Genomic DNA, 57,671 nt, shown 5'->3' with positions numbered 1-57,671 from the left:
GGCCGAGCGATCGACCTTCGTCGGATCCTTGCCCGAAAACGCGCCGCCGCCGTGCGGGGCCGCGCCGCCATAGGTGTCGACGATGATCTTGCGCCCCGTCACGCCCGCGTCGCCGTCCGGCCCGCCGATCTCGAACTGGCCGGTCGGGTTGATGTAGATCGCGGTCGCGTCGCTGATGAAGCCGTCGGGCAGCACGTCCTTGAACACGCCCATCACATAGTCGCGCAGCACCGCGTATTTGGCGGCGTCGGCGTTGTCGCCCTTCTCGCAATAGCCCGGCGCATGCTGGGTCGACACGACGAGTGCGGTCGCAGCGACGGGCACCTCGTTCTCGTACTGCAGCGTCACCTGGCTCTTGGCGTCGGGCTCCAGGAACGGCGCCTTGCCCGAATGGCGATCGGCCGCCATCGTCTCGAGGATCTTGTGGCTGTAATAGAGCGTGGCGGGCATCAGCCCCGGCGTCTCGTCGGTGGCGTAGCCGAACATGATGCCCTGGTCGCCCGCGCCCTCGTCCTTGTTGCCGCTTTCGTCGACACCCATCGCGATGTGGGCGGACTGGCCGTGGAGGTTGTTCTCGAAACGGAACGTCTCCCAATGGAAACCCGACTGCGCATAGCCGATCCGCTTCACCGTCGCGCGCACCGCCGCCTCGATCTCGTCGAGCACGCCCGGCGCCCACTCGCCATCCTCATAGATGCCCTTGCCGCGGATCTCGCCCGCCAGCACCACCAACTGCGTCGTCGTCAGCGTCTCGCACGCGATCCGCGCCTGCGGGTCCTTGGCCAGGAACAGGTCGACGACGGTGTCGCTGATCTGGTCGGCGACCTTGTCGGGATGCCCCTCGGAAACCGATTCGGAGGTGAAGAGGAAAGAGCTACGCATGGGGCCTCTTTGCTTTGCGACGCCCGCAAGCGCCATATAAGGAAATCTTTATATGTCCCTAGCGGACTCGACGCCGCAGGGCAACGGCCATCGCTGCAAGCACCAGCGCCACCACGCCCGCCATGACGTTGCCGAACCGCGAGAACAAGGTCGGCGGGGCGGCGGGGGGGATCGGCAGCTCGATCGCGCCCGCGCGCTCGTGCGGCACGGTGGCGAGCAGCGTGCCGTCGGCGGCGATGATCGCGGAGATGCCCGTCGGCGTCGACCGCACGATCGGCAAACCCTCCTCGATCGCGCGCATCCGTGCCTGCGCGAGGAACTGCGGCGAGCCCCATTTGCCGAACCAGGCGTCGTTCGACGGGTTGAACACCAGCCGCGGCCGCGCCTTGGGATCGACGATGCGGCCCGAGAAGATCACCTCGTAGCACACCTGCACCCCGATCGCGCCGAAGCCGGGGATGGAAAGCGTGCGCGGGCCCGGCCCGGGGCTGAAATCCATGTCGCCGGGCACCAGTCGCGCGAGCCCCAGCGGCTTCAGCAGCCAGGGCATGGGCAGATATTCGCCATAGGGGACGAGATGCGCCTTGTCGTAGCGCCCGAAGATCCGCCCGTCCGAATCGATGGCCAGCACCGAGTTCGCAGCGCTCGCGACCTCGCCGGCGGCATCGAACGCGAGCGTGTCGGCGCTCGTCATCAGCACGTCGCCGGGGCGAAGCGCCGCGGCGATGCGTCCGCGCGTCCAGACGGGCGGACGGTCGCGGTAGATCCACGCGGGGTAGCCATCCTCCAGGAAGTCGCGCAGCAGCCCCTCGGGCCACAGCACCAGCCGGGGCCGGCCTGCGGGGTGGCGGGTGCCCCGGATCAGCGTCGCGAGCGCCTGCTCGCCGCCGTCCTCGGCGCGTACTTCGTTGCCGATATCGGGCTGCACCACACGCACCAGCGGCGCGTTCGGATCGGCGGGAAGCGGCGGCGCGAACCCGCCGAGTGCCACGCGTCCGGCCGCGACCACCGCGATCACCGCCGCCGGCTTCCAGTCGCGCCGCACGACCAGCAGCAGCAGCGCCCCGCTCGCCAGCACCGTCAGCCCCGACAGCGCATAGGTCCCGATCGCCGCCGCCATTCGCGCGATATCCGGCACCGCGATCCAGATCACGCTCAGCGGGTCCCACGCATAGCCCGACAGCAATACGCTGCGCAGCCATTCGCCTGCGATCCACGCCGCTGCGAACGCGGCGACATAGGCGAGATCGACCGCCCGCCCGCGCAGCCGCCACGCGAGCCCCGCGGCGATCATGGGATAGAGGCCCAGTACCAGCGCCAGCGCGACCGGCGCCGCATAGCCGAGCACCGGGGGCATCTTGTCCTGGAAGTCGAACGCGTGCTGGAACCAGTTGTCGTTGATCGTGAAATGCCCGACCCCGAACGCCCAGCCGCGCCACAGCGCCGCCTTCGCGGTCGGCGCGTCGTGGACGATCGCCATCCATGCCGCGAAGCACGCCAGCGTCAGCGGCCAAAGCTCCAGCGGCGCGAACCCGCATGCCGCCGCGGCCCCTAGCAGGAGCGCGACGAGCGCGGGATAGCGGCGGATGATGTGCACGGTGATCGGCCTTCTGTTCGTCGCGTCGGGCGGCCCGACATTCTACGGCTCCCGGGGCGCCGCCTGTTCAGGCTCTTGCCGTGCGAAGGGCATGCGAACAAGGCGATGGGTTATGGCTGGCCCCGATTGTGCCTCCGCGAAGGCGGGGTCCGAACTGAATCCCCGCCTTCGCGGGAATACAACGACGCCAACGCTCCGATAGTGACGCCCATGCAAACCCGGTGTATCACGCCGCCATGACACTCCGCCCCTTCCACCTCGCCTTCCCGGTCCACGATCTCGCCGCTGCGCGCGCCTTCTACGCGGGCGTGCTGGGGTGTACCGAGGGGCGCTCGAGCGACCACTGGATCGATTTCGACCTGATGGGCCACCAGATCGTCGCGCATCTCGACGACGGCGCGACCGCGTACGAGATTCACACCGCGGTCGACGGACACGCGGTGCCGGTGCCGCATTTCGGCGTCGTCCTGACGATGCCCGACTGGCAGGCGCTGGCCGCGCGCGTCGAGGCGGCGGGCGTCGCGTTCGGGATCGCGCCTCACGTCCGCTTCAAGGGCCTGCCGGGCGAACAGGCGACGATGTTCTTTCGCGATCCCAGCGGCAACGCGCTCGAGTTCAAGGCGTTTGCCGACGACACGATGCTGTTCGCGACGGAGATGCCCGCATGACGACGCCCCCCATCGAAATCGACATCCCCCACAAGCTCGGCCGCGCCGCGGCGAAGGAGCGGATCTCGACCAGCTTCGGCAAGCTCGCCGACTTCATCCCCGGCGGCGCGGTGACCGAGCATCGCTGGACCGGCGACACGCTCGACTTCACCGTCGAGGGGCTCGGCCAGCGCGTGTCGGCGAAGCTCGACGTGCAGGACGCGGCCGTCCATGCGACGTTCGTGCTGCCCCCCTTCATGGCATTGTTCGCGGACAGGATTCGCGCGAAACTGCAGCGCGAGGCGCCCAAGCTGCTCGAATAGGTGCCTGCTCCCTGCCGTTCGTTTCGAGCGAAATCGAGAAACGCCGATCGCACGCAACGCTTCTCGATTTCGCTCGAAGCAAACGGAAAAATCGGGCTCAGACGTCCTGCACCAGCCGCCCGTACAGATCGGGCCGCCGATCGCGGAAGAACCCGAACGCCGCGCGGTGCCGTCGCACGATATCGAGATCGATCGTCGCGGTGATGACCCCCTCGTCCTCGCGCCCCAGCTCGGCAAGGATATCCCCGCGCTCGTCCGCGATGAAGCTGGTGCCGTAGAAGGTCTGTCCGTGTTCCACGCCGACGCGGTTGGCCGCGACGATCGGCACCACGTTCGACACCGCATGCCCCACCATCGCGCGCCGCCACAGCCGCGCGGTATCGAGCGAGGTGTCGTGCGGCTCGCTGCCGATCGCGGTGGGGTAGAACAGCACCTCCGCGCCCATCAGCATCATCGCGCGCGCGGTTTCGGGATACCATTGGTCCCAGCAGACGCCGACGCCCAGCGTGGTGCGATCCGGACCCTTCCACACCTTGAATCCGGTGTTTCCGGGGCGGAAATAGAATTTTTCCTCATAGCCCGGGCCGTCGGGGATATGGCTCTTGCGATAGATCCCCGCGATCTCGCCATCGGGGCCGATCATCGCCAGCGAGTTGTAGTGGTGCGGGCCGTCCGTCTCGAAGAAGCTGGTCGGGATCCACACCTTCAGCGCCTCGGCCAGCGCCTGCATCGCCAGCACCGCCTTGTGCTCGCCCGCGGGCGCGGCGTTCGCGAACAGCGCCTCGTCCTCGACGCGACAGAAATACTCGCCCTCGAACAGTTCTGGCGGCAGGATCACCTGCGCGCCCTTCGCATGCGCCTCGCGGACGAGCCGCGATACATTGGCGATGTTGCGATCGATGTTGGGCGTGAAGCCGAGCTGGAGCGCGGCGACGGTGATGGCGGTCATGTCGGTTCCTAGAGGACGACGCCGAAGCGCGCGGCGATGAGGACGGTGACGAGATAGAGCGCGATCGTCAGCGCGCAACCGGCGGCGAGCGCGGGCCAGAACCCGATGCCGTGGCGCAGCAGGGCCGGGATCAGCGCGAACATCGGCAGCGAGGGCAGGACGTACCACAAGGTCGCCCCCGCATGCGCCGCCAGCCGCTCTGGATCGCGCGTATCGTGCCACAGCCAGATCATTCCCAGCACCGACACCAGCGGCAGCGCCGCGACGAGCGCGCCCGCCGCGGGACTGCGCCGCGCGATCAGCGCGACCGCGGCGACGATCACCCCCGACACCGCGGCGCGCATCGCGAACGCCGCGATCGTCACCCCGGGATCTGCTGCGAGATGCAGTGGAAGCTCCCGCCCCCCGTCAGGATCGCGTCCGCGCGCAGGCCCACGACCTGCCGATCGGGGAACAGCGCCGCGAACTCCTTCACCGCGATGTCGTCGTCGGGCGCGCCGTACAACGGCACCACCACCGCGGCGTTGCCGATATAGAAGTTCATGTAGCTCGCGGGCACGATCTCCTCGTCGCGCAGGATCCGGCCCGGCGACGGGACGGGCACCACCGTGACGCCCTGCGCGCGCGCCCGGTCGGCGGCGTGCTGGTAGACCTGCCAGTTGGGGTCGTTGTCCGCCGCGACCGGGATCGCGAGGCGCCCCGCGCCGATGAACCGCGCGAGGTTGTCGACATGCCCGTCGGTATGGTCGTTGACCAGCCCGTCGCCCAGCCAGATCACGCGGTCGTAGCCGAGATCGCCGTGCAGCCGCGCCTCGATATCCGCGCGCGACAGGCCCGGATTGCGATTGGGATTGAGCAGGCATTGCTCGGTCGTGACGACCAGCCCCGTGCCGTCGCCGTCGATCGCGCCGCCTTCCAGCACCCAGTCGCACGGCACGATCGTCTTGCCGCGCTTGCGCGCCAGCCGTGCGCCTATATCGTCGTCACCGGGCAGGTCGTATTTCCCGCCCCAGCCGTTGAATCCGAAATCGCGCACCGTGCCGTCGCCGGTCACGATCGCGGCGGTGTCGCGCAGCCAGATGTCGCCGAACGGCTCGATCACCACCTCCGCGAACGGCGCCGCGCGGGTCGCCGCCGCACCCGCCTCGTCGTCGGCGGCGACCAGCAGCACCCGCTCGCCGCGCCCGCCGGCATGCACCGCGGCGGCGAACGCGGTCACCTCGTCGCGCGCCTGGTCGAGGTCGTCCTGCCAAAGCTCGGGATGGCTCGGAAAGCCGATCCACACCGCCTTGTGGCGCGCCCATTCGGCGGGAGGGGTCCTGGTCACGTCGCGTCGCTCCTGTGCGGTATGCCGGCTGCCAGATACCGATCATCGTCCGGTGTCGCCAGAGCCTGCAACGAGAAAGGGCGGCTCCTCGCGGAACCGCCCTTCTTGTCTCAAGCCGCGTCCCGGCAAAGCCGTGACGTCGACCGTCGCATCGGCGACGTCGGCCGGTCGAGGAATTTTCTTCTGCGTTTTAACGCGAGTAGAATTCCACGACCAGATTCGGCTCCATCTTCACCGGATACGGCACCTCGTCGAGCGACGGCACGCGGGTGAAGGTAACCTTGGCCGCACCGTCGGGCGCGACATAGTCGGGGATCTCGCGCTCGGCGAGCTGCTGCGCCTCGAGCACCAGCGCCATTTCCTTGGCCTTGGTGCCAAGCGTGATCTCGTCGCCGACGAAGCAGCGACGCGACGCGATGTTGCACTTGGTGCCGTTGACGCGGACGTGGCCGTGGCTGACCAGCTGGCGCGCGGCCCACACGGTCGGCGCGAACTTGGCGCGATACACGATCATGTCGAGACGCTGCTCGAGCAGGCCGATCAGGTTCTGGCCGGTGTCGCCCTTCATGCGCGCCGCCTCGATGTAGCACGCACGGAACTGCTTCTCGGTCACGTCGCCATAATAGCCCTTGAGCTTCTGCTTGGCGCGCAGCTGGATGCCGAAATCGCTGACCTTGCCCTTGCGGCGCTGGCCGTGCTGGCCGGGGCCGTATTCGCGCTTGTTGACCGGCGACTTGGGGCGGCCCCAGATATTCTCGCCGAGACGACGATCGAGCTTGTACTTGGCGCTATGGCGCTTCGACATCAGATATTCCTTGGCAAATGCGAACGACGATGGTCCCGGTATCGCGCTGCTTGCTCGGGACGGACCGTGGACGCGTCACAAGGGCAGGCCACCTGCTTCACCGGGGTGCAGGGGCATTGCGAAGCGGCGCGCCTAGCGAACCGGGCGCCGCGGGTCAAGTCGTCAGGCCGGCCGGGGCGGTCAGGGGAAACCGGTTTCGGTCGCCGGCCCCTGCGCCGCGCGCGACCGAAGCTGGCCGTTCGTCTGCATCCGCTCGATCCGCGCCATCCGCTCGCGCTCGGTCCATTCCGCCTTGGTCATGCAGACGCGGTTGCGGCTGACACGGGTTCCCGTCTTCTGCTCGGTGCGACAGATCTTCGCATCCGGGTCGGCGGCGCCGGGATCCGCCCCGGCCAGCAGCAGCAGCGCAAAGGTCGCGATCATCGTCGAATCTCCCGTATATCCCGATAATTGACCACGAATGGCGTCGCAGGACAATATGTCCCTGCCCGCAAACCCGGGCGCGATCAGGGACCGCCCGAGATCGCGGTGTTGCGCCGCTCGCGGTCCTGCAACAGGTCGCGCGCCGCCTTTTCCCGCGCTTCCCATTCCGCCGCGGTCAGGCAGATCCTGCGCGCGCCGAGCCGGGATCCGGTCACGCCCTCGGTCCGGCAGACCGGCTTGGGCTTGGGCGCATCGTCGGTGGGGACGACGAGCATCAGGATCGCGAACGGCAACATCGGCAGGGCTCCGGCAGGGTCATGGCGCAGGCTACGCTGCAACCCCGTCGTCTCGCAACTGGACTTCGCCGCACTTCCCCGCCATTTCGCGGCCATGCCCGACGCGATCCTCCCCGGCCCCGCCTGTTCCACGATGATCGAGGTCCGCGTCGGCGTCGACCAGGTCGATCGCGAGCTGGTCGCGCTGCTCGTCCGCCGGTTCGCGTATATGGACGCCGCCGCGCGCATCAAACCGGAGCGGAGCGCGGTGCGCGACGAGGCGCGCAAGCGCGAGGTGATCGACAACGCGGTCGCCGCCGCCACGGCCGCGGGGCTTCCGGCGGAAGCGATCGCAGCGTTGTGGGACCAGCTGGTCGAGGCGTCGATCGCGTACGAGCTCGATCGGTTCGACGCGACGCGGGGGTGAGGTAGCGAACTTCGCCCGCTGCGCCGTCAGACGCGGCGAAGCCGCGCCTTTCGGCGCGCTTTCGTCGCGCTGGCCGGCCGAGCGGCATTGCCACCCGGCTTGGGTAACGGCTCCTTAGGCACCGCTGTTGCATGACGGCGCGCATGAAACCGCTGCCGCTCATCAACCCGCAACCCCCACGCCTGTCGACGATGGCCGACGCGCTCGCCCGCGTCGAGGAGTCGGGCGTGTTCAGCAACAACGGCCCCGAAGCCCGCGCGTTCGAGGCGGAGGCGACCGCACAGCTGTTCGACGGCAAGGGCGCCTGCCTGCCCGTCGCCAACGCGACGCTGGGGCTGATGATCGCGATCCGCGAGGCCGCACGCGAGCCCGTGCCCGCGGGTGCGCTCGCGCTGATGCCCGCGATGACGTTCGCCGCGACCGCGCAGGCGGCGCACTGGGCGGGCCTCACCCCCCTCATCTGCGACATCGATCCCGAGACGTGGGAGGCCGCGCCGCATGCGGAGGAACGCCTGCTCGCCGAACATGCGGGCAAGGTGTCGGTCATCGTGCCCTACGCCACCTTCGGCCACGCGATCGATCTCGAGCGCTACGCCTGGCTCGCGCGCAAGCACGATGTCGGCGTCGTCGTCGATGCCGCCGCCTCGCTCGGCACGCGCGACTGGGACGGCGTCGGCTTCGGGAGCGACGCGCCGTTCGCGGTCGTCTTCTCGATGCACGCGACCAAGACGTTCGCGGTGGCGGAAGGCGGCCTGATCCATTCGGGCGACGTCGATCTGATCGAGCGGCTGCGCTGCATGGCCAATTTCGGCTTCACCGGCACGCGCAGTGCGACGCTGCCCGGGCTCAACGCGAAGCTGAGCGAGATCACCGCGGTGCAGGCGCGCGAGAAGCTCAAGACGTTCGACACCGTGTGCGAAGGCCGCCGCATCGTCGAGCTCGAATATCGCGCTTCGCTCGGCGGGCGCTACCAGCTCCAGCCGGTCCCGGTCGGGTTCCAGGCGATGCAGTTCATGCCGCTGCTGCTTCCCGCCGATCTCGCGCATCGCCGCGACGCGATCGCCGCCGCGATGGCCGCCGACGGAGTCGGCACCGGCCGCTATTTCAGCCCGCATCTGGGCGAGCAGCCGTGGATCCGCGACAACGCGATCGTCGACGCCACCCCCGTCGCCGACGCGATCGGCGCGCGCGTGCTGTCGCTGCCGATCACCGACGACATGCTCCCCGCCGATGCGCGCCGCGTCGTCGGTGCGCTCGACCGCGCCTGCGCCGCCGAGCGCAAGGCCCCCGCGATGATCCGCGACCACCCCGTCGCGCAGACGCTGATCGTCGGCGGCGGCCCCGCGGGCACCGCGATGCTGACCGCGGCGAGCAAGACCGGCGCGCTCCCCGCGCTGATCCGCGCCGGGCTGGTGCTGGTCGAGCGCGACGAGGCGATCGGCGGCGGGCGGCTCGGTCGCTATGCGATCACCAGCGATTCGACCGCGCAGACCTTCCTCACCTCGGTGCGCGACAATCCCGAACCCTCGCTCGCGTCGCTGTCGCGCCACCCCGCCGCGCTAGCCGTCGCGCGTCACGAAGGCGCGCTGGGCGTCCCGCTCGTCGAGGTCGGTCCGCTGCTCCGCGCGACCGGGGACCGGCTCGCGGAGATCGTCCGCGAGCATGGCGGCGAGGTGATGACCGCGCACGAGGCCGTGGCCGCGCGCCGCGGCGCCGACGGCCTGTGGCGCACCACCGTCCGCCGCCGCAGCGACGGACACGAAGTGGAACGCGTCTCGCGCAACCTCGTCGTCGCGACCGGCGGGCACCAGCCGATCGACCGGCTCGCCGCGCAGCAGGTCGCGGGCGCGGGACTCGTCGCAATGGCGGGTGACCGCCTGCTCCAGTCCGACGACGTCCTGTCGGTCGGCGGGTTCGAAAAGGTCGCCGACCTGCTCGCGGCGAGGCGCGCGCCGAAGATCGCGGTGATCGGCGGATCGACCAGCGCGCTGACGACGATCGCACTGCTGCTCAAGGGCCGCCCCGCGCTCCCGCTTGGCGCCGGCGCGATCACCCTGCTCCACCGCCGCCCGCTGCGTCCCTTCTACCCCTCGGTCGAGGCCGCACAGGCCGAGGGCTTCACCGATTTCGGCCCCGACGACATCTGCCCCGTCTCGGGTTTCGTCTATCGTCTCGCGGGCTTCCGGCTCGAGGCGCGCGACCTCGTCGTCCGCATGCTCGGGATCGACGGTCGCGCGCCCGATCCGCGCGTCGCCACGCACCGGATCGCGGGTGATGACGCGCACGCCCGCGCAGTGATCGCGGACGCCGATCTCGTCATCGCCGCGCTCGGCTATCGCCCCCATGCGCTGCCGGTCGAGCAGGCCGACGGCACCCGGATGGCGCTCGCCGCGCATTCGGGCAAGCCGATGGTCGACGCACATTGCCGCGTCCTCGACGCCACGGGCGCGCCGGTCCCCGGGCTCTACGGGATCGGGCTCGCCGCGGGGTTCGTGCCGTGGGGGCGGCTGGGCGGCGAATCGAGCTTCTCGGGGCAGGCCAACGGCCTGTGGCTGTGGCAGAACGACGTCGGCACGATGATCGTCGACCAGCTGATGGGCGTCGCCGCCGATACCAAGCACATCCGCGCGGCGTGACCATGCCCACCGTCAGCGTCGTCATGGCCGCCTATAACGGCGCCACGCTGGTCGAGGCGACGCTCGCCTCGCTCGCTACGCAGACGCTGACCGACTGGGAAGCGATCGTCGTCGACGACAAGTCCCCCGACGACACGCTCGCAGTGCTCCGCGCGTGGCCAGACGCGCGCGTCCGCGTGATCGCCGCCGACGTCAATGGCGGCCCCGTCCGCGCGCGCAACCGCGCCTTCGCCGAGGCGCGCGGGCGCTATATCGCCGGGCTCGACCAGGACGACCTGTGCGCGCCCGACCGGTTCGCGCGGCAGGTGGCGTATCTCGATGCACACCCCGACACCGTCCTGCTCGGCACGCAGGCGACATTGCTCGAGGACGGCCGCACCGGCCCCTCTCAGTACGCACCCGTCACCACGCCTACACTGATCGAATGGCTGCTGCGGATCGAGAACCCGATCGTCTGGTCCTCGACGATGATCCGCGGCGACGTCGCACGCACGCTCGATCCGTTCACCCGGCCCGAGATTCTCTACGCCGAGGACTTCGACCTCTACCACCGCCTCGTCCCGCTCGGCCGGATCGCGCGGCTCGACGAGGCGCTGCTCCAGTACCGCGTCCACGCCGGCGGCGCGTCGCAGCGCTTCACCGACAGGATGGCCGAAAGCGCCGCGATCGTGCTGACGGGCGCCTATGCGCCGCTGTTCGGGGACGAGGCGCCCGCGCTCGCCGCGCTCGTCGTCCGCCACCTGATGCTCCGCCACGCCGTACCCGATGCGGCGGCGCTGTCCCGGCTGGCGGATACGCTCACCGCGCTCCAGCGGCATTTCCTCGCCACCACCGCCTGCACCGACGAGGACGTTCGCCTGATCCGCTGGGAAACCGCGCGCCGCTGGGCCGGCGTCACCCGCGCGGGGCTGCGCTCGGGCACGATCACGCTGGGAGACGCGATCGCCGCGCGGCGCACGCATCTCGGGCTTGGCCATGCCGGGTTCGAAGACCTCGCGCTGTCGCGCGCGATCGGTGCGGTCCGAAGGCTGGCGTCGTAAGGCGGATTCGAAGGCGCCGTCGCCCCGGATGACGCCAGCTCACACCTTCGCCGCGTAGATCATCCGTCCCGGGCCCAGCCGTGCGAACACCTGCGCCAGATCGCCCTCGCCCACCGCGAAGCATCCCTGGCTGCGCCCGAGCATCCCGCGCGTGGCGATCATGTCCTTGTTCGCATACCAGGCCGCATGAACGACGATCGCGCGCGGCAGCGCGTTGCAATTGGTCTGGTCCAGCCCCACCAACCGCTGGGACTGGCCGTGCTTGCCGACATAATAGTCGGAGGCGAGAAAGGCGCCCTCGCACGAGGCGTTCGATCCGAAGTCGTTCGAAAAGCGCTTCAGCCAGCCGCTGTGCGCGGGATCGGAGCCGCTGCCATGCGCGACGAGCAGCGACGTGCTGCGCCCGCTCGCCAGGTCGACGAAGTGAAAGCGCGGCTGCGACGACGGCGCCGCGAAGTCCGCGATCGCGATCCGGTCGCGCACCGCGATCCGGCCGTCGTGCTTCTGGAGCGCGGCGAGCGCGCGCCGGAGCAGTTCGGGCCGCACAACGCGCGACGAAACGATCGGCGCCGCCGGAATTCGCGCCGCCGCGGGCACGGGTGCGGGCGACGGGTTCGGGATCCGGATCTCGCGCGCCGACAGCAGGTCGGGCACCAGCAGCGATCCCGCCAGTACGGCACCGGTCTTCAGAAACGCGCGACGCGCATGCGTCGCATCGAAATGCTCGTTCACTAGGTTCCCCACGAAAGCCCGTTGTTCCCGCTCGCCATCGATATAGCATCGGTCGGGTTAAAATTCCGCAACGTTTCTAGGGTGTTGCGGCACAAGGCCGGGGGCTTCGCCGCGAAAAACAATCCATTGGTCGAAGTCAATATCGAATTGGCACTGCATGGCGATTCGTTCGTTGATGTGTCCTTGCCGCCATGTGACCGCGGCGTGTCCAGGGAAGAGTGCCATGACCAACCGCCTGCTGATCCCGTTGCTCGCCGCCGCCTGCGTCGTTGCCGCGCCAGCCCAGGCGCGATCGTCGGACGATCTCGCGACCTCCGCGTCGGCCACCGTCGCGCTCGCCGAGGCCGCTGCGACCCTGCGCCCCGGGCGCTATCTGTGGGAGGACGACGCCGCGCTGGGCCCCGTCTCGGTCGTGATCTCGATCCCCGACCAGCGCGCCTATGTCTATCGCGGCCAGACGCTGGTGGCGGCGTCGGCGGTCTCGACCGGACGCGAGGGGAACGAGACGCCGGTCGGCAGCTTCACCATTCTCCAGAAGGAAGCGGTGCATCATTCGAATCTCTACGATTCGGCGCCGATGCCGTTCATGCAGCGGCTGACTTGGGACGGCGTCGCGCTTCATGCCGGGCGCAATCCCGGCTACCCCGATTCGCACGGCTGCATCCGCCTGCCCGCCGCCTTCGCCAAGAAGCTGTTCGACGCGACCAAGCTCGGGGCGCAGGTGACGGTCACCGACATACCCGTGACGGGCGATTACACCCCCGAACCTTTCGTGCCCGATGCCGAACTGACCCAGCAGGCGAACCGCGAAGCGATGATGGCCTCGCGCTGAAAACTTTGCCGGTCTGCGCGCTGATGCGGGGTGCGGAGCCCTGGGGCGTATCGATCGTTGAGGACTGGTGCACGCCTTCGCCGCCCTCCTCGATTCGCTGATCTACACCCGCTCGCGCAACGCGAAGCTAAAGCTGATCGCGGCGTATCTCGTCGCCACCCCCGATCCCGATCGCGGCTGGGCGATGGCGGCGCTCACTGGCGATCTCGACCTGCCCGGCGTCAAGTCCGCGGTGATCCGTGGACTGATCGAGACGCGGGTCGATCCCGTCCTCTTCCGCCTCAGCCGCGACTATGTGGGCGACACCGCGGAGACGGTCGCGCTGCTCTGGCCCACCCCGCCGGTTCCCCCCGAGGGCGATCCGCTGTCGATCGCCGCGGTCGTCGAGCGGCTTATGCGGCTGTCGCGCGCCGATGCCCCCGCCGCGCTCGCCGACATGCTCGACCGCTGCGACGCCGATGAACGCTTCGCGCTGCTCAAGATGGCGACCGGGGGCTTGCGCGTCGGCGTCTCCGCGCGCCTCGCCAAGACCGCGCTGGCACAGGCCTTCGCGCTCGACGTCGATGCGGTCGAGGAGGTGTGGCACGGCCTCGCCCCGCCCTACCCCACGCTGTTCGACTGGGCGGAGGGTCGGGGGGCGCAGCCCACGCCCGGGAACGTCCCCGTCTTCCGCCCCTTCATGCTCGCGCACCCGCTCGAAGACCTGCGCGTCGACCTCGCCGACTATGCCGCGGAGTGGAAGTGGGATGGCATCCGTGTCCAGATCGTCCATGTCGCAGGGGAGACGCGGCTCTACAGTCGCACCGGCGACGACGTCACCGCCGCCTTCCCCGACGTCGCCGCCGCGTTCCGCGAACCCGGCACCGTCGACGGCGAGCTGCTGGTGAAGGGCGAGCATCAGGGCGGCACGCTGGGCACCGTCGAATATGGGGGTGGCGGCGCGGCCAGCTTCAATGCGCTCCAGCAGCGGCTCGGCCGCAAGACCGTCTCGGCGAAGATGCTTGCCGAGGCGCCCGCCTTCGTCCGCCTCTACGACATCCTGATCGACGGTGCCGAGGACCTGCGTGCGCTCCCGTGGACGCAGCGCCGCACGCGGCTCGAAACGTTCGCGGCGCGCCTTGATCCCGATCGATTCGACCTGTCCACCGTGATCGACGCGACCGACTTCACCGCGCTCAAGACGATCCGCGCGGGCGCGCGCGACGCCGCGATCGAGGGGGTGATGCTCAAGCGCCGCGACTCGCCCTATGTCGGCGGTCGCCGCGCGGGCCTGTGGTACAAATGGAAGCGCGATCCGCTGACCGCCGATTGCGTGATGATGTACGCGCAGCGCGGCAGCGGCCGGCGTTCGAGCTACTATAGCGACTATACCTTCGGCTGCTGGACCGCCCCTCCCGAAGACGGGGGCGAATTGCTGCCCGTCGGCAAGGCCTATTCCGGCATTACCGACGAGGAATTGCGGATGCTCGACAAGTTCGTCCGCGGACACACCACCGCGCGCTTCGGCCCGGTCCGCGAGGTCGAGAAGACGCTGGTGCTGGAAATCGCGTTCGACTCGATCCACGCATCCAAACGCCACAAGTCCGGCGTCGCGATGCGCTTTCCCCGCATCGCGCGGATCCGCACCGACAAGCCCGCGGCGGAAGCGGACCAGGTCGAAACTCTTAAGCGACTGATTACGTGAGGGGTTGGAGACCCGAACGGCGGATCGCTCGCTCGTCCCCCACCTCGTCACCCCGGACTTGATCCGGGGTCCCGCTTCGCTCAAGCTCGTGTCCCGCAAAGAAAGCGGAGCGTCCGATCAGATCCGGAGCGACGAATCACAGCCGGCACTCACCCCTCAGAACGGCGGCGGCGGCGCCTCGCCCGGGTCGACCATACCCACCGGCCCCATCACGAACTGCACCCGGTCGACGCATCCCGTCGCGCCCTGCGATCCGGGCGCCAGTTTCGCGCCGCGCACCACCTGGATCGCCTGCTTGCCGAAATCCTCGCTTGGTTGTGCGGCGACGACGCGGATGTTGCCCGTCTCGCCCCACGGCGCGATATCGTACCGCACGACCGCCCAGCCCTCGATCGAACGCCGACGATACGCCTCGGGAAAGCGCAGCACCGGCTGCGTCGCCCATTCCCGCCGCGCGGGGCAGGTCGCGTCCGCGGCCGGCTCTGCGATGCCCTCGGGAATCGGGGGCGCCGCCAGCGGCGTGGGCGCGCGCCAGAACGGATAGACGCATCCGGTCCGCGCGCCACCGGTGAAGCGCGACGCCTTCATCGCGGTCACTCCCGCCCTGTCGAGCGCGGCATTGCGCGTGCCGTACAGCGTGCGGACGTTCACCGGCCGCCCCTTCGCGTCGAGATCATATCCCGTCATCGTCCAGTCGCGGACGCCCGGCGTCGCCGCGATCTTGTCGAAATCGGGCAGCACGCGGACCAGAGGCTGCGGACGCGGCATCGTCAGGCAGGTCGCCGCGCCGCCGATCCGGTCCCACCCCGCTTTCGGCAACGGCCCGGACGACGCGTTCATCGTATAGGATGCCAGATCCTCGACCGGCGCCTCCGCCAGCATGGACTGTCGCGGCGTATAGGTGATGCGGCAGTCCGTCTGCGCCTTGCCCGCCGCGAACCGCGTCGCCGCCAGCGATGGCGCGATATCCTCGCCGAACGGGGCATAATCCGCCCCTTCGCGACGGATCGACACCGACCGCCCCGTCGCATCGATCGCGAACGCATAGGTAACGGGGCGGGTCGGAACCCCGCCCGACCATATCAGGCTGGTGAGCGGCCGCCGCAGCGGCGTCGCCGCCACGGCCTGCCCTTCGCAACGGATCTCGCCGGGCATCCACGCCAGCAGCGCGCGCTGGGCGGGTGTGGGCGGCGCTATCGGGATCGGGATCGTCGACACCACCTGCCCGGAGGCGGCAAGGGACGAAGAGCCGAACGCGGCGGCAAGAATCCATGTCATGCTACCGGTCTGCCGCTCAATCGTGACGCTGGCAAGACGGCGTCGGCCCCGGCTATTTCTGGCAGGCGACGATCGCCGCGATCACGGCCAGCGTCTCCTGCGGATCGCGCACCCGAACGGTATCGAGCCCCAGTTCCTTGGCCGGATAGTCGTTGCCGCCGGGGAAGATCGCGTCGCCGATGAACATCATCGAATCGAGCGGGATGCCGCTATGGTCGCGCAGCTTCTTCAGGCCATAGGCCTTGTCGACGCCCTCTTGCGTGATGTCGATCGATGTCGCGCCGCCCATGTTGATCGACAGCCCCGGCAGACGCGTGCGAAGGTCCGCCTGGATCACCTTGCGCTTGGCGAAATCGGGGTCCCAATGCTCCTTCTCCGCCACCGGCGCCTGCTGGCCCAGCGCGGAGAAGGTGATCTGGCTACCGCGATCCTCGATCCGCTCGCCCCAGGTCTTCTCGGGCACGAACCCGGTCGCCTCCAGCGATTCGTCGAACGCTTTCAGGATCTTGGCCTTCTGCGCATCGTCGAACAGCTCGGCATAGACGGTGGTCCATGCGCCGTTCTGATGCGTATACAGCTTGGTCCCCGTCGTCGGCATCAGCCACAGCTTCGACAGATCCGCGCGCACGGGCAGGCGGCTGGCCACCTGCTTATCGAACTGTGGCCAGTCCCCGCCCGAGATCACCGCGACATGCGCGACCTCCAGCAGGTCGGCGAACATCTCGCCCATGTCGTCCTTCAACGGCTGCTTGCTTTCGGCCAGGGTGCCGTCGAGATCGAAGGCGACGAGCTGCTTCATGCGGGAACTCCTGTATCGGTGTTGAGAATGAGGGTGTCGATCGCGTGTGCGACGCCATCGGCGTCGTTGGCGCGGGTGACGTGGCCGGCGGCCTGCTTCACCGCATCGGGCGCGTTGCCCATCGCGATCGCGAGCCCTGCGCGCGCCAGCATCGGCAGGTCGTTGGCCTGGTCGCCGATCGCCGCGGTTTCGCTCAGCGGCACGCCGTAAGCCTTCGCCAGCGCGGCGATGCCGTCGCCCTTGTTGCCCGCCAGCGGCGTCACGTCGAGATAATAGGTCTGCGACTGGACGATCGTCGCCGCATGGCCGAACGCCGCCTTCGCCTTCTCCGCGAACGCGCGCAGCACGTCCTCGTCGTCGCTGACGAAGGTGATCTTGTCGGCACGGCCCAGCAGCGCGTCGTCGTCACCCAGCGCGACCGGCTCTTGGTCCGAGGTGACACGTTCGCTCTTCGTGTGCGGGCCGTCGCCGTCGCTGGCGTACCAGCGATCGTCCGCAAACACCCAGCGGTCGGCGGCGACGTCCTTCGCCATCGCCATCACGCCGCGCGCGGCCTCTGCGTCGATCGTCACGCGGCTGACGACGGTGCCATCGCGTCGGAAGATCGTCGCGCCGTTGAACGCGCCGACCTCGCCGTCGAGCGCCAGCGCGTCGAGGATCGGCATCATCCCCGATCGCGGCCGCGCGCTGATGATCGTGAACGGCACGCCCGCCGCCTCCAGTCGGGCGACCGCCCCGATCGTGCCCTCGGTCAGTTGCTTCTGCCTGTCCACGAGCGTCCCGTCGACGTCGGACACCACCAGTCTGACGGTCGCCATTATTGCGGCATCTCGACATGCCCGCCGAAGCCGTGGCGCATCGCCGACAGCATCTTGTCGCCGAACGTGTTCTCGGTGCGGCTGCGATAGCGCGCGAACAGCGCGGTGGTCAGCACGTTGATCGGGGTCGACTGCTCCATCGCGGCATCGACCGTCCAGCGCCCCTCGCCCGAATCGGCGACATGGCCGGTATAGCCATCGAGCTTCTGGTCCTCCGCCAGCGCCGCCGCCGACAGGTCGAGCAGCCACGACGAGATCACGCTGCCGCGCCGCCACACCTCCGCGATGTCGGTCAGGTTCAGGTCGAAGCGTTGGTCCTCGGGCAGCGTGTCGCTGTTCTTGCCAGCGAGCACGTCGAACCCTTCCGCATAGGCCTGCATCAGGCCGTACTCGATCCCGTTATGCACCATCTTGACGAAGTGCCCCGCCCCCGCCGGACCGGCATGGATATAGCCCTTCTCCGCGCGCGGATCCTCGCCGCCCTGGCGCCCCGGCGTTCGCGGGATCGTGCCCAGCCCCGGCGCCAGCGCGTCGAAGATCGGATCGAGCCTGTCGACCACCGCCTTCGGCCCGCCGATCATCATGCAATAACCGCGATCGAGCCCCCACACGCCGCCCGACGTCCCCACGTCGACATAGTCCACGCCCTTGTCCGCCAGGTCCTTCGCGCGGCGGATATCGTCCTTGTAGAAGCTGTTGCCGCCGTCGATCACGACCGTGCCGGGCTTCGCGCCCTCCGCGATCGCCGCGATCGTCTGTTCGGTCGGCTCGCCCGCGGGCAGCATCACCCACCAGATTTCGGTTTCGTCGAGCTTGCCGCGCATGTCCTCGATCGAGGTCGCGCCGATCGCACCCTCGGACTCCAGCGTCGCGATCGCCTTGGCGTCGCGGTCGAACACCACCACCGCATGGTCGTGCTGCATCAGCCGCCGTGCGATGTTGCCACCCATCCGGCCGAGGCCGATGATTCCGAGTTTCATAGCCATGATCCTTGCTGCCCGCTCCCGCGCGGGGACAATCCCGCGCGCGCGTCTTCGTTCCGGGTCAGGCGGTCGCGGGGTGCTTGGCCGCGATGCTGCCGAGCAAGTCGTCGAACGCCTTGACGAAGCTCGCCACGCCTTCCTCGACCAGCTGGTCCGTCGTTGCGTCCAGATCGAGCCCCAGCCGCTCCGCCTCCGCCAGCACCTGCTTCGCCTTGTCGATATCGGCAGTGATCGTCTCGCCCACCGTCCCGCGCTCGCGGAACGCGTCCATCGTCGCGGGCGGCATCGTGTTGACGGTATCGCGACCGATCAGCTCGTCGACATACAGCGTATCGCGATATGCCTTGTCCTTGGTGCCGGTCGACGCCCACAGCAGCCGCTGCACCTGCGCGCCCTTGGCCTCCAGCGCCTTCCACCGGTCGCTCGCGATGAAGTCCAGATACCATTGATACGCCAGCTTGGCATTGGCGATCGCGACCTTGCCGCGCACCGCCTTCGCGTCGTCGGTGCCGAGCGCGTCGATCTTCTTGTCGATCGCCGAATCGATCCGGCTGATGAAAAAGCTCGCCACGCTGGCGATCCGGTCGATCGGCTGGCCCTGCCGCACGCGCTCCTCCAGCCCCATCGCATAGGCCTCCGCCACCGCCTGGTACGCGGCGATCGAGAACAGCAGCGTCACGTTGACGTTGATCCCCTTGGCGATCGTCGCCGCGATCGCCGGCACGCCCGCCGGGGTGCCGGGGATCTTTATCATCAAATTGGGCTTGTCGACCGCGCGCCACAGCTTCTCGGCCTCCGCGATCGTCGCATCGGTATCCGCGGAGATATAGGGCGACACCTCGAGGCTGACATAGCCGTCCTTCGCGTCGAGCCGGTCATAGACCGGGCGCAGCACGTCGCACGCGGTCTTGATGTCCTCGATCGCCAGATGCTCGTACCGGTCGATCGTCGCCGCGTCGGGATGCGCCTTGTCATACTCGGCGAGGCTCGCGTCGTACGCCTCGCCATGCCCCATCGCCTTCTCGAAGATCGACGGGTTGGAGGTGACGCCGGTCAACCCGTCCTCGGCGACCAGCGTGTCCAGGCCCTTGTCGGCAAGGAACCTGCGATCGACGAAATCGAGCCACACCGCCTGGCCCTGGCCCTCGAGGTCGTTCAGCTTGCCCATCATCATTCTCCAGACAGTGCGTCACCCCGGCCTCGTGCCGGGGTCTACCCGTCCACAAACCGAACGGGTGCGATATTGGCGGCGTCGATGCCGGGACAAGCCCGGCATCACGGATCAGCCTTCGACCAGACCCTTCGCCACCTTCACGATGTTCGCGGTGGTGAACCCGTATTTGTCGCGCAGCTTGTCGATCGGTGCCGACGCGCCGAACGTCGCCATCGCGATGATCTTGCCGTCCATGCCGGTATAGCGATCCCAGCCGATCTCGCCCGCCATCTCGATCGCGATGCGCGCCTTCACCGCCTTGGGCAGCACGCTCTCCTTGTACGCCTCGTCCTGCGCCTCGTAGCGGAACCAGCTCGGCATCGACACGACGCGCGCCGCGACGCCCTCGCCGGTCAGCTGCTCGTACGCCTCGACCGCAAGGCTCACCTCTGACCCGGTCGCGATCAGGATCACCTGCGGGTCCTCCGCGGACGCCAGCACATAGCCGCCCTTGGCCAGCCCGTCCGCGGACGCGTACTTCGTCCGGTCTAGCGTCGGCAGCGCCTGCCGCGACAGCACCAGCGCGGTCGGGTGGCCGCTGTCGGTCAGCGTCGCGCGCCATGCCGCCGCCACCTCGTTCGCATCGCACGGCCGGATCGTGTCGAGCCCGGGGATCGCGCGCATCGTCGCCAGATGCTCGATCGGCTGGTGCGTCGGCCCGTCCTCGCCGACCCCGATCGAGTCGTGCGTGTAGACCCAGATCGCGCCCAGCTCCATGATCGCGGACAGCCGCACCGGCGCGCGCATGTAATCGAGGAACACCAGGAACGTGCTGCCGTAACCGCGCAGGTGCGACAGCGTCATGCCGTTCACCACCGCGCCCATGCCATGCTCGCGCACGCCGAAGTGGAAGTTGCGCCCGCCATAATTGTCCGCTTCGAACGACGGCGCGCCCTTCACGTCCGTCTTCGTCGACGGCGACAGATCCGCCGATCCGCCGAGCAGCCACGGAAGGTTCGGCGCGATCGCGTTCAGCACCTTGCCGCTCGCATCGCGGCTGGCGACGCCCTTGGCGTCCGCCTCGAACACCGGGATGTCCTTGTCCCAGCCCTCGGGCAGTTCGTCCGCGAGCATCGCGTCGAGCTCGGCGGCCAGCTCGGCATGCTCGGTGCGATACGTCGCGAGCGAAGCCTCCCACGCCTCGCGCAGCGGCCGCGCGCGATCGACCAGCGACGCCTCGAAACGCTCCTTCACGCCCTCGGGCACGTAGAAGTCCTTGGCCGGCCAGCCATAGGCCTCCTTGGTCTTCGCGATGTTCTCCGCGCCCAGCGGTTCGCCATGCGCCTTCTCGCTGCCCGCACGGGGAGAACCCCAGCCGATCACAGAATGGACGACGATGAAGGTCGGCTTGTCGTCGCACGCCTTGAACGCGTCGAACGCCGCGGTCAGCGCGGGGATGTCGTTCGCGTCGTCGACATGGATCACCTGCCAGCCATAGGCCTCGAACCGCTTGCCCACGTCCTCGTCGAACGCCAGCGCGGTATCGCCCTCGATCGAGATGTGGTTGCTGTCGTACACCCAGCACAGGTTGCTGAGCTTCAGGTGACCCGCGATCGACGCCGCTTCCGCGGAGACGCCCTCCATCATGTCGCCGTCGCCGCACAGCGCCCAAACGTCATGGTCGAACAGCGTGTGCCCCGGCTTGTTGTACCGCGCCGCCAGCCACCGCTCCGCGATCGCCATGCCCACCGAATTGCCGCAGCCTTGCCCCAGCGGCCCCGTCGTCGTCTCGACGCCCGTCGTGTGGCGGTACTCGGGATGCCCCGGCGTCTTCGACCCGAGCTGGCGGAATTCCTCGAGGTCCTTCAGGCCCAGCGCAGGCTTGCCCGTCGGTTTCCCGTCGCGACCGACCTCGACGATCCCCGCGAGGTGGATCAGCGAATAGAGCAGCATCGACGCATGCCCCACCGACAGCACGAAACGATCGCGATTGGGCCAGGTCGGGGCGGCAGGATCGTAGCGCAGGAACTGCGACCAGATCGTGTGCCCTACCGGCGCCAGCGCCATCGGCGTGCCGGGATGCCCCGAATTGGCCTTCTGCACCGCGTCCATCGACAGCGTGCGGATCGTGTCGATTGCGAGGCGTTCGGGGGTGCCGTCTTCGTGGACGTTCTTCGTGGCGGTGTCGGTCATGCAGGCCTCATCTGGGAATCCCTTGTCCGGGAATTGTGGGGGCCGAACGCTTGGCAGCGGGCCCAGGTTGCCGAGTCCGCGCCGCCTTAGTCGCTCGCACGCGTGCGTTCCAGCCGCGTAACGACACCGTGCCGTGCAATATACGCCGCATCAACTTCGCGGAGGAACAATCCGTGCGCGAGTGCCCCCGGAATCATCGCGATTCGCATCGCCAGCGCCTCCGCATCGCCGATCGCGGGAAAGCGACAGTCCGCGACGATATTGCCGTTGTCGGTCCGATACCCCGCCCGGACGGTCACAGCCGCCCCAAGGTCTCCCAGCCCCGCGACCACCGACGCGCGCGCGAACGGCAGCACCTCCACCGGCACCGCCGCCGCCCCGATCGCAGTCACCCGCTTGGACCCGTCCGCGATCACCACGAACCGCGCCGCCGCCTGCGCCACCGCCTTCTCGCGCAGCATCGCGCCGCCCGCGCCCTTGATCGCGCGGAACGCATCGTCGATCTCGTCCGCACCGTCGATCGCGAGATCGAGCGTCGCCACGTCGGCGAAGTCGATCACAGCGATCCCCGCCGCGCGCGCCGCCGCCTCGGTCGCAACACTCGTCGCCACTGCCTCTACGCGCAGCCCCTCGCGAACCCGTCGGCCCAGCGCCGCGATCGCATGCGCCGCGGTGCTCCCGGTGCCCAGCCCCACGCGCATGCCGTCGCGTACCTCCGCGATCGCGGCCTCCGCGGCCAGCCGCTTGTCGTCATCGATCATGTAGCGCGATGTCGTCCCGCCGCGCGGCGACGACAACCCCTTCCCCGCCCCGCCTTTTGGACATACCACCTGTCGCATTCCCCGATCGACGGAGTTTTCCCATGCATCGCAGAGCCTTCCTGTCCGCAACCACCACCGGCGTCTTGGGCGCGCTCCTGTCCGAAGGCGTCCTCGCACAGTCGGTCGCGGGCTCTCCCGACGCGAAGCTCAACGCGCTGTTCGACGCGATCTTCAACGACCGGATCGATTCGTCGCCGCAGGCGGCCTCGTCGCTCGGCTTCGACAAGGGTACCCGCGCCGCGCTCAAGTCGCAGCTCGACGACCAGTCTGCCGCCGGCAGCCGCAAGGACCTCGCCCGCACCAGGACATGGCTGGCGGAGCTCCAGCGCTTCCCGGTCGCCGGCCTCACCCCCGCCGCCAGGCTCAACCGCGAGATCGTGCTCTATTCGCTGACGCAGGCCACCGTCGCGCAGGACAAGTACGGCCTCGATTCGGTCATCCGCCCCTACCGGATCTTCCAGCAGGGTGGCGCCTATTACTCGGTCCCCGATTTCCTCAACGACACCCACACGATCGAGACGAAGGCGGATGCCGACGCCTATCTGGCGCGGCTCGACGCGTTCGCGCGCGTCCTCGACGAGGACACCGCGGTCCAGCGCGAGGAAGCCGCGCGCGGCTATATCGCCCCCGATTTCGCGCTCGACCTGACGCTCGGGCAGATGCAGGCGCTACGCAATACCCCGGCCGCGAACAGCAACCTCGTCGCCTCGCTGGTCCGCCGCACCACCGCAAAGAACATCCCCGGCGACTGGCGCGCACCCGCCGCGAAGATCGTCGAGGCCAGGGTGTACCCCGCGCTCGATCGCCAGATCGCGCTCGTCCGCCAGCTGCGCACACAGACGAAGCCGGGCGCTGGCGTCTGGCGACTGCCCAAGGGCGGCGAACTCTACGCCGACGCGCTCCGCCAGGCGACCACGACCGACTACACCCCCGATCAGGTCCACGCGATGGGGCTCGAACAGGTTGCGGAGATTGCCGCACAGCTCGACACGATCCTGCGCGGCGCCGGGCTGACGCAGGGCTCGGTCGGCGCACGCCTGACGCAGCTCAACGCCCGCCCCGACCAGCTCTACGCCAACACCGCGGAGGGCCGCGCCGCGCTCATCGCCTCGCTCAACGAGGGCGTCGTCGCGATGACCGCGAAGCTGCCCCGCGCCTTCGCCACCGTCCCCGGCGCCCCGCTCGAGATCCGCGCCGTCCCCGTCGAGATCCAGGACGGCGCGTCGAACGGCTATTACAAGCGCGCCGCGCTCGACGGGTCGCGCCCCGCCATCTACTTCATCAACCTCAAGGACACGGGCGACTGGCCCAAATACTCGCTCCCCTCGCTCACCTATCACGAGGGCGTGCCGGGGCATCACCTCCAGATCAGCATCTCGCAACAGTCGAAGGATATCCCGACGCTGCGTAAGGTCGGCTTCTTCGGCGCCTATACCGAAGGCTGGGCGCTCTACGCCGAACAGCTCGCCGATTCGCTCGGCGGCTACGCCACCCCGCTCGAGCGCGCGGGCTATCTCCAGTCCTTCCTGTTCCGCGCCGCGCGGCTCGTCGTCGACACCGGCATCCACACCAAGCAATGGAGTCGCGAGAAGGCGACGCAATACATGGTCGACACCGTCGGCTTCGCGCAGCCCCGCTCGCAGCGCGAGATCGAGCGCTATTGCACCCAGCCGGGGCAGGCGACCTCGTACAAGGTCGGCCACATGGCCTGGACCCGCGCGCGCGCCAAGGCGCAGGCGATCCTCGGCGCGAAGTTCGACGAGAAGCGCTTCCACGAGGTCCTGCGCGATGGCGCGATGCCGCTGTCGATCATGGAACGCCTGGTCGAGGAGCGCGCCCGCTCGGGCCGGTGACGCCATCGCGCGTCCGTGCCGAGCCTGTCGAAGCACCGCTCTTCTTCTGCGACCGGCGGAAGGAAGGGCGGCCCGCTTCGACGCGCTGCCTGCGGCACGTCGCTCGGGACAGGCTTCGACGAGCACGGTGCGAACGGCACGGGGATCGTGAAAGGCGCCCCTCAGATCCCCGCATACCACGCGTAGTCGTTGCTATCCTCCCAATACCCCCCCTTGCCCGCGCCGACGCGGGCGAGCGTATCCACCGCTTCCACCCGCATCACGTACTTGGCGTGCTTGTACCCTAGCTGCCGCTCGACGCGCAGCCGCAGCGGCGCCCCGTTCGCCACCGGCAACCGATGGCCGTTCAATCCCCACGCCAGGATCGTCTGCGGATGGAACGCGTCGATCAGGTCGATGCTCTCGTAATATCTGCTCGCGCCGTAATCGTCGGCGCAGTGGAACACGATGTACTTCGCCCCCGGCAGCAACCCCGCCTCGCGCAGGATCCCGCCCAGCGGCGTTCCCGTCCAGCGCCCGATCGCGCTCCACCCCTCGACGCAGTCGTGCCGCGTGATCTGCGTCTTCGCCGGCAGCGCCAGCATCTGGTCGAGCGACAGCGACAGCGGCCGCCGCACCAGCCCGTCGACACGCAGCCGCCAGTCCGCGAAGTTCCCCGCTGCCAGCGCAGCATAGTCCGCGCCCCCCGGCCGCCGCGTCCCGTTCGCGCGGAACACCGGCGACACGTCCGCCAGCGCGAACTCGGGCGCCAGTACGTCGCGCGCGCCCGTGACACGCGCGAAGTCCATCGTCAGCCGCTCGGTCCCCTCGAAGAACCCCCGCATCGCGGGCGTCGCCGCCACCCGGTCGCACCCCGACAGCAGCACGCCGCTGCCTGCGCCCACGATCAGTGTCCGCCGCGAGATCATGCGCCGCCCTTCCCGCGCGGCAGCCGGAACCACCCCGTCACCATCGATCGCACCTCGTTCACCGGCCCCGCCAGCACCACCATCGCCAGATGGACGATCGTGAACCCGACGAGCCCGAACGCGCACAGGAAATGGACCGACCGCGCAGACTGCCGCCCGCCGAACACCGCCAGCAACCACGGGAAGTTCGCATCGAACGCAGGCCCCATCGCAAGGCCCGTCAGGATCATCAGCGGGATCAGCCCCAGCACCACCGCGCCATAGGCCAGCTTCTGGAGGACATTGTACCGCGCCGCCGCCTCCCCGGTCGGGAAGCGCAGCCGCGCGTGATCCGTCACGTCCCGCCACAGATGCCGCGACGCCACCTCGGCGCGGCGCGGCCAGATGTCGCGCTGGATATGCCGCGTCGCGAACCCGATCGCCAGATACGCCAGCGACGCGATCGCGAGGATCCACGCGAACGACAGGTGCCAGCGTCGTGCGGCGGACAGGCTGTATCCCGACGGGATCGTCGCCCAGTAGGGGAACGCCCGGGTCCGCTCGACGCCCTGCTTGTCGATCCACCGTCCCAGCACTCCGCCGGTCGGCACGTCGACCGCACCGATCACCACATGCCCACCCGTCGCGGTCGGCCCGATCGCCAGCCACGCCGCATCGGTGTTCGCGCCGTACTGGCCCCAGTAAAGCCGCGGGTGCGCGTTAAAGATCATCAGCCCGCTCATCAGCATCACCGTCAGCGCGACGGCGTTGGTCCAGTGCCACACCCGCGTCGCGAACCGGTGGCGATAGACGGTATGGGGCGTGTCCCCCTTCTCGATCGATGCGGTCGTCACCATCGGCAAGGTCTAGGGCGGATCGACCGTCAGCGGAAGGGATATGCGTCGCCCTCACCCGTTCGTCTCGATCAGGGATCGAGCGCAGTCGAGAGCCCGTATCGATAGACCCGCGCGCGCTCTCTCGATACACCGCCTGGACTTCCTGAGCGGCTGGCTTGCCAGCCAGCCGAAGCGCTCGACGGCTACTCGAGACGAACGGCCGAGGGGGAATGTGGCCCGATCTCGTCGATCGCCCGATCAGAGAAGGCAAGCCCCTCGACCCGCCGCCCCCGATCCGGCAGGGTCACCGGGCCACACCGTACCGGGAGCTCGAATGCGCCTTCTCTTTGCCGTCGCCGTCCTTGCCGCAACGCTCGCCACCCCCGCCGCAGCCACCGACCGCGACGTCCCCGCGATCCTCGCCTCGCCCTCGTTCCAGGCCGCGCGCGCCGCGCTCGACGCCGGCCACGACGCGTTCGTCGAGGAGATCGTCGCGCTCACCGAGATCCCCGCCCCGCCCTTCAAGGAAGCCGCCCGCGCCGCCGCCTTCGCGGAGAAATTCCGCGCGCTCGGGCTGAAGGACGTGACGATCGACGCGGTCGGCAACGTCACCGCGCTGCGCCCCGGCACCGATGCGAAGGCGAAGCTCGTCGTCATGTCCGCGCATCTCGACACCGTCTTTCCCGAAGGCACAGTGGTGACGGTCCGCCGCGACGGCACGAAGCTCCATGCCCCCGGCGTCGGCGACGACACGCGCGGGCTTGCGACGCTCCTCGCCTATGCCCGCGCGCTCGACGCCGCGAGGATCCGTACCCGCGCGCCGATCCTGTTCGTCGGCACCGTCGGCGAGGAAGGCCGCGGCGACCTGCGCGGCGTCCGCCACCTCTTCACCAAGGGCGCGTACCAGGGCCGCATCGGCGCGTTCTTCTCGCTCGACGGCAGCGGCGCGGAGAGCGTCACCAATGGCGGCGTCGGGTCGAAGCGCTACCATGTCGTCTTCAGGGGGCCGGGCGGGCACAGCTATGGCGCGTTCGGGATCGTCAACCCGATGGCCGCGATGGGCGCCGCGATCGAGGCGCTCTACCGCACCACCCCGCCGTCGTCGCCCAAGACGACCTATTCCGCCAGCGTCGCGGGCGGCGGCACCTCGATCAACGCGATCCCGAGCGAGGCGTTCGTCGACATCGACATGCGCTCGGAAACCGCCGCCGCGCTCGCCGACATGGAACGCCACATGCTCGACATCGTCCGCAAGGCCGCCGACGACGAGAACAGGGCACGCTCGACCCGCGTCGGCAAGGTCAGCGTCGATCCCCAGCTTGTCGGCGATCGCCCCGCCGGCGGCACCCCCCGCACCGCCCCGCTGATCCGGGCGACCGCCGCCGCGGTCACCGCGATGGGCTACACCCCCAGCTACGACGCGTCCTCCACCGACTCCAACATGGCGATGAGCCTGGGCGTCCCGGCGGTCACGATCGGCTCGGGCGGCAGCGGCGGACGTGCGCACTCGCTCGACGAATATATCGACGTGGCGAAACCCGAAAGCGTCCGCGGGATGACCGTCGGCCTCCTCGCGCTCGTCGCCGCGGCGGGCGTGGCACGATAGGATCGACCGACATTCGTCTTGGTCAGCCGTCCGGTTCATCACCCCGGACGTGTCCCGGGGTCCCCGTGTCCGCGATCGATACCGATCTCGTCTCGAACGGCATCGTTCGCCGCGCGGTGGCCCCCGGAACAGGGCTGTCCTGAGCCTGTCGAAGGGTCCGGGGTGACGGGTTTGGCAGGTGTAGGGGGCACCAATGACGACATGTCGATTGGTCAAAGCCTCCGGTCTCCCAGGGGTAAAGGAGTGCGAGGTCGCCTGCCTTACACCCCGGCCACCGCCGCCCCCAGATCGCCCCCCGCCCGCGCCAGCATCGCCTCCGCCTCCGCGGCCGGCACCCCCCGCGCCACCAGCACGCCGCGCTTCACGTCGAGCCCCGCCGCCGCCAGCGCCGCCGCCGCCACGTCCAGATCGACCCCCGCCAGCTCCGCCACCATCCGCGCGCCCCGCGCGCGCAGCTTCGCGTTCGACACGCGCATGTCGACCATCTGCCCGCGATACACCCGCCCCAGCCGCAGCATCGTCGCGGTCGAGAACAGGTTGAGCGCGGCCTTTTGCGCGGTGCCCGCCTTCATCCGCGTCGATCCCGCGACGATCTCGCTGCCGGTGTCGACCAGGATCGCATGCTCCGCCGCCGCCAGCAGAGGCGTGTCTGGATTGTTCGCCACCGCCACGCCCAGCGCGCCCGCGCCCCGCCCGGCCTCGACTGCCGCGATCGTGTAAGGCGTCGTCCCGCTCGCCGCGACGCCGATGACCACGTCGTCCGCGCCGACGCCCGCCGCAGCGATGTCCACGCGCGCGGCGTCGGTGTCGTCCTCCGCACCCTCCACCGCGTGCATCAGCGCGCCCGGGCCGCCCGCCATCAGGAATACCAGCCGGTCCTCGGGCCAGTTGAACGTCGGATGCAGCTCCACCCCGTCCTGCACCGCGATCCGCCCGGAGGTGCCCGCACCGGCATAGACCAGCCGCCCGCCGCGCTTCAGCCGCAGTGCCGCGGCATCCGCGGCGGCGGCGATCGCATTGGCCTGCCCCTTCAGCGACGCGACCGCCGCCATCTGCCCCTCGATCATCGCTTCCACCGCCGACACGGTCGGCCAGCGATCGAGCGCGACGAAGCGCGGGTCCACCGTTTCGGTCGCCATCCTGTCCGTCCTTTCGAGTCGACGAACGGCCCGCACCCCGAACCCGGGATGCGGGCCGACTGCCCGGGTCTTCGTCACCCCGGATCCAGTCCGGGGTGACGCGAAGAAACCCGGCGTCATCTATACCGCGTCAGGCCCTAGAAGTGCACCTCGGCCTGCATCGTGAACGAGCGACCGCGCGGATCCGCGACGCGCGGCTCCCACGATCCACCCGCGCCGGTGTTGCCGTCATAGGTGATCGCGAACGGCGGATCGGTGTTGAACACGTTGCGCAGCCCCGCCGTCAGCTTCATCCCCGGCACGCCCATATAACTGACCGCCGCGTTGTAGATGATGTAGTCCTTGACGAACGCATTGTAGTCCGGCCGCGTCACCGTTCCCGCCGCGATGCCCGGCAGCGCGCCGTTCTTGTACCCGTTGCGGAAGATCTGCGTGAAGGACAGGTTGATGTCCTTGTTGCCATAGCTGACGAACGCGTTGTGCTTCCACTTGATGCCCAGATCGCCGGCATAGGTGAACACGCCGATCAGGCTGGGGCCATAGGGCGCCGCGGTCGTCAGCGCCTCGCGCTTCTTGAGCAGGTACGTCCCGTCGAGTCCGGCGGAGAAGCGCCCGTTCAGCCCGTCGACCGCACCGCGCAGCGACAGCTCCAGGCCCTGCGTGCGGCGCGCGCCCGCGTTGATCCACCGATCGTCGATCGCGACGATCTCGTTCGTCGTCGCGTCGCGCAGGAACCGGTCGGGGAACAGCGCGGCGTTCTGGATCAGCTGCGTCAGCGTCAACAGCTGGATCGTGTTGTTGACGTCGACCTTCCACCAGTCGAGCGAGGCGCTGAAGTTGCGCGACGGCTGGATCACGACGCCCGCGTTGAACGACTTCGCGGTCTCCGGCCCCAGCGTCGCATTGCCGCCGGTCAGGACGTTCGGGCGGATGAACTGGCAGCCCGGCGTCGTCAGGTTCGCGACGCCCGACGGGCACCGGATCGGATCGACCAGGTCGCTGCCCGCATAGGGCGAATCGGTCACGCCGTTGAAGATCTGGTTGAACGTCGGCACGCGGAAGCCGGTATTGTACGATCCGCGGAACATGATCTGGTCGATCGGACGGAACTTGACCGAAATCTTCGGATTCGTCGTCGTGCCGAATCCGGTATAGTCGTCGATACGCCCCGCCAGCGTCACGTCCAGCTGCGGCAGCAGCGGGATCAGCACCTCGGCATAGGCCGCCTTCACCGTCCGGTTCTTGGGCGTCAGCGCGTTGACGTTGTCGAACGCCGCCAGGAAGATCACCGGCGCCGCCGCCGCCGCCGCGGGCGATCCGTTGAAGCCATAGGTCTCGCGGCGATAGTCGATGCCCGCCGCCATCTTCACGTCGCCGCCCCAGATCGGGAACAGCGAGCCGGCGATCGACAGGTCGCCCTGCTTCACCTCGTACTTGCCGCCGTACAGCGTCGCGCCCTCGGCGGAGATCGCCCGCAGTCCGTCGAGCGCGGCCTGCGACTGCGTCTGCCCGGGCAGCAGGAACGGATTGATGATCCCGCTGTTGAGCAACCCCACCAGCCCCGGCGCGCTCGCGCCCGATGCGGTCGGCGCGGCGGGGTCGAGCGCGTTGGTCGCGGTCGTCCCGCGATAATAATAGCCCGTGCCCAGTACCGACGACGCCTCGCTGCGCGCATAGGATCCGCCCGCGCGATAGTCCCAGCCGGACCATAGCGGGCCTTCCGCGGCAGCCGCGACGCGCAGCGTCTTCGTCTCGGTCTTGTACTCGCGCGGGCCGCATTCGATGCAGCGCCAGCGATACGCGATCGGCTTGCCGAAATTCGCGCGCACCGCCGGGAACACCGCCGCGATCTGGTTGTAGATCGCGTCGTAATTGGCCGCGGTCAGCCCGTTGCGCGGATAGGCGACCTGCAGGTTGCTGGTGTTGCCCGTGATCTGCGCTTCGGAGAAGCTCTTGGCCGAATTGGCCTTCGACCCCGTCACTTCCAGCGACAGGTCGTGCGCGCCGCCGACGCGCAGCACGCCGCGCGCATAATAGGTCAGCGTCTGGATCGGCTGCTGGATCACCGCGACGCGGCCCGTATCGTACGAGCAGGCATAGCGCGCGCCCGGCGCGTTCCACAGTTGCTCGTCGTAGGAGAGCCCGCCCTCCATCGTCGTGCAGCCCGCGCCGCCCGGCAGGTCGAGCACGTTGATGCCGCCGTTCGCCAGCTGCGTCGTGCCCGGGAACACCAGCCCGGTCAGCGCGGTCGTCCCGCTCGTCCCGCCCAGCAGCGTGCCCGTCGGGAAGAAGGTGGTGCTGGGGTTCAGCGGGAACGCGGTCGCGGTCGGCGTGCCGCGGGTGTCGATCGACAGCCCGCGGTTCGGCTGGTTACCGTTGACGAAGTCGCGGTCGCGCCCGCGCAGGATCTGGTTCCAGCTATAGGAGACCGCCCCCATCACGTTGAACCCGTTGGTGGCGAGATCGCCCCAGCCCGCGGTGCCCGACAGGCGATAGATGCTGCCGCCGCCCTCCTCGGTGATGTCGTTGAACCCAGTGAGCGTCAGCCCCTTGAAGTTCTTGCGCGTGATGAAGTTGATGACGCCGCCGATCGCGTCGGTGCCATAGATGGCGGACGCGCCGTCCTTCAGCACCTCGACGCGCTCGATCGCGGAGAACGGGATCTGGTTCACGTCGACCGCGGAGCCGCTGAGGCCATGCGCCGCGACGCGCCGCCCGTTGAGCAGCACCAGCGTCGCCGCCGATCCCTGCCCGCGCAGGTTGGCGGCCGACAGCCCGTTGGTGCCGCGCTGCGCGCCGCTGGTCACGTCGGCGTTCGACGCCAGATTGTCCGCGCCCGATCCGTTGGTCGACAGGAACGAGATCAGCTGCTCGGGGTTCGAGATGCCGTTCTGCCCCAGCTCCTGCGTGGTGATGATCTGCAGCGGCAGCGCGGAGTTGTTCGGATCCTGCTTGATCCGCGAACCCGTCACCAGGATGTCGCCGCTCGCATCCGGCTTGGTGTCCGCCAGCCCCGCGCCCGTCCTCGGCAGCGCGGCGCCGGTCGGCGTCGCGGCGGGCGGGGTATCCTGGCTGGTCTGCGCGAGCGCAGGCGTCGCCCCCAGGACCAGCGCGGCGAGCGCACTCCCCGAAGCCAGAGCCAGCCGCATCGACGTCGAATTCCGCATGATACCGATTCCCCCTTTGCCGCCTCCCCAGACGGTCTGCGTCCAGTAAGAGGGCAAAGGGTAACGCAAGTGTCATAGTTTCTGTTTGCCGGGGCATAACCCCGCGGCATTGCCGGGCCCCCATGATACCCCTGCGCACCCCGTTTCGCGCCATCGCGCGCACCCCGCGACGCCGCCGCCCGCCCATTGACTGCGCGCATGGTTGATCGGACGACTGCGCCCCGGCGACCCACCGCCCCGTCAGGATTCCCGATGACCGCTCCCCACGCAGATCCTGGCTCGCACGCTGCCTGCGCGGCAAGCGCGGACCGTCGGCATCATCTCCCCCGTCATGCCGGGCTTGTCCCGGCATCCACCGGTCCGCGAACGTCACGACGGCGGCGCCTGCCGTACCGTGGATGCCGGGACGAGCCCGGCATGACGACCGGGAAAGGCAGATCCACCAACCCCGCTCGGGAGCCCCGCGCGTGACCGCAACGACCTCCGCGATCGACGCCCCCGCCGCCACCGCCCCGCGCACGCCCAAGGCGCGGCTCGCGCTGTTCGTGCTACTCGGCTTCGCGGCGGGGCTGCCCTTCTACATGTTCAACGCGGTGCTGCTGCTGCGGCTCGCGCGCCACGGGGTCGACATCGTCACGGTCGGGTTCTTCGCCTGGGTCGCGCTGCTGCCGACGTTCAAGTTCGCCTGGGCGCCGCTGCTCGACAAATACGACGTGCCCGGCTTCGGGCGGTTCTGGGGCAAGCGGCGCGGATGGATCATGCTCGCGCAGCTCGGCATCTTCCTGTCGACGGTCGCGATGGCGTTCACCGCGTCGGACGCGAACCTGCCCGTCACCGCGCTGTTCGCGATCCTGCTCGCCTTCTGGACGACCACGTTGGAGGTCGCCGCCGACGCCTGGCGGATCGAACTCGCGCCCACCGCGGCGCAGCAAGGGCCCATGGTCGCCGCCAACCTGTGGGGCTATCGCAGCGCGATGGTCGCGGCGGGCAGCGGCGCGATCTATATCGCCGCCAAGACGGACTGGACCACCGCCTATCTGGTGATCGCCGCCGCCGCCTTCCTGCCCTTCCCGATCCTGGCCGCGATGCGCGCCGATCCGGTGCGCCGGGCGGAGGGTCGCGCGGGCAACCGGGGCACCGCGTTCGTCTCCGGCGTCCTCGCCAGCGCGGTCGTGCTGGCGGCCAGCCTCGCGATCGTCGCCGCGGTCGGCTGGGTGTTGCTCGGCGCGATCGGATCGGTCGGAATCAGCGACCCCAAGGTCATGAGCTACTGGGTGTTCGCGGTCGCGCTGCTGCCGTTCGTCGTGCTCGGCATCGCGGTGCCGTGGCTGCGCGATCTGCCCCCCACCGCCCCGCTCCGCCGCTCCGCCGCGATCGGCCCCTATGTCGACGTCGCGTGGCGCTATGGCTTCGTCATCATCCCGATCCTGCTGTTCGTTTCGGTCTACCGGATGGGCGACGTGATGGCGCTCACGCTGTCGCACCCGCTGTTCAACGCGATGGGGTACAGCCTCGAATCGATCGCGGTCGCCGACGGCGCGGTCGCGCTCGTCTCCAGCATGCTCGGCGTCGCGCTCGGCGGGCTGCTCGCGGCGAAGGTGCGGATGGGCTGGGCGCTGACGATCGGCGCGATCATGTCCGCGCTCAGCAACTGGATCTTCGCGTGGCTCGCGCATCAGGCGCCGGGCGGCCCGCCGCTGATGGCGCTCGGCGCGATGATCGTCACCACCGGCGATTTCCACCTCTATCTCGCGATGGCGATCGACCAGTTCGGCCACGGGTTCGAGGGCGCGGTGTTCGTGGTCTACCTCTCGCTGCTGGTGAACCCGCGCTTCCCGGGGTCGCAATATGCGCTTTTGTCGGGGCTCGCCTTCCTGCTGCCGCGGTTGCTCGCGGGTCTGTCGGGGGTGTTCCAGACGGCGATCGGCTATGACGGCTTCTTCATCATGGCGGGCACGATGAGCATCGCCGCGCTCGTCTTCCTGCCCTTCATCCTGCGCGCCAGGCCGCGGGCGGACGATCTGTGATCGATATCGACCCCGTCATGGACCGGGCCTTCGCGCCCGCCGCCGCCGCGGTCGCCGCGGGCCGCATCCCCGGCGCGACGCTGGGCGTCGTCACCGCCGACGGCGCGCGCGCGACACGCACCACGGGGATGGCCGCGCTCGTCCCGACCCCCGAGCCCCTGACCACGGACCACTGGTTCGACCTCGCCTCGGTCTCGAAGGTCGTCTACACCACCACCACGATCCTCCGCCTCGCCGACGAGGGCCTGCTCGACCTCGACGCCCCGCTGACCACCGCGATCCCCGACCTGCGCCAGTACGACGTCGCGAACGCCGCCGAGCGCCGCCTCACCTTCCGCGACTGCCTCGTCCACCGCACCTTCCTCCCCGCGGTCGAGCCGATCTACACCTATGGCGACGACCCGGAGCGCCTGCGCGCCTTCCTCCTCCAGCGCGAATGGAAGCACGGCCCCGCGGTCTATTCGGACATCAATTTCCTGCTGCTCGGCATCGCGATCGAGCGCATCACGGGTCGCCCGCTGACGATCGAGGCGCCCGGCCTCGCCTTCGGCCCGCCCCCCGGCCCCGCGGTTTCCACCGAGCGCTGCATGTGGCGCAACCGCGTCCTGAAGGGCGAAGTGCATGACGAGAACGCCTCCGCGCTCGGCGGGCGCACCGGGCATGCCGGGCTGTTCGGCACCGTCGGCGGCGTCCTCGATTTCGCCCGCGCGCTGCTCGACGGATCGGCGCTGTCCCCCGCCGCGCTCGCCGCGATCCGCACGCCGGTCGAGGGCCACCGCACCTGCGGCTGGGAATGCCGGTTCGAGGGCTGGTCGGGCGGGCAGGCGTGCTCCCCCGGCACGATCGGCCACACCGGCTTCACCGGCACCGGCCTGTGGATCGATTTCGACCGCGGCCTCGCCTGGACGCTGCTCACCAACCGCGTCCACCCCACCCGCCACGTCGACAGCGGCATCTTCACGCTCCGCCCCGAAACCGGCGACGCGGTGATCGCGGCCTGCGACGCGGCGCGCTGAAACCTAGCTGTTCCCGTTCGTTTCGCGCGAAGGCGGGAAACGGGCCTCAGGCGACGCGCAGCGTTCGCGTCCGCTTGAAACGAACGGAGACATGCGCGTCGGGTGGATGTCACCCTGCTCCGCTCCATGGCGCGTCCACGGATGCGGAAGTTGCCGAAGTTGCCGCCACGTCGAATGAGAAACCCGTTCACGCACGATCGACTTGGGCGATCAGAGCCACGAAATCTATGGGCGCTTGCCATCATGGTCGCAGCCTACCCCGATCGGTATCATGTAGGACAGGCCATGTCGGCTTACGCCCACGCCCGGGCGCTCGGGCCGGCGATCCGGGCTCCCGATAGCGGCCATTCGGTAAGCGCGATCTTTCCCGTTTCTCCGTCTCCGACAGGCCATTTCAAGAATGAGCAATCGGGAACAGATTTTGGGAAAGAGAGCGCCCCGGACGGCTCTCGGCGCGATCACGCGGGCGACTGTCCCGCTATGGGTTCCTAATCAGGAAGATCGAATGGCTTGAGTGGCATTGCACATCCCGCAGTTACGAAAGTAGGTTTCACCTCATGATGAAACGAACCGGCCCCACGCCGGCCGAGGCGCTGTCGATCGCCGAAGCGGTGTTCCGCACCCGCTATGGCGCTGCGACCTTCGCCTATGTCGCAGGGTCCATCATGCGTGGAGAAGGCACCTACCTCTCCGACATAGACTTGGTTGTCGTTTTCGACCGGCTCGACGCGGCGCGACGGGAATCCTTCACTGTCGATGGCGTGCCGATTGAAGCCTTCGTCCACGATCCCGAGACGCTGGCTTGGTTCGTTAACGAGGACGTAGCGCGGGGCCGCCCCAGCATCCTCAACATGATCGCAGAGGGCATGGCCATTGGTCGGGATCATGACCGGGCCGAGGCCCTGCGCGCAGACATATCGGCTCGGTTGGCGAGCGGGCCGATGCCGCTGTCGGCCCCCGCATTGAACGCACTGCGTTACGAGATCACGGACGCAGTGGATGATCTTCGTGGCGACCGGACTCCAAGCGAAGCGATGGCGATAGGAGCCATGCTTCATGCCAAGCTCGTGGAACTGGCCTTGCGCGGCCGGGGGCATTGGAACGGGACCGGGAAATGGGCGCCGCACCTTCTGACAGGAATAGATGCCGGTTTAGCGAGCAGCTTCGACAGTGCCTTTCGAGCGCTGTTCACTGATGGCGATCATGGTCCCGTGATCGCGCTGGCAGAAGCAGAACTGGCTCCGTATGGGGGCACGCTCTTCGACGGCGATCGTCGGGATGCGCCCTCCTCTTGGCGTGTCACGTGAAAGAGCCGCTTTCCCGATATTCGATCGTTTTTGGGAACGACGGTAGCTGCCCAATGTCGGCTATCGCCACCCGCCTTTCCGAATGCCGACTGTCCGCAGCCCACCCAACCCCGGACAGTGTCGCTCGACAAAGCGCCCACCCGCCCCTCAATTCTCCGCCGCCACCGCGACCAGCGCCCGGTCGATCGCCGCCGTGCCCGACACCCCCGCCGGCACGTCGTTCGCATAGGCCGCAAAGGTCAGCGTCCGCCCGCTCGCCGCGACGAGGAACCCCGCCAGCGCGTTCGTCGCGTTGAGCGACCCCGTCTTCGCGAACACCTTCCCCGCCAGCGCCGTCCCCACGAACCGCCGCTTCAGCGTTCCGTCCACACCCCCCACCGGCAACGTCGCGCGCCACGCCGCGGCCCAGGGCTGCGCCTGCGTCCAGCGCAGGAACGTCACCACGCCGCGCGGCGCGACGCGGTTGTAGGTCGACATGCCCGATCCGTCGGACAGCGACACCTGCCGCTCGGTCACCCCCGCACGCGCCAGCATCGCGCGCACCGCCGCCAGCCCGTCCGCGGTCGATCCGCTCCCCGTCGCCAGCCCGACGCGATTGAGCAGCAGCGCGGCGTGCAGGTTCTGGCTGACCTTGTTGGTGTGCACCAGATCCTCCCCCAGCGGCGGCGGCACCAGCGCGGCGAGCGGAGTCGCCCGCGGAGGACGCGCGGCGGGCGCAGCGCCGCGCACCGCCGGATCGTCCGCCGGCGACGGCGCGCGGTGCCGTACGCCGACCGAGCCCGTCACCCTGACGCCGCGCGCGCGCAGCATCGCCCGCAGCCGCCACGCCGCATGCTCGGCCGGATCGTCCACGCCGACCCGCAACGTCTCCGGCGTCGCGACCGTCCCCGTCACCCGCAGCGTCCGCGCCGTCGGCAACCGGTCATACGCAAGCGCGGTCCGCGCGCCCGGCACCGTCCGGTCGTCGATCGCATAGTAACCCGCCGAACCCGCCGCCGGAATCGCCACCGCCACCTCGTTGTCGTCGAGCGTCAGCGCGGACACCGCGGTGCCCGAGGGCGTGGGGATGTTGTTCCACGCCATCCCCTGGCTCCAGCGCTCGTCGGGGAAGGCGGTGTCGTCGCCGATCACGTCGCGCACATGGCCCGTCTTCGCCGCGACCGCGTCGGCGAGCGTCGCGAGACAGTCGGCCCGGCAATCGTCCGCGCCCGACAGCCGCGCATCGCCATGCCCCTCGAGGATCACGTCGTCGTCCTCCAGCCGCACCGCTGCGCCCGACCCGGCATCGGGCGCGGCCATGTCGAGCGTCGCGAACGCCGCCGCGGTGGTGAACATCTTGGTGTTGGACGCGGGCACGAACCGGTCGTCGGGCGCGATCGCGACGATCTCGCGCCCGCTCTCGTCCGCCACGACCAGCCCGAACCGCACGCCCGGCCCTGCGGCGGCGAACGCGGCGCGAACGCGCTCCGGTACGTCCTGCGCGCACACCGGCGTCGCGAGCAGCGCCGCCACCGTCCCGATACCCGCCCGTCCCAGCATCGCCCAAGCCCCTCGAAGATCGCGACAGAGCATCGCAGACCCGCCCCCGCGCCGCCATATCGATGCTTCGCGCGGGCATAACCCGCGCGCATGGAGCGCATGATCCGCCCTTGTCGCGGCTTCCCCGCACCCGATAGGATCACCGCACCCGCCGTCACGAAGAGGAGCCCGAACGCACGATGCGTATCCTGCTGTGCGCCGCGCTGCTCGCGCTGACCGCCCCCGTCCGCGCGACCTCCGCCGAACCGGGTCCGGGCATCGATCTCGCCGCCGCGCTCGCGATGCCCGTCGCGAGCGGGCTGACCGGCGCGGAGCGTACGCCGCGCTTCGCCTGGGTCGAAAGCGCCGCCGGCGTCCGCAACATCTGGATCGCCGATGCGGGTGCCGTGCCCCGCCGCGTCACCGCCTTCGCCGCCGACGACGGCCTGCTCCTCTACGATCTGACGCTCACCCGCGACGGCACCGCGCTCGCCTATGTCCGCGGCGGCGACGAGGAATTTCCCGACGACGCCGATCCCAACACCGCGCGCGCGCCGCTGCCGACCCAGCAACAGGTGTTCCTCCAGCCGCTCGACGCCGCCGCCCCCGCGACGAGGATCGGCGACGGCCACTCTCCCGTCTTCGCCCCGGACGGCACGCGCATCGCGTTCAGCCGCGGCGGCACGCTGTCGCTGTGGGACGGCACCGCCGCGAAGCGCATCGCCAGGGTCCCGGGCGAGATCGATCGCCTGACATGGTCCCCGGACGGCCGCCGCCTGCTCTTCGTGGAATCACGCGGCGACCACGCCTTCGTCGTCCTCTACGACATCGCCGCGGCGACGCTGACCTATCTCGACCCCGGCCTGGACACCGCCACAGAGCCCGTCTTCTCCCCCGACGGCGCCTCGGTCGCGTTCGTCCGCTACGTCACCCCGCCCCCCGGCGCCGGCCCCGACACCGGCCCCTACTGGTCGATCCGCATCGCCGACGTCGCGACCGGCACCACCCGCACGCTGTGGACCGCCCCCGCCGGCCAGGGCGCACGCTGGGCGGGCACCCGCGCGCGCAACCTGTTCTGGGCGGACGACGGCACGCTCGTCTTCCCGTGGGAACGTACCGGCTGGCTCCATCCCTACGCCCTCGACACCGCGAAGGGCGGCACCCCGCGCGACCTGACCCCCGGCGCGTTCGAGGTCGAGACGTTCCGCCTCGCCCCCGATCGCCGCGCGCTCGTCTACGCCGCCAATGCCGGCGACCTGGACCATCGCCGCGTCTGGCGCGTCGCGCTGTCGGGCGGCGCGCCCGTGCCGCTGACCCCGAGCACGATCAACGCCTTCGCCGCCGTCGTCGCCGCCGACCGCCTCGCGGTGATCGCGACCGACACGCGCCACCCCGCCCGCCCCGCGCTGGTCGACGCGAAGGCCACCACCCCGCTGCGCCCCGACGACACCGCCTATCGCGCCGCCGCCGCGTTCCGCGCACCCGAGCCCGCGACGTTCCGCGCCGACGACGGCGTCGAAATCCACGCCCAGCTCTTCCGCGCGACCGGCCCGGGCAAACACCCCGCGATGATCTTCATCCATGGCGGCCCGCGCCGGCAGATGCTGCTCGGTTTCCACCCGTCGGGCTATTATTCGAACGCCTATGCGATGAACCAGCACCTCGCCGCGCAAGGCTATGACGTGCTCGCGGTCAACTATCGCGGCGGCACCGGCTACGGCCTCGCCTTCCGCGACGCCGCCGGGACGGGCCGCGAGGGCGCGAGCGAGTATCGCGACATCCTCGCCGCCGCGCGGTGGCTCGGAGCACGCACGGACGTCGATCCGGCGCGGATCGGCCTGTGGGGCGGCAGCTGGGGCGGCTATCTCACCGCGCTCGGCCTTGCCCGCGACAGCGCCACCTTCGCCGCCGGGGTCGATCTCCACGGCGTCCACACGCTGCTGCGCGCCACCCCCGAGACGATGGACCCCGCCGACCAGCTCAGGGCGCGCACGCTGATGTGGCAGTCCTCGCCGATGGCGTCGCTTTCGACATGGCGCTCGCCGGTGCTGCTGATCCACGGCGACGACGACCACAATGTCGCCTTCGCGCAATCGGTGCTGCTCGAGCGCGAACTCGCCGCGCGGCGCATCCCGAACGAGGTGCTCGTCCTGCCCAACGAGCGCCACGGCTTCCTCCGCCACGAAAGCTGGCTCGCCGCCTATCGCGCGGCCGATGCGTTCCTCGCGAAGACGGTGAAACGATGATCCGCACGGTCCTGACGCTCGCCGCCGCCACCACCACGCTCGGCACGACACCCCCGGACACGCAGGCGACGCTGATCCGTGGCGCGCGCGTGTTCGACGGCACCGGCGCGCCCGCACGCATCGCCGACGTGCTGGTCCGCGGCGACCGCATCGTCGAGGTCGGCCGCATCAAGCGCCCGCGCGGCGCGCGCGTGATCGACGCGAAGGGGCTCACGCTCCTCCCCGGCCTCCACGATCTCCACACCCATCTGCGCGCGCCCGCCTTCGCCGCGCCCGACGATCTTGGCAAGGCGTACGCCGCCTACCTCCTCGACGGCGTGACGACGGTGAACGACTTCTCGGTCTCGGGCGAGATGCTGGAGCCCATCCGCCAGATGACGGCCTCTGGTCGGGTCGCCGCCCCCCGGCTCGAGCTCGCGATCCGGCTCGGCGTCCCCGGCGGGCACGGCACCGAGTTCGGCTGGGGCGACAGCTTCACGCTCGAGGCGACCACCCCGCGCGCGGCGCACGTCATGATGCAGCGCGCGCTGTCGTACAAACCCGACGTCATCAAAGTCTTCGCCGACGGCTGGCGCTACGGCCGCTCGCCCGATCTCAACTCGATGAACGAGCCGACGCTCGCCGCGATCGTGAAGGACGCGCACGCGGCGGGCATTCCGGTGATGACGCACACCGTCACGCTCGAAGGTGCGAAGGTCGCCGCCGCCGCCGGGGTCGATGCGGTCGGCCACGGCGTCGGCGATGCGCCCGTCGACGCCGAGCTGATCGCGCTGATGCGGCGGAACCGCACCGCCTATGTCTCGACGCTCGTCGTCTACGAGCCGCAGCAGGACCGGGCCTTCGTCCCCGCCGAATGGCGCGACCTGCGCCCGCCCGAGCGCGCCCGCGAGGACCGCCGCATCGCCGGCCCGCCCGAGCCGATCCCCGCACTTGAAAGCAGACGCTGGGATATCCTGAAAGCCAATATCCGCGCGATCCGCGCCGCGGGCATCCCGATCGGAATCGGCACCGACGCCGGCATCGGCGGGGTCTATCACGGCAGCTCCACGCTGCGCGAGATCCGCCTGCTCACCACGCTCGGCCTCTCCCCCGCGCAGGCGCTCACCTCCGCCACCAGCGTCAGCGCGGCGATCCTCCACCACGCCGACGCCGGCCGGATCGCGCCCGGCATGCGCGCCGACCTCGTCCTCACCGGCGGCAGGCCCGACGAGGCGATCGAGGATCTGTACGACGTCCGCCGCGTCTTCGTCGGCGGGGTCGAGGCGAACCTGCTGAAGCTGCGTCGCCTGCTCGACGCGCCCACGCCGTCGCCGCTGCCCGTCACGACGATGGCCGGCCCGATCGACACCGGCGCGCGCAGCGACGGCCGCACCGATCTCGACACGCTCCCCGTCGACAGCACCGAGCCCGGCACCGATCACAGCGAACTCACCTATGTCCGCCCCGATGCCGACCGCCATTTGTTCCTGGTGGCGCGCATGGGCTCAGCGCCACGCCCTTATGCGCAACTGATCGTCCCGCTGACGAAGGGCGCGGTGCAGGTCGCGGACGCCAGCGCCTTCACCGGGATCGCCTTCACCGCGAGCGGCACCGGGCGCTACCGGATGATCGTCGACGACTATGGCACCGACGACAGTTTCGCCGCCCCCTTCACCGCGGGCGGCGAGGTGCGCTTGCCCTTCGCGGCGTTCACCAGCGGCAATCCGGGCGCGAGGCTCGACCCGACGAAACTGCGCGCGCTGATCGTCCGGCTGGAGGGCGAGCCCGATGGCAAGGCGTGGCTGAAGCTCGCGAACCTGCGCTTCTATCGCTGACCTATCCCATCCCCGTTCGTTTCGAGCGTAGTCGAGAAACGTGTCACAGGCGTTGCGAAGCGTTTCTCGACTTCGCTCGAAACGAACGGCTTGATGGAGCTATCGCACCGCCGCCGCCCGATACACCGCCTCATCCAGCTCCCCTTCCAGCCGCGCGACCGTCGTCGCCACCGCCAGGTTCGCACTCGCGCTCGGCACCGTGCGCGTCATGTCGAGCAGCCGGTCGAACGGCAGCACGAAGCCGACCACCAGCGCGGTCTGCTCCGCCGACACGCCGACCGCGGATAGGACCGCCGCCAGCATGAACAGCGAGGCCGACGGCACCGGCGCGGTCCCGAACGCCGCCAGCGCGCCGGTCAGCAGCACCATCCCCAAGGTCGCCGCATCGGTCGCCACCCCGAACGCCTGCAACGCGAAGACGCTGAGCAGCCCGACATACATCGCGGTCCCGTCCTTCCCGATGCTCGCACCCAGCGGCAGCACCGTCGAATAGACCGCACGCCCGACTCCCAGATTGCGCTCCGCCACCGTCATCGCCACCGGCAGCGTCGCCGACGACGACGCGGTCGAGAACGCCACCACCAGCGCATCGATCACCCCGCGGAAGAACGGCAGCACGGGCACGCGCGCGACGAGACGCAGCAGCAGCGAGTGCACCACCACCATCTGCACGAGCGATCCGATCACCACCGCCAGCGCCAGCCAGCCGATATTGACGAACACCGCCGCACCGTTCGCCGCGACCGCACCCGCGATCAGCGCGAACACCCCGAACGGCGTCGCCTCCATCACCAGCGCGACGATCTTCAGCAGCACTGCCGACGTCGATTGCAGGAACGCCGCGAACGGCTTGCCCGCCTCGCCCGCCAGCACGGTGCCCACGCCCGTCAGGATCGCGACGAAAATCAGCGCCAGCATGTCGCCCTTCGCCAGCGCCTCGACGATGTTGAGCGGCACGATGCCCACGAGCTGGTCGTACACCGGCACCGGCGCGCCCAGCGCCTTGGCGGTCGCGGCCCCTAGCGGCGCGCCGACCCCCGGCCGCACCACCAGCGCCACCGCGATCCCGACCGATACCGCACACCCGGTCGTCGCCGCGAACAAGCCGATCGTCCGCCCGCCCAGCGACCCCAGCCGCTTCGGGTCGGCGAGCGACGTGATCCCCGCGGCGATCGTCACCAGCACGATCGGCGCGACCAGCATCCGGATCGCGCGCACGAACAGGTCGCCGAGGACCTGCACCTTCGGCGCCGCTGCCGGCCAGACGAGCGCGAGCACCAGCCCCAGCACCAGCCCGCCCAGCACCCGCTGCCACAACGGAATCGCGAACCAGCGTGCCATCACAGCAAACCGTCATCCCGGCGGAGGCCGGGATCCACCCGTCCCGGGGCGCCGCCAGCCGACGCTCTTGCGGCACCCTGGATCCCGGCCTTCGCCGGGATGACGGGAAAGGCGGTCAACCCCCGCACCCGCCCGTCGCCTTGTGCGGCAACGCGCGCCCCGCCGCCGCTCCGGTCGCCACGTCGCCATCCACCGCGACACGTCCGTTGACCACTACCGTCCGCACCCCTTGCGCGAACTGCGTCGGCGCCTCGTAGGTCGCGCGCGCCGCGTAGGTCCTGGGATCGAACACCACGATATCCGCAAACGCGCCGGACGTCAGATGCCCGCGCCCCGCGAGTTTGAAGCTGTCCGCGGTCAGCGCCGACGACCGCTCGATGAACTGGCGCAGCGTGATGACCTTGTCCGCCACGACGTACTTTGCATATTTCCGCGCGAACGTGCCATAGACGCGCGGATGCCCGGTCGACGCGTCGGACCCGGTCATCACCCAGGGCCGGCGCATGAACGTCGCGATGTCGCCCTCGCTCTGGTTGAACGACGCGACCGACGGATCGTGCTCGCGGATCACCGCGATCGCCGCCGTGATCGCGTCGGTTCCCATCGCCTTCGCCACCGCATCCAGCCGCTGCGCCTTGTACCGCCCTTCGGTGATAAGCAGCGACCCCGCCCCGCCGCGCTTGCGCAGGCCCTCCGCCATGTCGGCCTTCAACCGTACCGCAAGCGACGCATCGTCGAACCGCTTCAGATACGCCGCGCGCCCGCCATCCTGCGCCCATAGCGGCACGAGGCTCGCGACCAGGCTCGTCCCCGAAGCGGACCACGGATACTGATCCGCGTGTACCACCTGCCCCGCCCGCTGCGCGGCCTCCACCATCGCGACGATCGCGGGCGCCTGTCCCTGCACGTCGACGCCCAGCGCCTTGATATGCGCGATATGCGTCGGCATCCCCGCCGCTCGCCCGATCTCGATCGCCTCCGCGATCGCGCCCTTCAGCCCGACCGTATAGCTCGATTCGTCCCGGATATGGCTGTCGTACGTCCCGCCGCGCGACCCCGCCTCGCGCGCCAGCGCGACCACTTCGGCGGTCTTCGAAAAGCTCTGCGGCGCATAGAACAGCCCGGTCGAGAACCCGATCGCGCCCTGGCACATGCCGCCCGCGACCAGCGCCTTCATCTTCGCCAGTTCCGCCGCGGTCGGATCGCGCTTGTCCGCGCCCACCACCGCGGAACGCACCGCGCCGAACCCGATATAGGTCGCATAGTTGATGCCCACCGGGTTCGCCGTCGCCGCCGCCAGCGTCCCCGCGACGTCGATCGCGCCGCCGCCGTCGTTGCCGACGAACGCGGTCGTCACCCCCTGCATCAGGAACGGCAGCACCAGCCGCTCCTGCGCGTCCTTCGACGCCAGCATCCCGCCGACATGCGTGTGCGGGTCGATGAACCCGGGCGCGACGACCATGCCGGTCGCGTCGATCGTCCGCGTCGCCGCGACCCGCGCATGCGCGCCGACGAAGACGATCCGGTCCCCCGTCACCGCGACGTCGCCGACCACGCCGTCCGCATCGCCCGTGAACACCGTCCCGCCCCGGATCAGCAGGTCGACCTTCGCGGGCGCTTGCGCCGCGCCCAGCGACGAGGCGGCCACCGCAAGCAGCGCAAGAGTGCGTATCATGGCGTTCCCCAAAATCCCGCGGCCGGCGGAGACAGCATGCCCTGCGCCTCGGCCACCCCGCCCTCGCGATCCTCCCGGAGCCACAGCGGCCCGTCAAGGTCGACGAACTCGCTCAGCGCCGCGACGTGGAGCGCGGGCGCGATCGACAGCGACGACGACACCATGCACCCCGTCATCAGCCGCATCCCCCGCCCCCGCGCCGCATGCGCGAGTTCCAGCGCCGCGGTCAGCCCGCCCGCCTTGTCGAGCTTGACGTTGACCACCTGATAGCGCCGCGCGACGACGTCCAGATCGGCGGCCACGTGCACCGCCTCGTCCGCGCAGATCGGGATCGCGGACCGGAACCCCTCCAGCCACGCATCGTCGTCCGCGCGCACCGGCTGTTCGAGCAGCGCGACGCCGGCCTCGACCAGCACCGGCTGCATCGCGCGCAGCGTCGCCTCGTCCCACCCCTCGTTCGGATCGACGATCAGCGTCGCGGCGGGGGCGGCGGCGCGCACCGCGCGGATCCGCGTCTCGGGATCGTCCGCGCCCAGCTTCACCTTGATGAGCGGCGCGTCCGCGATCACGCGCGTCGCCTCCGCCATCGCCTCGGGCGTGTCGATCACCACGGTCAGCGCGGTCGCGATCCGCCCCGGCGCGCGTGCGCCGATCATCGCCGCGACGTTCCGCCCCGACTGTTTCGCCGCGAGATCCCACAGCGCGCAGTCGACTGCGTTGCGCGCCGCGCCGGGCGGCAGGATCGTCAGCAGCCCTTCGCGATCCGCGCCCGCCTCGATCGCGCCCCGCGCCTCCGCGATCGCCGCCAGCGTCGTCTCGACGCTTTCGCCGTACCGCGGATAGGGCACGCCCTCCCCCCGCCCGACATGGTCGCCGTCGCGGATCGTCACCGTCACCACGTCGGCGGCGATCTTCTCGCCGCGCGCGATGCGGAACGGGCGCGTCAGCGCGAAGCGGTCGTGGCGCGCGTCGAGGGTTCTTGGCACAACAGGTCGTCCAGGATCGGGCCCACGCCGAAGCGGACCGGGTCGGTACAAGGCAGGTCGAGCTCGCGCGACACCTCGGCGCACAGGTGCAGCGCCGCCGCCTCGTCGAGCGACGAGGTGTTGAGGCACACGCCCGCCGCCCGGACCTCGGGGCTCGTCAGCCGCGCCATCCGGAGGTTGAGCGCCAGGCATTCCGCCAGCCCCGGCAGCCCGCGCCCCGCGATCCCGCGCATGCTCTCGCGCGCCGGATCGTGGCACAGCACCAGGGCCTCGGGCTGCGCGCCGTGGAGCAGCCCCAGCGACACGCCCGCGAAGGCGGGATGGAACAGCGATCCCTGCCCCTCGATCAGGTCCCACCCGTCATCGTCGCGCGCGGGCGCCAGCGCCTCGATCGCGCCCGCGATGAAGTCCGCGACCACCGCGTCGACAGGCACGCCCGCGCCCGCGATCAGGATCCCGGTCTGCCCCGTCGCACGGAAATCCGCGGTCACGCCACGTGCGCGCATCCCCTCGGCCAGCGCGATCGTCGTATACATCTTGCCGACCGAGCAATCGGTGCCGACCGTCAACAGGCGATGCCCCGCGCGCCGTCGCCCGGTGCCCGTCGCGAGATCCGCCGGCGGGTCGCGCACGTCGAACAGCGCCAGCCCCCGCGCCTCGGCCTCCGCCACCAGCGCCGGCTGGTCGCGCAACCGCTCGTGGAGGCCTGCGGCAACGTTCATCCCCGCCTTCAGCGCAGCGAGCGCGTCGGCGACCAGGTCCGCGCCCAGCGTGCCGCCCGAATTGGCGATCCCCAGCACCAGCGTCCTGGCACCCCGGGCCGCGCCCTCCGCGATCGTCACCCGATCCAGCCCCAGCGTCAGCGGGCAGTCGTCGTGCCGGAACTCGCCGACGCAATCGTCGGGGCGGAACTGCGCCAGCCCCCGCGACGTCTTGATGCCGACGAAATCCCGGCTGTGCCCGAGATAGAGGAGATAGGGTGCTGGGATCATCGTGCCGCCATCCTATTCACGCCCCCGCGCCGTCCACGCATACCGAGTTGCGCGCCCGGCATAGACCGGCGTTATGACCGGCCACGTCGAGAGGGGGCATCCGATACCACAGACACCCCGTCACCCCGGACTTGATCCGGGGCCCCGCTTCTTCTCAACCGCCGGGAATAGCGGGACCCCGGATCAAGGCTCTCCCGAGCGTGTCGAAGGATCCGGGGTGACGAAAAAAGCTATCCTCACGCCCCGTCCACCACCCGCGCCATCGTCTTCAGGAACTCGGTCGCCAGTGCGGTCGGCGGGCGGTTGAGCAGGAACATCGCGTGGACGTCGAACGTCAGCGGCGGCCCCAGCGGGCGCATCGCCAGCCCCGGCGCCATCGATGCCTGCGCGGTGAAGCTGTCGACCACCGTCAACCCTACCCCCGCGCGCACCAGCGCGGTCGCGATGTAGAAGGTCCGCGCGGAGATCACCTCGTCCAGCTCCAGGTCGAGCCGCTGCAATTCCTTGGAAAAGATGTGCCCGATCGGCCCCGACGCGGCGACGCTGATGAACGGCCGCCCGGCGAGCGCGGTCAGCTCCACGCGGGGCGGCGCGGCGGGCATGTCCTCCTCGCGGTACAGCACCACCAGCTCGCCCTCGCCCAGCCAGCGATGCCCGACGGGCGCGGCGGGCGGCACCTCGTACGCGATCGCGACGTCGGTCTCGCGCTCGTACAGCTTGCGCACGAGGTCGTCGTGATGGACGGTCTGGAGATCGAACTTCACGTCCGCATGCCCGCGCAGGAACCGCGCCACCGCCAGCGGCAGCGCGCCCAGCGCGAGGCTCGGAAGCGCCGACACCCGCAGCATCCCCCCCGCGCCCCGGCGCAGGTTCCGCCCCGCCTCGCGCAGCGCGTACACCCGGTCCTGGATCTCGGCCACCTCGGCGAACAGCGTGTGCGCGTCCTCGGTCGGCACCAGCCGCCCGCCCGCGCGCTCGAACAGCGGGAAGCCCAGCATCGATTCGGCGTGACGCAACGTCTTCGACACCGACGGCTGCGAGATGTTGAGCGCCCGCGCCGCCGCGCTCACCGATCCGTTGGTGTACACCGCGTGGAAGATCTCGATATGGCGCAGGTTCATGGCGGGCCGATCGTTGGGGAAGAAGCGAACCTAGAAGATCCTCTCCTGCAAGGGGAGGGGGACCGCCCGAAGGGTGGTGGAGGGGGTTCGCCACGGGCGGACCACGCATGGATATGGCCGCGCGCGCCTCAGTTCGGCGGCGTCCCCTCCCCCGTCGCCACGCTCGCGGGCTGCGGCGGCACCGGACTGTTCGCGACGTCGACCGCATGGTCGTACCACGCCGCCAGGTCGCGCTTCATCGATCGCAGCGCGTCGGGGTTCAGGTACGTCATGTGCCCGGCGGGGTAATAGGTATAGGTCAGGTTGCGCTGCTGCGCGGGCTCCAGCATCATGTGGCCCAGGTCGTTCTCGGTCCCGAAGAACGGCGTCGCCATGTCGTACCAGCCGTTCATCGACAGCACCTGCAGATACGGGTTGCCGCGCATCGCCGCGGCGAGATCGATCGCGGTGTTCGGGTTGTTCTGCCCGCCCATCCGGTTCGGCGCGTCGTGCTTCCAGTTCCACGTCCAGCCCGGCGCATCGCGGGCGGAGGCGCGGAACGGCATCTCGGTCTTGTAGCCCAGCGTGTGCGTCACGTAATCGTTGAACGTCGCGACGAACGCGCCGGTGATCGCATCCGACGACACGTCGGTTTCGGGCCGCTCGCCTGCCGCATCCGCGTCGATGCCGACATAACGCGAATCGAGCCGCCCGACGACCTGCCGGGTCCCGCGCAACAGCTCCTTCTGGAACCGCGGCAGGTCGATGCGCAGGTTCGCGCGCTTGATGAACTCCGGCGACAGGCCGATCAGCGCGCTCATCTGCGTCGCCACCTGATCGCGCTCCGCGTCGGAAATCGACTGCCCCTTGGCGAGCGCGGTCATGTACGGCCCCGTCGCGAACGCGCGCGCCTGCGCGACGATCGTCGCGACGTCGGCGGGGCGGTTCGGGATCCGGTTGTGATACCAGGCGGTCGCCGCATAGCTGGGCAGATAGTTCAGATAGACCTGGTCGAGCCCGGGCTGGCGATAGCCATAGTTCATGATCGACGACAGCAGGATCACGCCGTTGAGCGCCATCCCGCGATCCTGCAACTGGTACGCCAGTGCGCCGGAGCGCAGCGTGCCATAGCTTTCGCCGAGCAGGAACTTGGGGCTGTTCCACCGCCCGTTCTTGGTGGCGTAGCGGATGATCGCCTTGGCGAACACGTCGACATCCTCGTCGACGCCGTAGAAGGCGCTCGGCTTCGTATCGCCCAGCGCCCGCGAATAGCTCGCGCCCATCGCGTCGAGGAACACCATGTCGGTCTTGTCGAGCAGCGTGTCGGGGTTGGGCCCGAAGTCATAGGGCGCGGGCTTGATGAACTCGGGGTTCGCGGTGCGGATGCGGACCGGCGCGAACGATCCCAGGTGCAGCCAGAAGGTCGGGCTGCCGGGCCCGCCATTGTAGATATAGGTGATCGGCCGCTTCGTCCCCGGCCTGGTGCCGTCCAGCGTATAGGCGGTGTAGAACATCGACGCGGTCGGCTTGCCCTCGATGTCGCGGATCGTCAGCGTCCCCGCGGTCGCGGTATAGGGCAGCCGCCGCCCGCCGACCGTCACGCTCGCCTTCGACGTCACCGTGCGCTCCTCGACGGGGGCGAGCGCGGTGCCCGCCTCCACCTCCGCCTTCGCGATCTCGGCGGCGGTCTTCGTGGACTTCGGCCCCTCGGGCTTCGCGTCCTGCGCCAGCGCGGCGGTCGAGGAGGCGGCGAGAAGAATGGCGGCGACGCGGACGAGCATGCGAACCCCTTTTTATGGATGCGATGCTGTCTCTTCGCGCGCACGCCGGATCAACGCAACCCGGATCGTTCCCTGCAAGGGAACGATCTGAGGTCAATCATCCTCGTCCTCGAACCCCACCAGCGCCAGCGCGCGCGCCTTGATCTGGCGCGTCATGCACCAGTGGACCAGCGCATCCTCGCGCCCGTGCGTCACCCACACCTCGCGCGGCGCGATCTCGGTCAGCGTCTCCGTCAGCTCGTCCCAGTCGGCATGGTCGGACAGGATCAACGGCAGCTCGATATTCTTCTGCCGCGCGCGCCCGCGCACCCGCATCCAGCCGCTCGCCATCGCGGTGATCGGCTCCGGCAGCCGCCGCGACCAGCGATCGTTGAGCGCGCCGGGCGGCGCGATCACGATGTGTCCCGCGATTTCCGCCTTGGCGACGCCCGTCGCCGGGATCAGCTCGCCCAGCCGCACGCCGTGTTCGACATACAGGTCGCACAAGCGCTGGAGCGCGCCGTGAATATAGATCGGCGCGTGATGCCCCCGCTCGCGCAGCTCAGCGATCACCCGTTGCGCCTTGCCCAGCGCATAGCCGCCGACCAGCACGCACCGCTCCGGGTTCGCGTGGAGCGCCGCGATCAGCTTGTCGATCTCGTCCCCCGTCTCGGGATGGCGGAACACGGGCAGCCCGAACGTCGCCTCGGTCACGAACACGTCGCACTTCACCGGCGCGAACGGCGTACAGGTCGGGTCCGCGCGGCGCTTGTAATCCCCCGACACCACGACGCGCTCGCCGCGATAGTCGAGCACGATCTGCGCCGATCCGAGCACATGCCCCGCGGGCACGAACCCCACCTCGACCTCGCCCAGCCGCACGCTCTCGCCATACGCCACCGGGTTTCCCGGCTGCGGGCCGTAGCGCGCATCCATGATCGCCAGCGTCTCGGGGGTCGCCCACACCGCGCCATGCCCCCCGCGCGCATGATCCGCATGGCCGTGCGTGACGAGCGCGCGCGGCTGCGGCGTCGACGGATCCACCCACGCGTCGGCGGGCTTCACGTAGATCCCGTGCGGATGCGGTTCGAGCCAGTCGCCGAGCTTTGCCATCATGCCTATATGGACGGGATGCCCGAACGTTCCACACGGACCGACCTTCCCCCGCCCCTTGCCATCTGGTTCGCGCGCCGCGACTGGACTCCCCGCACCCATCAGCTCGCCATGCTCGCCGAGGCCCGCGCCGGCCGCCACGCGCTCCTCGCCGCCGCCACCGGCGCGGGCAAGACGCTCGCGGGCTTTCTCCCCACCCTCACCGAGCTGATCGAAGCCCCCACCGAGGGACTCCACACGCTCTACGTCTCCCCGCTGAAAGCCCTCGCGGTCGACATCCAGCGCAACCTCGTCGCGCCCGTCGAGGAGATGGCGCTCGACATCCGAATCGAGACACGCACCGGCGACACCCCGTCGGACCGCAAGGCGCGCCAGCGCGTCAAGCCGCCGCATATCCTGCTCACCACCCCGGAATCGCTCTCGCTGCTCCTCAGCTATCCCGACAGCCTGACGATGTTCGCCTCTCTGAAGACGATCATCATCGACGAGGTCCACGCCTTCGCCACCGGCAAGCGCGGCGACCTGCTGAGCCTGTGCATGGCCCGCCTGCAACGGATCGCCCCCGCGATGCGCCGCGTCGCGCTCTCCGCGACGGTCGCCGACGCGGACGGCTACCGCGCCTGGCTCGCCCCCGACGGCGATATCGACGCGGTCAGCCTCGTCCACGGCCAGGCGGGCGTCGACCCCAACATCGCGATCCTGTTGCCGCAGGATCGCATCCCCTGGGCGGGCCATTCGGGCCGCTACGCCGCCGAGCAGGTGATGCGCGAGATCGCCGCGCACCGCACCACGATCGTCTTCTGCAACACGCGCAGCCTCGCCGAGCTGATCTTCCAGGACCTGTGGAAGGCCAACGACGCGCAGCTTCCGATCGGCATCCACCACGGCAGCCTCGACAAGGAAGCACGCCAGAAGGTCGAGGGCGCGATGGCCGCCGGAAAGCTGCGCGCGCTCGTCGCCACCGCCAGCCTCGATCTGGGCGTCGACTGGGGCGACGTCGATTGCGTCATCCAGATGGGCGCGCCGAAGGGATCGTCGCGATTGCTGCAGCGGATCGGCCGCAGCAATCACCGCCTCGACGAGCCCAGCGAGGCGATCGTCGTCCCCGGCAACCGCTTCGAATATCTGGAAGCGCGCGCCGCGCTCGACGCGGTCGAGGCGGGCGAACTCGATCCCGACATCTTCCGCATGGGCGCGCTCGACGTGCTCGCGCAGCACGTCATGGCCTGCGCCTGCGCCGCACCGTTCGACCAGGCCGCGCTGCTCGACGAGGTCCGCTCCGCGCTCCCCTATTCGGTGCTCACCGACGACCTGTTCGACAAGGTGTTGGGATTCATCCGCGACGGCGGCTATTCGCTGCGCGCCTATGACCGGTTCAAGCGCCTGACGCAGGATCCAGACGGCCTGTGGCGCGTCAGCCACCCGCAATTTGTTGCGCAGCATCGCCTGAACGCCGGGATCATCGTCGAGGCGACGATGCTCACCGTCCGCTTCCGCAACGGTCGCAAGCTCGGCCGCGTCGAGGAGGGCTTCGCCGCCACGCTCACGCACGGCGACACCTTCTTCTTCGCCGGCATGAGCCTCGAGGTCGAGAAGATCGACACCGAGGACCTGATCGTCCGCGCCACCGCGCGCCCCGCGCGCATACCAACCTATGGCGGCAGCCGGATGCCGCTTTCGACCAACCTCGCCGACCGCGTCCGCGGCTTCCTCGCGACCCCGTCCGAATGGCCGCGCTTCCCCGACGATGTCCGCGAGTGGCTCGAGATCCAGCAGGCGCGCTCGATCCTGCCACGCCCGGACCAGCTCCTGGTCGAAACCTTCCCGCGCGAGGGTCGCAACTACATGGTCGCGTACAGTTTCGAGGGCTGGAACGCGCACCAGTCGCTCGGGATGCTCATCACCCGCCGGATGGAGACGCAGGGGCTCAAGCCGCTCGGCTTCGTCGCCAACGATTATGCGCTCGCCACCTTTTCGATCGATCCCGTCATCGATCCGAAATCGCTGTTCAGCGCCGACATTCTCGAAAACGAGTTCGTCGACTGGGTCCAGCAGTCGCATCTCCTGAAACGCGCGTTCCGGGAGGTCGCGGTGATCGGCGGGCTCGTCGAGCGCCAACACCCCGGCAAACGCAAGACCGGACGCCAGGTCACCTTCTCGACCGACCTGATCTACGACGTGCTGCGCAAGTATGAACCGGGCCACGTCCTGCTAGAGGCCGCCTGGGCTGACGCGCGCGCGCGCATGACCGATGTGGGCCGCCTCGCCTCGCTGCTCGATCGCGCCGCCGATACGATGGTCCATGTCGACCTGCCCCGCGTTTCCCCCCTCGCGGTCCCCGTCCTCGTCCTGATCGGCCGCGAGAAGGTCGCCACCAACACCGCCGACGACGCGCTGCTGATCGAGGCGGAGGCGCTTGCGGCGGATGCGATGCGCGTGGATTGTTCCCTCTCGCCCAACCGTTCGCACTGAGCTTGTCGAAGCCTGTCCTGAGCGCCTGCCTTGGCAGGCAGTCGAAGGGTGCTGCCCTTCTTCCTGTAACCGTTCGAAGAAAGGACAGTGCTTCGACAGGCTCAGCACGAACGGACAGGGATTTCCCCCACCCCCAAACAAGCGTAACCTCGCCCGCATGAGAGGATGGCACGCCGCCTTGCTGCTACCGATCGCTGCCGCAGCATCCGCGCAGCAATCTCCGTCGGCCGCCTTTACCGAGCCGACCGAAACCCCCTCGCTCGCCAGCCAGCTCTCGTTCGGCCGCGACGGTCCGCGGATGACCGTTCCCGTCACGATCGCGGGCGCGGGGCCTTACGACTTCATCATCGACACCGGCGCGCAGCGCACCGTCATCAGCCGCGAGCTGGCGGGCACGCTCGGGCTCCCCGCCGGCCGCCGCGTCCGCATGATGGCGATGAGCGGGTCGAGCGAGGTGGGCACCGTCACCATCCCCTCGATCCGCGTGTCCGCCGGCGCCCCCACCGTCGGCGGATCGCGGATCGAAGCGCCGTCTCTGGAAGCGCGGCATCTCGGCGCGCCCGGCATGCTCGGGATCGACACGCTCCAGAACCACGCGGTCGCGATCGATTTCGACGCGCAGACGATGGCGGTATCGTCGTCGCGCAAGCGCGCATCGCGCCGCCCGGTCGATCGCGACGAAATCGTGATCGAGGCCAAGAGCCTGCTCGGCCAGCTTGTCGTCACCGAGGCGTGGGTCGGCGGCCAGCGCGTCCGCGTGATCCTCGACACCGGCTCGGTCGTCAGCATGGGTAATTCGGCGCTGCGGCGAAAGCTGGCGAAGAAGACGCCCACCGTCCCGATCGAACTCGTCAGCGTCACCGGCGGCCTGATCGTCGCCGACTATGGCACGATCGACACGATCAAGCTCGGCGACCTGACGATCAACAGCCTGCCGATCGCGTTCGCGGACGTCGCGCCGTTCCGCGAATTCGGGCTGGAGAAGCGCCCCGCGATCCTGCTCGGCATGGATGCGCTGAAGCTCTTCCGCCGCGTCCGCATCGATTTCGCCAACCGCGAAGTCCGCCTCCTCGCTCCCCGCGGCACGCTGCGGCGGGGGTAGCGTCGCGCCGGCTTGCACCGATGCCCGTTCCCCATCAGACTGACATTGGAAACCGTTCGGGCTGAGCCTGTCGAAGCCCGCCCCGCAGTCCGGGACGCCCTTCGACAGGCTCAGGGCGAACGGCGATGGATAGGACAATCAGACATGCGCATCCTCGGCACGCTCCTCGCCACCACCGCCGCGCTCACCGCGACCGCGGCCACCGCCCAAGTCGGCAAAAGTGGGTCGGCCCCCGACGAAAAGGCGTTCTTCGGCCTCTACAAGGAGCTGGTCGAGACCAACACCGTCGTCGATGTCGGCAGCTGCACCCAGGCCGCGGCGCAGATCGGCGCGCGGCTCAAGGCGGCGGGCTATGCCGATGCCGACCTCACCTATTTCTCGGTGCCCGAGCATCCGAAGGACGGAGGCATCGTCGCCGTCCTCAAGGGGTCGGACCCCGCGATGAAGCCGATGCTGCTGCTCGGCCATCTCGACGTCGTCGCGGCCAAGCGCGAGGACTGGAAGCGCGATCCGTTCAAGCTCGTCGAGGAGAACGGCTATTATTACGCCCGCGGCACCGTCGACGACAAGGCGATGGCCGCGATCTGGGCCGATGCGATGATCCGCTTCAAGCAGCAGGGCTATGCGCCCAAGCGCACGATCAAGCTGGCGCTGACCTGCGGCGAGGAGACCACCTATGCGTGGAACGGCGCGCAGTGGCTGGCCGCGAACAAGCCCGATCTGATCGCGGCGGAATTCGCGCTCAACGAAGGCGGCGGCGGGCGCATCGACGCGCAGGGCAAGCGCACCGTCCTCGCGGTGCAGGTCGGCGAGAAGGCCGCGCAGAACTACACCCTCGTCGCCACCAACCCCGGCGGCCACAGCTCCGCGCCGCCCCCCGACAACGCCATCTACGAACTCGCCGACGCGCTGAAGGCGGTGCAGGCCTATGACTTCCCGGTGAAGTTCACCGACACGACGCGCGCCTTCTTCGGCGCGACCGCGACGTCGCTGGGCGGCGAGACGGGCGCTGCGATCACCCGCCTGCTGGCGAACCCCAACGACACCGCCGCCGACGCGATCGTCAGCCGCGACAAGTCGATGCACTCGACGCTGCGCACCACCTGCGTCGCCACGCTGGTCAACGCGGGCCATGCGGAGAACGCCCTGCCGCAGCGCGCGCAGGCCAACGTCAACTGCCGCATCTTCCCCGGCGAGACGGTCGACGGCACGCTCGCCAAGCTGAAAGAACTGGCCGGCGCGAAGGTGACCGTCACCGCGAACCAGCCCGTCCGCCCCACCGCGATCCCGCCCGCGCTCGATCCGAAGATCCTGGGGCCGATGAAGACGGTCGCCGCGAAGCACTTCCCCGGCATCCCGATGCTGCCGCTGATGTCGACGGGCGCGACCGACGGCATCTTCCTGGAGGCGATCGGCATCCCGGTCTACGGCGCGCCCGGCACCTTTCTCGATCCCGATCTCAACGGCATCCACGGGCTGGACGAGCGGATCGGCGTGAAGTCGCTCTACGACGCGCGCGGCTATCTCTACGATCTCGTGAAGGCCTATGCGGGATAGCTGATATTGGAAACAACCGTACCCCGGCGCAGGCCGGGGTCCAGCCCCAAACGAAATCATGCGCGGCAGCGCAGTCGGCGCAGGGCGCCTAGACCGTGACCTGTTCGCCCAGCTCCAGCACCTTCCCCGGCGGGATCCGCAGGAAATCGGTCGGATCGCTCGCATTGCGCTGGAGGAACATGAACAGCCGGTCCTGCCACATCGGCATCCCCTCGCCCGCCGCGGGTTTCAGCGTGTTGCGCCCGATGAAGAACGACGTCTTCATCGCATCCGCGATCAGCCCCGCGCCCTTGCTGCGAAAGCCCAGATCCTCGGGCACGTCGGGCGTCTCCATGAAGCCGTAGCGCAGCAGCACGGTCGAGAAATTGTCGTCGATCCGCTCCACCTCCATCCGGTCCGCCGCCGCGACGCTCGGGCGGTCGGTGGTGCGGATCGACACGATCAGGTTGCGCTCGTGGAGCACCTTGTTGTGCTTCAGGTTGTGGAGCAGCGCCCCCGGCGCGCTCCCCGGATTGGCGGTCAGGAACACCGCGGTTCCCTCCACCCGCTCGGGCGGGCGCTTGGCGAGCGCGGCGGCGAGGTCGGCCAGCGGGATCGACTGGCGCTGCTCGAACGTCCGCACGATCCCGCGCCCGCGCACCCAGGTATAGATGATGATGCCGATCGCCGCGCCGACGACTAGCGGCACCCACCCGCCCTCGATCACGCGCAGGATGTTCGCGCCGAAGAAGATCGTGTCGAGCGTCAGGAACGGCAGGATCACCGCGATCGCCGCGGGGCGCTTCCACCCCCAGCGATGCCTTACGACGATATAGGCCAGGCAGGTGGTGACCACCATCGTGCCCGTCACCGCGATCCCGTACGCCGCCGCCATCGCGGACGAGGTCTTGAACTGGATCACCAGCACGATCACGCCGGCCAGCAGCAGCCAGTTGATCGCGGGCAGGTAGATCTGCCCCATATGATCCGCGGAGGTGTTGCGGATGCGAAGTCGCGGCAGCAGCCCCAGCTGGATCGCCTGCTGTGTCAGCGAATAGGCGCCGGTGATGACAGCCTGGCTCGCGATCACCGTCGCCGCGCACGCCAGCACGACGAACACCGGGCGCCACGCGTCGGGCGCCATCAGGAAGAACCAGTCCTGGTTCTTGAACACCACCCCGTCCGCCGCCGCCTGCTCCAGCGCGGCGAGCGCGAACGCGCCCTGCCCCAGATAGTTGAGCGCGAGCGCGGGAAAGGCGAGCGCGAACCAGCCGATGCGGATCGGCAGCTTGCCGAAATGCCCCATGTCCGCGGTCAGCGCCTCCGCGCCCGTCACCGTCAGGAACACCGCGCCCAGTACGAACAGCCCGGTCACCCCGTGATTGCCGAGGAACGCGACCCCGTACCACGGATTGACGACGCGGAAGATCGAGGGCTCGTCCGCGATGTGCCAGAGGCCCAGCGCGCCGATCGAGACGAACCAGACGATGCACACCGGCCCGAACAGCGTGCTGACCGACGCCGTCCCGCGCCGCTGGATCATGAACAGCCCCA

Annotated in this window: 46 protein-coding genes (2 of these 46 cut by a window edge); 17 read left to right on the top strand and 29 right to left on the bottom strand. The window is 69.6% G+C overall.

The genetic code is table 11. From position 1 onward, the window contains the following. Together metK and lnt are read right to left on the bottom strand one after the other, a co-directional pair. A protein-coding gene (gene metK, locus ACV7NO_RS03915) for a methionine adenosyltransferase (protein ID WP_463404712.1) crosses the window boundary here: on the bottom strand, nucleotides 1-882 show its 5' portion. Its footprint begins 339 nt before the window's first position; the window shows 882 of its 1,221 coding nt (coding positions 1-882); it begins with the start codon at nucleotides 880-882; its stop codon lies off the left edge, out of view. Nucleotides 883-940: 58 nt separating this feature from the next. After that, nucleotides 941-2,470, bottom strand: a complete 1,530-nt coding sequence (gene lnt / locus ACV7NO_RS03910) for an apolipoprotein N-acyltransferase (RefSeq protein ID WP_463407275.1) — start codon at nucleotides 2,468-2,470, stop codon at nucleotides 941-943. Nucleotides 2,471-2,715: 245 nt separating this feature from the next. On the opposite strand from lnt, the gene ACV7NO_RS03905 reads away from it, so the two are divergent. Then, complete coding sequence (locus tag ACV7NO_RS03905) at nucleotides 2,716-3,147, top strand: VOC family protein (RefSeq protein ID WP_463404711.1); 432 nt, start codon at nucleotides 2,716-2,718, stop codon at nucleotides 3,145-3,147. Beyond that, complete coding sequence (locus tag ACV7NO_RS03900; protein ID WP_463404710.1) at nucleotides 3,144-3,449, top strand: polyhydroxyalkanoic acid system family protein; 306 nt, start codon at nucleotides 3,144-3,146, stop codon at nucleotides 3,447-3,449. The genes ACV7NO_RS03905 and ACV7NO_RS03900 overlap by 4 nt, the downstream gene beginning before the upstream one ends. 97 nt (nucleotides 3,450-3,546) lie before the next feature. Here the strand turns inward: ACV7NO_RS03900 and aguB are convergent, their stop codons facing one another. From aguB to ACV7NO_RS03870, 6 genes are all read right to left on the bottom strand, one after another. After that, a complete protein-coding gene (gene aguB / locus ACV7NO_RS03895; protein ID WP_463404709.1) occupies nucleotides 3,547-4,398 on the bottom strand; it encodes an N-carbamoylputrescine amidase in 852 nt (283 codons plus the stop codon). Nucleotides 4,399-4,406: 8 nt separating this feature from the next. Then, complete coding sequence (locus ACV7NO_RS03890; RefSeq protein ID WP_463407274.1) at nucleotides 4,407-4,757, bottom strand: DUF3147 family protein; 351 nt, start codon at nucleotides 4,755-4,757, stop codon at nucleotides 4,407-4,409. Nucleotides 4,758-4,759: 2 nt separating this feature from the next. Further along, nucleotides 4,760-5,725, bottom strand: a complete 966-nt coding sequence (locus ACV7NO_RS03885) for an agmatine deiminase family protein (RefSeq protein WP_463404708.1) — start codon at nucleotides 5,723-5,725, stop codon at nucleotides 4,760-4,762. A 190-nt stretch (nucleotides 5,726-5,915) separates the two neighbouring features. Then, complete coding sequence (gene rpsD, locus ACV7NO_RS03880; RefSeq protein ID WP_463404707.1) at nucleotides 5,916-6,530, bottom strand: 30S ribosomal protein S4; 615 nt, start codon at nucleotides 6,528-6,530, stop codon at nucleotides 5,916-5,918. A 180-nt stretch (nucleotides 6,531-6,710) separates the two neighbouring features. Next, the gene (locus ACV7NO_RS03875) at nucleotides 6,711-6,953 is read right to left on the bottom strand and encodes a hypothetical protein (RefSeq protein ID WP_463404706.1); all 243 of its coding nucleotides are present in this window, start codon (nucleotides 6,951-6,953) and stop codon (nucleotides 6,711-6,713) included. Nucleotides 6,954-7,036: 83 nt separating this feature from the next. Then, nucleotides 7,037-7,345, bottom strand: coding sequence for a hypothetical protein (locus tag ACV7NO_RS03870; protein WP_463404705.1), 309 nt, complete (start codon nucleotides 7,343-7,345; stop codon nucleotides 7,037-7,039). On the opposite strand from ACV7NO_RS03870, the gene ACV7NO_RS03865 reads away from it, so the two are divergent. From ACV7NO_RS03865 to ACV7NO_RS03855, 3 genes are all read left to right on the top strand, one after another. Then, nucleotides 7,344-7,655 (top strand): chorismate mutase, encoded by a 312-nt coding sequence (locus ACV7NO_RS03865; RefSeq protein ID WP_463404704.1) that lies wholly within the window; start codon nucleotides 7,344-7,346, stop codon nucleotides 7,653-7,655. The genes ACV7NO_RS03870 and ACV7NO_RS03865 overlap by 2 nt on opposite strands. 143 nt (nucleotides 7,656-7,798) lie before the next feature. Further along, on the top strand, nucleotides 7,799-10,291 hold the full coding sequence (locus tag ACV7NO_RS03860) for a DegT/DnrJ/EryC1/StrS family aminotransferase (protein WP_463404703.1): 2,493 nt from the start codon (nucleotides 7,799-7,801) through the stop codon (nucleotides 10,289-10,291). A gap of 2 nt (nucleotides 10,292-10,293) precedes the next feature. Beyond that, nucleotides 10,294-11,331, top strand: a complete 1,038-nt coding sequence (locus tag ACV7NO_RS03855; protein ID WP_463404702.1) for a glycosyltransferase family 2 protein — start codon at nucleotides 10,294-10,296, stop codon at nucleotides 11,329-11,331. A gap of 39 nt (nucleotides 11,332-11,370) precedes the next feature. Here the strand turns inward: ACV7NO_RS03855 and ACV7NO_RS03850 are convergent, their stop codons facing one another. Further along, nucleotides 11,371-12,063, bottom strand: coding sequence for a murein L,D-transpeptidase catalytic domain family protein (locus ACV7NO_RS03850; protein WP_463404701.1), 693 nt, complete (start codon nucleotides 12,061-12,063; stop codon nucleotides 11,371-11,373). 223 nt (nucleotides 12,064-12,286) lie between these two features. Here ACV7NO_RS03850 and ACV7NO_RS03845 point away from each other — a divergent pair, with 223 nt between their 5' ends. Further along, nucleotides 12,287-12,895 carry a L,D-transpeptidase family protein gene (locus ACV7NO_RS03845; protein WP_463404700.1) on the top strand — a complete coding sequence of 203 codons (609 nt, stop codon included), beginning with the start codon at nucleotides 12,287-12,289 and terminating at the stop codon, nucleotides 12,893-12,895. Between the two features lie 67 nt (nucleotides 12,896-12,962). Next, nucleotides 12,963-14,579: a cisplatin damage response ATP-dependent DNA ligase gene (locus ACV7NO_RS03840; protein ID WP_463404699.1), complete on the top strand. Its 1,617-nt coding sequence runs from the start codon at nucleotides 12,963-12,965 to the stop codon at nucleotides 14,577-14,579. 156 nt (nucleotides 14,580-14,735) lie between these two features. On the opposite strand, the gene ACV7NO_RS03835 is transcribed toward ACV7NO_RS03840, so the two are convergent. The 7 genes from ACV7NO_RS03835 to rpiA all read right to left on the bottom strand — a co-directional run bounded on the left by ACV7NO_RS03835 (nucleotide 14,736) and on the right by rpiA (nucleotide 22,564). Then, nucleotides 14,736-15,857 carry a TonB family protein gene (locus ACV7NO_RS03835; RefSeq protein ID WP_463404698.1) on the bottom strand — a complete coding sequence of 374 codons (1,122 nt, stop codon included), beginning with the start codon at nucleotides 15,855-15,857 and terminating at the stop codon, nucleotides 14,736-14,738. A gap of 52 nt (nucleotides 15,858-15,909) precedes the next feature. After that, the gene (locus ACV7NO_RS03830; RefSeq protein WP_463404697.1) at nucleotides 15,910-16,656 is read right to left on the bottom strand and encodes an HAD-IIB family hydrolase; all 747 of its coding nucleotides are present in this window, start codon (nucleotides 16,654-16,656) and stop codon (nucleotides 15,910-15,912) included. Beyond that, complete coding sequence (locus ACV7NO_RS03825; protein ID WP_463404696.1) at nucleotides 16,653-17,474, bottom strand: Cof-type HAD-IIB family hydrolase; 822 nt, start codon at nucleotides 17,472-17,474, stop codon at nucleotides 16,653-16,655. The genes ACV7NO_RS03830 and ACV7NO_RS03825 overlap by 4 nt, the downstream gene beginning before the upstream one ends. Further along, nucleotides 17,474-18,493, bottom strand: a complete 1,020-nt coding sequence (gene gnd, locus ACV7NO_RS03820) for a phosphogluconate dehydrogenase (NAD(+)-dependent, decarboxylating) (protein ID WP_463407273.1) — start codon at nucleotides 18,491-18,493, stop codon at nucleotides 17,474-17,476. The genes ACV7NO_RS03825 and gnd overlap by 1 nt, the downstream gene beginning before the upstream one ends. Nucleotides 18,494-18,518: 25 nt before the next feature. Next, entirely contained in the window at nucleotides 18,519-19,625 is a 1,107-nt protein-coding gene (gene tal / locus ACV7NO_RS03815; protein WP_463404695.1) for a transaldolase, read from the bottom strand. Nucleotides 19,626-19,739: 114 nt separating this feature from the next. Then, the gene (tkt, locus tag ACV7NO_RS03810) at nucleotides 19,740-21,803 is read right to left on the bottom strand and encodes a transketolase (RefSeq protein WP_463404694.1); all 2,064 of its coding nucleotides are present in this window, start codon (nucleotides 21,801-21,803) and stop codon (nucleotides 19,740-19,742) included. An 86-nt stretch (nucleotides 21,804-21,889) separates the two neighbouring features. Beyond that, complete coding sequence (gene rpiA, locus ACV7NO_RS03805) at nucleotides 21,890-22,564, bottom strand: ribose-5-phosphate isomerase RpiA (RefSeq protein ID WP_463404693.1); 675 nt, start codon at nucleotides 22,562-22,564, stop codon at nucleotides 21,890-21,892. 101 nt (nucleotides 22,565-22,665) lie between these two features. Here rpiA and ACV7NO_RS03800 point away from each other — a divergent pair, with 101 nt between their 5' ends. Next, nucleotides 22,666-24,477, top strand: a complete 1,812-nt coding sequence (locus tag ACV7NO_RS03800) for a DUF885 domain-containing protein (RefSeq protein ID WP_463404692.1) — start codon at nucleotides 22,666-22,668, stop codon at nucleotides 24,475-24,477. 161 nt (nucleotides 24,478-24,638) lie between these two features. Here ACV7NO_RS03800 and ACV7NO_RS03795 read toward each other — a convergent pair whose 3' ends face one another. Next, entirely contained in the window at nucleotides 24,639-25,385 is a 747-nt protein-coding gene (locus tag ACV7NO_RS03795) for a molybdopterin-dependent oxidoreductase (RefSeq protein WP_463404691.1), read from the bottom strand. Next, nucleotides 25,382-26,221, bottom strand: coding sequence for a cytochrome b/b6 domain-containing protein (locus ACV7NO_RS03790; protein WP_463404690.1), 840 nt, complete (start codon nucleotides 26,219-26,221; stop codon nucleotides 25,382-25,384). Before ACV7NO_RS03790 ends, ACV7NO_RS03795 begins: the two co-directional genes overlap by 4 nt. Nucleotides 26,222-26,534: 313 nt before the next feature. Between ACV7NO_RS03790 and ACV7NO_RS03785 the strand changes: the two genes are divergently transcribed. Next, nucleotides 26,535-27,806 (top strand): M20/M25/M40 family metallo-hydrolase, encoded by a 1,272-nt coding sequence (locus tag ACV7NO_RS03785; RefSeq protein ID WP_463404689.1) that lies wholly within the window; start codon nucleotides 26,535-26,537, stop codon nucleotides 27,804-27,806. Between the two features lie 260 nt (nucleotides 27,807-28,066). On the opposite strand, the gene ACV7NO_RS03780 is transcribed toward ACV7NO_RS03785, so the two are convergent. Then, nucleotides 28,067-28,945 carry an N-acetylmuramic acid 6-phosphate etherase gene (locus tag ACV7NO_RS03780; protein ID WP_463404688.1) on the bottom strand — a complete coding sequence of 293 codons (879 nt, stop codon included), beginning with the start codon at nucleotides 28,943-28,945 and terminating at the stop codon, nucleotides 28,067-28,069. A 137-nt stretch (nucleotides 28,946-29,082) separates the two neighbouring features. Beyond that, the gene (locus tag ACV7NO_RS03775; protein ID WP_463404687.1) at nucleotides 29,083-32,112 is read right to left on the bottom strand and encodes a TonB-dependent receptor domain-containing protein; all 3,030 of its coding nucleotides are present in this window, start codon (nucleotides 32,110-32,112) and stop codon (nucleotides 29,083-29,085) included. A 467-nt stretch (nucleotides 32,113-32,579) separates the two neighbouring features. Here ACV7NO_RS03775 and ACV7NO_RS03770 point away from each other — a divergent pair, with 467 nt between their 5' ends. From ACV7NO_RS03770 to ACV7NO_RS03760, 3 genes are all read left to right on the top strand, one after another. Then, nucleotides 32,580-34,139, top strand: coding sequence for an MFS transporter (locus tag ACV7NO_RS03770; RefSeq protein WP_463404686.1), 1,560 nt, complete (start codon nucleotides 32,580-32,582; stop codon nucleotides 34,137-34,139). 17 nt (nucleotides 34,140-34,156) lie between these two features. Further along, entirely contained in the window at nucleotides 34,157-35,155 is a 999-nt protein-coding gene (locus ACV7NO_RS03765) for a serine hydrolase domain-containing protein (RefSeq protein ID WP_463407272.1), read from the top strand. 560 nt (nucleotides 35,156-35,715) lie between these two features. Then, a complete protein-coding gene (locus tag ACV7NO_RS03760; protein ID WP_463404685.1) occupies nucleotides 35,716-36,462 on the top strand; it encodes a nucleotidyltransferase domain-containing protein in 747 nt (248 codons plus the stop codon). Nucleotides 36,463-36,609: 147 nt separating this feature from the next. On the opposite strand, the gene dacB is transcribed toward ACV7NO_RS03760, so the two are convergent. Continuing rightward, nucleotides 36,610-38,001 (bottom strand): D-alanyl-D-alanine carboxypeptidase/D-alanyl-D-alanine endopeptidase, encoded by a 1,392-nt coding sequence (dacB, locus tag ACV7NO_RS03755; protein WP_463404684.1) that lies wholly within the window; start codon nucleotides 37,999-38,001, stop codon nucleotides 36,610-36,612. A gap of 179 nt (nucleotides 38,002-38,180) precedes the next feature. On the opposite strand from dacB, the gene ACV7NO_RS03750 reads away from it, so the two are divergent. Both ACV7NO_RS03750 and ACV7NO_RS03745 read left to right on the top strand, forming a co-directional pair. Continuing rightward, nucleotides 38,181-40,226 (top strand): S9 family peptidase, encoded by a 2,046-nt coding sequence (locus tag ACV7NO_RS03750; RefSeq protein WP_463404683.1) that lies wholly within the window; start codon nucleotides 38,181-38,183, stop codon nucleotides 40,224-40,226. Then, nucleotides 40,223-42,040, top strand: coding sequence for an amidohydrolase family protein (locus ACV7NO_RS03745; protein ID WP_463404682.1), 1,818 nt, complete (start codon nucleotides 40,223-40,225; stop codon nucleotides 42,038-42,040). The genes ACV7NO_RS03750 and ACV7NO_RS03745 overlap by 4 nt, the downstream gene beginning before the upstream one ends. Before the next feature lie 99 nt (nucleotides 42,041-42,139). On the opposite strand, the gene ACV7NO_RS03740 is transcribed toward ACV7NO_RS03745, so the two are convergent. From ACV7NO_RS03740 to ACV7NO_RS03710, 7 genes are all read right to left on the bottom strand, one after another. Continuing rightward, nucleotides 42,140-43,381, bottom strand: coding sequence for a dicarboxylate/amino acid:cation symporter (locus ACV7NO_RS03740; RefSeq protein ID WP_463404681.1), 1,242 nt, complete (start codon nucleotides 43,379-43,381; stop codon nucleotides 42,140-42,142). A gap of 115 nt (nucleotides 43,382-43,496) precedes the next feature. After that, a complete protein-coding gene (locus ACV7NO_RS03735) occupies nucleotides 43,497-45,056 on the bottom strand; it encodes an N-acyl-D-amino-acid deacylase family protein (protein ID WP_463404680.1) in 1,560 nt (519 codons plus the stop codon). Next, nucleotides 45,053-46,042: an N-acetyl-D-Glu racemase DgcA gene (gene dgcA, locus ACV7NO_RS03730; protein WP_463404679.1), complete on the bottom strand. Its 990-nt coding sequence runs from the start codon at nucleotides 46,040-46,042 to the stop codon at nucleotides 45,053-45,055. Before dgcA ends, ACV7NO_RS03735 begins: the two co-directional genes overlap by 4 nt. Beyond that, entirely contained in the window at nucleotides 46,000-47,034 is a 1,035-nt protein-coding gene (gene dgcN, locus ACV7NO_RS03725; RefSeq protein ID WP_463404678.1) for an N-acetyltransferase DgcN, read from the bottom strand. Before dgcN ends, dgcA begins: the two co-directional genes overlap by 43 nt. A 236-nt stretch (nucleotides 47,035-47,270) precedes the next feature. After that, complete coding sequence (locus tag ACV7NO_RS03720) at nucleotides 47,271-48,155, bottom strand: LysR family transcriptional regulator (protein WP_463404677.1); 885 nt, start codon at nucleotides 48,153-48,155, stop codon at nucleotides 47,271-47,273. 128 nt (nucleotides 48,156-48,283) lie between these two features. Further along, nucleotides 48,284-49,915: a S10 family peptidase gene (locus ACV7NO_RS03715; RefSeq protein WP_463404676.1), complete on the bottom strand. Its 1,632-nt coding sequence runs from the start codon at nucleotides 49,913-49,915 to the stop codon at nucleotides 48,284-48,286. A 93-nt stretch (nucleotides 49,916-50,008) separates the two neighbouring features. Further along, on the bottom strand, nucleotides 50,009-51,007 hold the full coding sequence (locus ACV7NO_RS03710; RefSeq protein WP_463404675.1) for a ligase-associated DNA damage response exonuclease: 999 nt from the start codon (nucleotides 51,005-51,007) through the stop codon (nucleotides 50,009-50,011). An 18-nt stretch (nucleotides 51,008-51,025) separates the two neighbouring features. On the opposite strand from ACV7NO_RS03710, the gene ACV7NO_RS03705 reads away from it, so the two are divergent. The 3 genes from ACV7NO_RS03705 (at nucleotide 51,026) to ACV7NO_RS03695 (ending at nucleotide 56,138) form a co-directional block, all read left to right on the top strand. After that, nucleotides 51,026-53,479, top strand: coding sequence for a ligase-associated DNA damage response DEXH box helicase (locus ACV7NO_RS03705; RefSeq protein WP_463404674.1), 2,454 nt, complete (start codon nucleotides 51,026-51,028; stop codon nucleotides 53,477-53,479). Nucleotides 53,480-53,636: 157 nt separating this feature from the next. Then, nucleotides 53,637-54,581 carry a retroviral-like aspartic protease family protein gene (locus ACV7NO_RS03700; RefSeq protein WP_463404673.1) on the top strand — a complete coding sequence of 315 codons (945 nt, stop codon included), beginning with the start codon at nucleotides 53,637-53,639 and terminating at the stop codon, nucleotides 54,579-54,581. A gap of 144 nt (nucleotides 54,582-54,725) precedes the next feature. After that, nucleotides 54,726-56,138, top strand: a complete 1,413-nt coding sequence (locus ACV7NO_RS03695) for a M20/M25/M40 family metallo-hydrolase (protein WP_463404672.1) — start codon at nucleotides 54,726-54,728, stop codon at nucleotides 56,136-56,138. A gap of 88 nt (nucleotides 56,139-56,226) precedes the next feature. Here the strand turns inward: ACV7NO_RS03695 and ACV7NO_RS03690 are convergent, their stop codons facing one another. Then, nucleotides 56,227-57,671: the 3' portion of a potassium transporter Kup gene (locus ACV7NO_RS03690; RefSeq protein ID WP_463404671.1), read on the bottom strand. Its footprint extends 514 nt past the window's final position; 1,445 of the gene's 1,959 nt are visible here — the last part of the coding sequence; the start codon falls outside the window, past its right edge; its stop codon occupies nucleotides 56,227-56,229.

The organism is Sphingomonas sp. Ell38C01 (genome assembly GCF_055231975.1).
Note: the sequence above shows the minus strand (reverse complement) of the source record. Positions and strands in the feature narration are given on the sequence as shown.

Bases quoted from the DNA above. Each gene is read 5' to 3' on its own strand.
- ACV7NO_RS03905 (WP_463404711.1), top strand. From the start codon at position 2,716: ATGACACTCCGCCCCTTCCACCTCGCCTTCCCGGTCCACGATCTCGCC.
- ACV7NO_RS03900 (WP_463404710.1), top strand. From the start codon at position 3,144: ATGACGACGCCCCCCATCGAAATCGACATCCCCCACAAGCTCGGCCGC.
- aguB (WP_463404709.1), bottom strand. From the start codon at position 4,398: ATGACCGCCATCACCGTCGCCGCGCTCCAGCTCGGCTTCACGCCCAAC.
- rpsD (WP_463404707.1), bottom strand. From the start codon at position 6,530: ATGTCGAAGCGCCATAGCGCCAAGTACAAGCTCGATCGTCGTCTCGGC.
- ACV7NO_RS03875 (WP_463404706.1), bottom strand. From the start codon at position 6,953: ATGATCGCGACCTTTGCGCTGCTGCTGCTGGCCGGGGCGGATCCCGGC.
- ACV7NO_RS03865 (WP_463404704.1), top strand. From the start codon at position 7,344: ATGCCCGACGCGATCCTCCCCGGCCCCGCCTGTTCCACGATGATCGAG.
- ACV7NO_RS03870 (WP_463404705.1), bottom strand. From the start codon at position 7,345: ATGGCCGCGAAATGGCGGGGAAGTGCGGCGAAGTCCAGTTGCGAGACG.
- ACV7NO_RS03860 (WP_463404703.1), top strand. From the start codon at position 7,799: ATGAAACCGCTGCCGCTCATCAACCCGCAACCCCCACGCCTGTCGACG.
- ACV7NO_RS03855 (WP_463404702.1), top strand. From the start codon at position 10,294: ATGCCCACCGTCAGCGTCGTCATGGCCGCCTATAACGGCGCCACGCTG.
- ACV7NO_RS03845 (WP_463404700.1), top strand. From the start codon at position 12,287: ATGACCAACCGCCTGCTGATCCCGTTGCTCGCCGCCGCCTGCGTCGTT.
- ACV7NO_RS03835 (WP_463404698.1), bottom strand. From the start codon at position 15,857: ATGACATGGATTCTTGCCGCCGCGTTCGGCTCTTCGTCCCTTGCCGCC.
- ACV7NO_RS03830 (WP_463404697.1), bottom strand. From the start codon at position 16,656: ATGAAGCAGCTCGTCGCCTTCGATCTCGACGGCACCCTGGCCGAAAGC.
- ACV7NO_RS03825 (WP_463404696.1), bottom strand. From the start codon at position 17,474: ATGGCGACCGTCAGACTGGTGGTGTCCGACGTCGACGGGACGCTCGTG.
- tal (WP_463404695.1), bottom strand. From the start codon at position 19,625: ATGGGCAAGCTGAACGACCTCGAGGGCCAGGGCCAGGCGGTGTGGCTC.
- tkt (WP_463404694.1), bottom strand. From the start codon at position 21,803: ATGACCGACACCGCCACGAAGAACGTCCACGAAGACGGCACCCCCGAA.
- rpiA (WP_463404693.1), bottom strand. From the start codon at position 22,564: ATGATCGATGACGACAAGCGGCTGGCCGCGGAGGCCGCGATCGCGGAG.
- ACV7NO_RS03800 (WP_463404692.1), top strand. From the start codon at position 22,666: ATGCATCGCAGAGCCTTCCTGTCCGCAACCACCACCGGCGTCTTGGGC.
- ACV7NO_RS03795 (WP_463404691.1), bottom strand. From the start codon at position 25,385: ATGATCTCGCGGCGGACACTGATCGTGGGCGCAGGCAGCGGCGTGCTG.
- ACV7NO_RS03790 (WP_463404690.1), bottom strand. From the start codon at position 26,221: ATGGTGACGACCGCATCGATCGAGAAGGGGGACACGCCCCATACCGTC.
- ACV7NO_RS03785 (WP_463404689.1), top strand. From the start codon at position 26,535: ATGCGCCTTCTCTTTGCCGTCGCCGTCCTTGCCGCAACGCTCGCCACC.
- ACV7NO_RS03780 (WP_463404688.1), bottom strand. From the start codon at position 28,945: ATGGCGACCGAAACGGTGGACCCGCGCTTCGTCGCGCTCGATCGCTGG.
- ACV7NO_RS03775 (WP_463404687.1), bottom strand. From the start codon at position 32,112: ATGCGGAATTCGACGTCGATGCGGCTGGCTCTGGCTTCGGGGAGTGCG.
- ACV7NO_RS03765 (WP_463407272.1), top strand. From the start codon at position 34,157: ATGGACCGGGCCTTCGCGCCCGCCGCCGCCGCGGTCGCCGCGGGCCGC.
- ACV7NO_RS03760 (WP_463404685.1), top strand. From the start codon at position 35,716: ATGAAACGAACCGGCCCCACGCCGGCCGAGGCGCTGTCGATCGCCGAA.
- dacB (WP_463404684.1), bottom strand. From the start codon at position 38,001: ATGCTGGGACGGGCGGGTATCGGGACGGTGGCGGCGCTGCTCGCGACG.
- ACV7NO_RS03750 (WP_463404683.1), top strand. From the start codon at position 38,181: ATGCGTATCCTGCTGTGCGCCGCGCTGCTCGCGCTGACCGCCCCCGTC.
- ACV7NO_RS03745 (WP_463404682.1), top strand. From the start codon at position 40,223: ATGATCCGCACGGTCCTGACGCTCGCCGCCGCCACCACCACGCTCGGC.
- ACV7NO_RS03740 (WP_463404681.1), bottom strand. From the start codon at position 43,381: ATGGCACGCTGGTTCGCGATTCCGTTGTGGCAGCGGGTGCTGGGCGGG.
- ACV7NO_RS03735 (WP_463404680.1), bottom strand. From the start codon at position 45,056: ATGATACGCACTCTTGCGCTGCTTGCGGTGGCCGCCTCGTCGCTGGGC.
- dgcN (WP_463404678.1), bottom strand. From the start codon at position 47,034: ATGATCCCAGCACCCTATCTCCTCTATCTCGGGCACAGCCGGGATTTC.
- ACV7NO_RS03720 (WP_463404677.1), bottom strand. From the start codon at position 48,155: ATGAACCTGCGCCATATCGAGATCTTCCACGCGGTGTACACCAACGGA.
- ACV7NO_RS03715 (WP_463404676.1), bottom strand. From the start codon at position 49,915: ATGCTCGTCCGCGTCGCCGCCATTCTTCTCGCCGCCTCCTCGACCGCC.
- ACV7NO_RS03710 (WP_463404675.1), bottom strand. From the start codon at position 51,007: ATGGCAAAGCTCGGCGACTGGCTCGAACCGCATCCGCACGGGATCTAC.
- ACV7NO_RS03705 (WP_463404674.1), top strand. From the start codon at position 51,026: ATGCCCGAACGTTCCACACGGACCGACCTTCCCCCGCCCCTTGCCATC.
- ACV7NO_RS03700 (WP_463404673.1), top strand. From the start codon at position 53,637: ATGAGAGGATGGCACGCCGCCTTGCTGCTACCGATCGCTGCCGCAGCA.
- ACV7NO_RS03695 (WP_463404672.1), top strand. From the start codon at position 54,726: ATGCGCATCCTCGGCACGCTCCTCGCCACCACCGCCGCGCTCACCGCG.